Genomic DNA, 55,622 nt, shown 5'->3' with positions numbered 1-55,622 from the left:
CGCGTTCTTTGAGGCGCCGGAACTGGGCGCGCAGCAGGAGCGGCTGGTCGCTTCATGCAACACGTTGTTGGAGGCTTTCGAGGCGAGCGGCCACAAGGCACTGCTGGTGGGCACGGAGCACGAGCGGGATAAGTCCACCTGGACGCTGAATATGCTCGACGACGACCAGGGCTTTATTTTCCGCGGCAGCAAGCAGGCGGAAGCTGTTCCTGGGCTTGCAATAGACGGACTGCCGCAGCTGAACAAAACGCGGGACAGCGCCTTTGTGGGTACCAATTTGCTGTCGCGGCTGCGCAACTGGGGCGCCGACGAGGTGGTGCTGGCCGGGGTGTCCACGCACAACTGCATCGCCCAGACGGGGGCAGACGCCTTCGCCCACAACATCCGCGTCACCTATGCGAAGGACGCGATCGCCTCCGAGGACAACCAGGACGCCGCTGACATGCTGCGGATCCTTTCCACGAGCTACCGCCAGCCCGTCCAGTCCAGCGAAGAGATCCTCGCCCGATTGAACCGCTGAGTCTCCCCATCTTTAGGGACGGACGCCGGCGTGTCCCGGCAGCCCGCCGTCGTCCCCGTTGGGCAGGGGTGCAAACCTGTCGGGATTCAGCGGCCTTCGAAGGCGACGCGCTTGTGAGAGCCAGGCATTACAAACCTGAAACGTGGCGGAAACGTCCGCAACCTACTGTGGGTCCCACGCTGCCGCACCAGCGGCCCGTTGAAGGGAACCCTATGCATCTGATGCCCCGTGAGCAGGAAAAGCTTCTGATCGTGGTGGCGGCCGACCTCGCCAGGCGGCGGCAGGCGCGCGGGCTCAAGCTGAACTACCCGGAGGCGGTGGCCGTCATCAGCTATGAGCTGATCGAGGGGGCACGGGACGGGCGCAGCGTCGCCGAACTCATGAGTTTCGGGACCACCGTTCTCACCCGCGACGACGTGATGGAAGGCGTTCCCGAGATGATCCATGACGTCCAGATCGAGGCGACGTTTCCGGACGGCACCAAGCTCGTCGCCGTCCACGACCCGATCCGCTAGGGGCACGACATGATTCCCGGAGAGTACATCCTGCGGCCCGAGCAGGTGACGGCCAACGCGGGGCGCGAGGCCATCGACGTCGAGGTGACGAATACCGGCGACCGGCCGGTCCAGGTGGGCTCGCACTTCCACTTCGCCGAAGCAAACCCTGCCCTGGCCTTTGACCGGCAGGCAGCCTACGGCCGCCGGCTGGACATCCCGGCCGGAACAGCGGCCCGGTTTGAACCCGGCGATTCGCGCAGCGTGCGGCTGATCGAACTCGCCGGGACCCGCGTAGTGCACGGGCTCAGCAATGCGGTCAACGGAAAGCTCGACGGCGGCACGCACCTTGGAAACCCGGCCCGGCCGGGTGCCGCAGCGGAAGGGGACCAGCAGTGAGCTTCGAGATGCCACGCCGGCAGTACGCCGACCTGTACGGTCCGACGGCGGGCGACGCCATCCGCCTGGCGGACACTGAGCTGTTCCTCGAGATTGAGAAGGACCTCACCGTGTACGGCGAGGAGGTGGTGTTCGGCGGCGGCAAGGTGATCCGGGACGGCATGGGCCAGAACGGCCAGGCGGTCCGCGATGAAGGCGTTCCGGACACTGTCATCACCAACGCCGTGATCCTGGACTACACCGGAATCTACAAAGCGGACGTGGCGCTCAAAGACGGCCACATCTTCAAGATCGGCAAGGCCGGCAACCCCCAGATCACGGACGGCGTGGATATCGTGATCGGTGCCAGTACGGAGATCATCGCCGGGGAACGCAAGATCCTCACCGCCGGGGGAGTGGACACCCACATCCACTTCATCTCCCCGGACCAGGTTGCCACCGCACTCACCAGCGGCGTGACCACCATGATCGGCGGGGGTACGGGCCCGGCCGAAGGAACCAAGGCCACCACCGTTACCCCCGGGAAGTGGCACATCCAGCGGATGCTGCAGGCGGCCGAAGGCTTCCCCATGAACATCGGCTTGCTCGGCAAGGGCCACGCATCCGCCGTCGAACCCCTCGCCGAACAGATCCGCGCCGGCGCCATCGGGCTGAAAGTCCACGAGGACTGGGGCTCCACGCATTCGTCCATCGATACCTCCCTGAAGGTGGCGGACGAGTACGACGTCCAGGTGGCCATCCACACGGACACCCTCAACGAGTGCGGCTTCGTGGAGGACACCATCCGGGCCATCGGCGGCCGCGTCATCCACACCTTCCACACCGAAGGTGCCGGCGGCGGCCACGCACCGGACATCATCAAGATCGCCGGCATGCCCAACGTCCTGCCCGCGTCCACCAACCCCACGCTGCCCTACACGCGCAACACCATCGAAGAGCATTTGGACATGCTGATGGTCTGCCACCACCTCAATCCGGACATTCCCGAGGACGTTGCCTTCGCCGATTCGCGCATCAGGGCCGAGACCATCGCGGCCGAGGACGTCCTGCAGGACCTGGGCATCTTCTCCATCACTTCCTCCGATTCCCAGGCCATGGGACGCGTGGGTGAGGTGGTCACCCGCACCTGGCAGGTGGCGGACAAGATGAAGAAGCAGCGCGGTGTGCTGGAAGACCCCGACGGTACGGCTGACAACGCTGCCGGCGCTCGCGGCTCCACGGGCAGCGACAACTTCCGGCTCAAGCGCTACGTGGCCAAGTACACCATCAATCCGGCAATCGCCCAGGGCATCGCAGACGCGGTGGGCTCCGTTGAGGAGGGCAAGTTTGCGGACCTGGTCCTCTGGGACCCGGCATTCTTCGGCGTTAAACCGGAGCTGGTGATCAAGGGCGGGCAGATCGCGTATGCCCTGATGGGCGACGCCAATGCGTCCATCCCCACTCCGCAGCCGCGGACCATGCGGCCCATGTTCGGGGCTTACGGGAAGGCGGTGCAGCAATGCTCCATTACGTTCCTTTCACAGGCGGCCATCGACGCCGGGGTGCCGGAGGAGCTGGGGCTGGAGAAGGTCATCCGTCCCGTGTCCGGAATCCGCACCCTCACCAAGGCGGACCTGAAGTACAACGACGCGACGCCGGACATCCAGGTGGACCCGGAGACCTACCAGGTAAGGGTCGACGGCGAGGATGTCACCTGTGAACCCGCCGACGTCCTGCCCATGGCCCAGCGCTACTTCCTCTTCTAGCCCTTCGGAGAACGACGTGATTATCGACAAAGTCCTCGGCAATCTGCACGAGCTGCCCGAAACGGACCTCGCAGCCTACGCCGGCCTGCACCGGGAGAAGGTGGTGCTGCCCAGCGCCCAGCTGGTTAAGCGCATCCAGCGCGCCACCACGGAGCACGGCAAGGAAATCGGCATCCGCCTTCCCACCGGCACCGGCGACCTCCGCGACGGCGACATCCTGCTTATTGAAGACTCAAACATGATCGTGGTGTCCGTGCTGCCCACCGACGTCCTGGTCATCGCCCCCCGGTCCATCCACGAGATGGGCGTCGCTGCCCACTCGCTCGGCAACCGGCACCTGCAGGCACAGTTCTTTGACTCGGCTTCGGAATACGGGGCCGAGGTCATGGTGTGCGCCTACGACCACACCGTCGAGGACTACCTCAAACACACCGGAGTGCCCTACTCCCGGCAGGAACGCGTCATGCCCGTACCTTTCCGCCATGCCGAGCACTCGCACTAGGTCTCCCCGCGTTTCCCCGGCTCGGGACGCCGCGAGGGATATGGGGCCGTGCCCGTCCCCAGGCGCTCCCAACCCTCGCAAGCTCGGGTCGGGGCCCTCGCGCCAGTGGGCCCCCCGCGGTGCCCGCCACGCCGCGGCCCCATATCCCTCGCGTCGCTTGCGTTCCTCACCCTGGGTGCGGCTTCCGTGAGCGGCTATCAGCTGGCGCTCGCTCAGCTCACTGACTCTGCGCTTCCTACCGGGGCTTTTGCTCACTCTTTTGGGTTTGAGACTTATCTCGAGCGGGGGCTCGTTTTGGATGAGGCTGGTTTTGGGGTGTGGTTGTCGGCTTTTGTTTCGCAGCAGCTGACGTATTCGGATGGGCTTGCCATCCGGTTTCTCTATGAGGGGTGGGAGGTGCCGGAACTTGATGCCCTTTTGTCGGCGTCTCTGTTGCCGCGGCAGGTCCGGGAGGCCAGCACCAAAATGGGGCTCCGGTTGCTGGAGATCGGCGGGGACGTGTTTCCCTCTCCTGCGCTGGAACTGTACAGGGACCTGGTGACCACCGGCAGGGCCGCCGGACACCAGCCACTGGCGTTCGCCGTCGTCGCACGTTCACTGGGAGTGCCGCAGCAGGAGGCGCTCGCCGCCTACCTTTTCGCCACCGCCACGTCACTGACGCAAAACGCCGTCCGCGCCATCCCGCTTGGCCAGAACGCCGGGCAGCGGGTGCTGCGGAAGGCGCACGACGACGTCGCTGCCGCCGTCGAGCGGGTGGCACACCTGGCGCCGGACGACTTCGGGGCCGTCACCCCAGGACTGGAAATTTCACAAATGCGGCACGAACGCCAGCGTGCCCGGATGTTCATGAGCTGACTGTGCTTGTGGACGCGAAGGAGGACACCATGACTGAACCCATCAAGATCGGCATCGGCGGGCCCGTGGGCGCCGGCAAAACCCAGCTCGTGGAACGGCTCACCCGGCACATGAGCGGCGAAATCTCCATGGCCGCCATCACCAACGACATCTACACCATTGAGGACGCCAAAATCCTCGCCGCCAACGGCATCCTGCCCACAGACCGGATCATCGGCGTCGAAACCGGCGGCTGTCCGCACACCGCCATCCGCGAAGACACCTCGATGAACACCGCGGCCATCGAGGAACTCAAGGCCCGGCACCCCGACCTGCAGGTGATCTTCGTCGAATCCGGCGGCGACAACCTCTCCGCCACCTTCAGCCCCGAACTCGTCGACTTCTCCATCTACATCATCGACGTGGCCCAAGGCGAGAAAATCCCCCGCAAAGCCGGCCAGGGCATGATCAAGTCCGACCTCTTCATCATCAACAAAACCGACCTCGCCCCCCACGTCGGCGCGGATCTGTCCGTCATGGAACGGGATTCCCGCGAGTTCCGTGGCAACAAACCGTTCTGCTTCACCAACCTCAAAACCGACGAAGGGCTCGGCAAGGTCATCGACTGGATCCGGCGCGACGTCCTGATGCTCGATTTGGCCCAGTGAACACGACGGCGGCGCCGGTGGGTCCGGCGGCTTCACCGGGTATAAAGGGCCGTGCCCGTCCCCTGGCGCTCCCAATCCTCGCAAGCTCGGATCGGGGCCCTCGCGCCCGTGGGCCCCTCACGAGTGCCGCCACGCCGCGGCCCCTTTCATCCGCGACCGCTGATCGCCCAGTTCGAGGGCGATTGGAGCTGGGCATCACAGTGCGCGGCGATAGGTCCATCGCTTCCAGCCAGTTCCACGAGGGCGCTCTTCGTGTTCTGCGGCCCCATTATCTGGATGATTCCGGGCAGGTTTGCTATGTCGTGGTGAATCCTGGCGGGGCTTATCTTGGGGCTGATCTTTTCCTCGCTGATGTGGAGGTCGGGGACGGTGCTGATCTGTTGTTGACGACGCAATCCGCAACCAAGGTTTATCGGACTCCCGGGTCTTTTGCTGAGCAGCGGATGGCTGTCCGGCTGGGGGAGGGGGCAAGGTTGGAGCTGATGCCGGACCAGCTCATCGCCTACCGCGAGGCCAGCTACCGGCAACGGACCTGCGTGACTCTCCGTCCGTCGTCGTCGCTGGTGATCGCGGAAGTGGTGACGCCGGGCTGGTCGCCGGACGGGGCCGGCTTCCGGTACGAGGAAATCCGGCTGCGGAACGAGATCCGGATCGAAACGGACGACGGCGCTGGCCTGCTGGTGCTGGACAACCTGCTGATCCGGCCGCCCGCGGGAGACGTGGCAGGCCTGGGATTCATGGAGGGCTACAGCCACCTGGGATCGCTGCTGGTGGTGGACGCCCGCGTGGACCAGACGCTCGCCGACGAACTGAACGAGCTCACAGGCAAACACGACGCCCTGGCTGGGATCTCACTCACCCGCCCTGTCTCGGGGACCACGGGCGTGGTGCTGCGTGCCCTGTCCAACAGCACCGGGGAACTGAACCGCCTGCTTGCTGGCTGCACCAACCTCCTGCGGGAACGCTGGCACGGGCAGGGACCGCTCAACCTGAGGAAACACTGATGACGGCGCTGGCAACCATCGCCGCGCTGTACCGGGAGCGGGAAACGCTGCCGCTGCGGACCCGGATACTGTTCACCTTCGGTGCCGTGGCCGCCCTGCACGCGGCCGCCGTCGTACTCCTGCTCTCCGGAAACGCCGGCGCGGCAGGGACGCAGGCACTCACCTGGGGCCTGGTCCTGACCGCCTACCTGGCCGGCGTCAAGCACAGCTACGACTGGGACCACCTCGCGGCCATCGACAACTCGACACGGAAGTTCGTGGCCCAGCGGCAGGAGCCTGTCAGCGTCGGGTTTGCCTTCAGCCTGGGGCACAGCTCGGTGGTGGCCCTGGCGGGCGTGCTGGTCATCGCGGGGGCGGCAGTGGTGGGTGAATTCATGGCGGACGGGTCCACCGGAAACCTGGTCCTCGGGCTGGTGGGCAGCGGAGTGTCCGGCCTGTTCCTGCTGGTGATGGGCCTGTTCAACGGCTCCTCGTCTGCCCGGTCCGCGGAGGCCTACCGCCGGGCACGCACGGGTGCCGCCGTCGATCTCCGCGACCTGGAACCGCGGGGACTGGTGGCGCGGCTCCTTGCCAAGCCGCTGTCCCGGGTGCGGCGGCCGCGGAACATCTACGTGATAGGTTTCCTGTTCGGGCTCGGCTTCGACACCGCCACCACTATCGGGCTGCTGATGATGACGACGGCGGCATCGCTGGCCGGGGTGCCGGCGTTCACCCTGCTTGCCCTGCCGCTGGCGTTCGCTGCGGCCATGACGCTCTGCGATTCCCTCAACGGTATGGCCATGATGCGCATGTACCGCTCGGCTCTGGACGACCCCCAGCGGAAGCTGGGCTTCAATGCCCTGGTCACGGGCATCTCTGCTTTCTCGGCGCTGTTCATCGCCGTGATCACGCTCGGCGGCTTCCTTGAATCGGCCTTCTCCCTGGAACACCCGGTTACCGGCTGGCTGGGGTCAATCGACCTGGGTGAAGCCGGGCTCCTGCTGGTGGCGCTGCTGCTGGCGGTGTGGGGCGTCGCCGCGCTCAAGGGACGAACGGCCGCCAAAAGTAGGACGAAATGCTGACAGGAGTGTTGGTTTGGAGCGCACCGAGGGCGCGATACCCGCGAAAACGGTGATTATTACGCGAGGAGTTGCTTCTATTGCAACAGCCCTGAGGCGGTCTAACCACGCGGAAATTGGAGGCTTAGATCACATCCTGGCTGCCAGGGAGGCCGATCTGCCGTTGCCTTTCTGGCAGAATACTTACCAACCTCCCCTAGGGGAGTCCGGTGTGACCGCCGGTACTCCTGCCGATCCGTCATCCGGTACATAGACAGGACGAAGATGTTCGAACAGTCCAAAGAACAGCGCTCCGTGCGCCCAAAAACTGCCCGCAGGCTGAGGGCGGAAGACTGCATCGTCGTTGATAAGGGCGAGCTGCGGAAGGCACAGGTAGGTGCCGGCGTCGGTAACTTCATCGAGTGGTATGACATCGGCGTCTACGGCTATCTCGCAGTAACCATGACCTCCGTCTTCACGGAGGGTATGGACGAGCGCATGGGGCTGCTTGTCACGCTGCTGGGTTTCGCGGTCTCGTTCATCGTCCGTCCCCTCGGCGGAATGATCCTCGGCCCGCTCGGCGACAGGATCGGCCGCCGCAAGGTGCTCTTTGCCACGATGGCCATCATGGCCGTCGCCACCACCGGAATCGGGCTGCTGCCCACTGCAGGCGAGGTGGGCCTGTGGGTCATCATTCCCCTCTACCTGCTGAAGATGCTCCAAGGGTTCTCCACCGGCGGCGAGTACTCCGGTGCCGCCACGTACATCGCCGAGTTCTCCCCGGACAAGGACCGGGGCATCATGACCTCGCTGTTGAACTCGGGATCGATGCTGGGCTTCGCGGCGGGCGCAAGCATGGTGGCGGTCACCACGGCCGTCACCACGTCCGTCTGGGGCAGTTCCGCCATGCTGGACGGCGGCTGGAGGATCCCGTTCCTGATCGCCCTGCCCCTGGGCATCGTGGCGATCGCCCTCCGTAGCCGCCTGCCCGAATCGCCGAGCTTCGAAGTGGCCCACGTGAAAGCCGGTACCCAGGACGTCGACCCCATTTTCGTCCGGCACAACCTGCCAAACATCATCAAGCACTACTGGCCTCAAATCCTTATCGGCTGTGCCCTGATTGCCGCCGACGGCAGCTCCGGCTACATGCTCACGAGCTACATGCCCACCTACCTGGAAACCCAGGTCGGATCGGATGCCGTGCACACCGCCATCGCCGCGGTGGTCGTGCTGGTCCTCCTGGCCGCCATGATTCCGCTTGTGGCGCGTTTGTCCGACCGCATCGGCCGGCGCCCCATCTATGCCATGGCGACCATCGGCAACCTCGTTCTGCTGGTCCCGGCCTTCGCGCTGATGCAACTGGGGACGCTGTGGTCGATCTACCTGGCCATGTTCCTGGTGGCGCTGCCGTGCGCCTTTTTCCTGGCGCTGACCGCCGCGGTCATGTCCGAGCTGTTTCCCACCGCCTCGAGGTTCGGCTCAGTGGGCGTCACCCACAACCTCTCCATCTCCATCTTCGGCGGCACCACGCCCCTGGTCAGCCAGATCCTGGTTGAGACTACGGGCAACCTGTACGCCCCGGCGTTCTATGTGATGTTCTTTTCCGCGGTGGCGCTGGTTGCCCTGCTGAAGATGCGCGAGACGGCAGCACGCCCCCTCCTGGGCTCGGTGCCCGTGGTTACCAGCCATAAAGAGGCGGAAAAGCTGGCGGCGGACCAGGACAGCGATGAGCGGATCGACACCTCCACCATGATGCTGACCCCCGTTCCGGCACTGTCAGAGCCGGCCGCCGTTCGCTAGCGCATCAGGCGGCGATCCTGCCCTTGCTCCTGCGGTGCGGCCGGTGCTTTGCCCGAGTTGCGGCCGGCGTGCGGGCATCAATCAGAACCTGCTCGCCGTCCGCCACGGTGGCGTCCGCTTCAAGGTGGACACCGTGCTCGATAAGCACGCTGGATCCGATGCGTGAGTGGCTGCCAATGTGCACGCGGTTTCCGATGACCGTGCCGCGTCCGATGCGCACGCCATCGCCGATCACCGTGCGGTCACCGATGGTCGCGTCACGGTCAATCCAGCTGCCGTGCCCGATCCGGCACCCGTGTCCGATCCGTGCGCCGTTTTCGACATAGGTCATGGAGCCGATGCGGGTGCTGTCGCCAACCGTGGCGCCTGGAGCCACCAGGCCGCCACCGTTGGCGCGCCGGACGTAGCGGGTGACTTTGCCGGCGTCGTCCTCAACTGATTCAAACTTCGCGTTCATGAAATCCCTCAGTACCGTGCGGTAACTTACCGTACAGTCAGTTAACGGTCCGGAACCCAAACAGATTCCCGCGGGACCCGTAAGCGCGCCGGCGCCGGCGCTAATTGCCTGCCGCGTCCGCCTCTGCTTCCGTCAGCAGCAGCGCCGTGCCCTGGAATGCCGGCACTTCCAGGAAGAAGCTGCCCAGATCGTCCACCTGGCCGATGGCCTCGCCGCTGAACAGGTCCTGCACCGTGGAGCCGGGCACCAGGTGGCTTGACTGGATGCTGCCGGCCACGTCCTGGTCAGAGAAGTTGAGCACTGTGACCTCAAGCGCGCCGCTTCCCAGCCTGATGACCTGGACCAGCAGGCCGCGGTGGGACACATCGGGGACGTCGACAAGTGTGCCCGTGGCGATGCCGTGCTCCTCCCGGACAGCCAGGACACGCTGGAGCCGCCGGGCGAACGAGTTGGAGTCCTGCAGCTGCTCCGGCAGCGCGCCGTACAGGCTGCGTGCCCGCGGCATGCCCGACGACGAAGACTTCGCGTCCGGGCTGGTGCCCATGATGTCGTGGGCGCCCCGGTTGATCCAGCGGGTATCTCCCTGCGCGGTCAGCTCGGCAACGCTCTCGCGGTCAAGGGCGGTGATCCCGGCAATGTCCCAGCCGGACAGCGCAAAGACGCCGGGCTGCAGGGCGTTGTACATCGCCAGCAGGATGTGGGCGTCCCGGACCTTTGCCTCCTGCTCCGGCGTGATCGCCTCCGGATCCCGGATCCCCAGCGCGGCCATAATGAAGCTCACCGTGGTGCAGGCGATGCCGTTGGTGGTGAACACCGCGTTGTACGGGCCGTTCTCCCCGGTCAGGCGCTCGCGCATGGTCTGCTGGACTTTCTCGGCCAGCTCGGCGCCCGTGAGCTCCTCGCCGGCAAGCTCGAACATCTCGTCCCGGTGGCCCGAGGCGAAATGCATCAGCTCATAGGTGAGTTCGTCATGGTTCTGCAGCGCGTGGACCAGCGACGCCTGGTCCACGCCGATCTCCATGGACAGCCGGAGCGTCAGCCGCAGCAGCTCGGTATCTGCCGTCACCAGCGCGTAGTGGTAGGCGGGCCTGGTGATGAAGTCGTAGGACAGGTCAGGGCCGGCTTCGGATGTCGCCTTGATGTCGTCGATGGTCAGGTTCAGCTCCTGGAAGGAGAACCCGCCCACCTTGCGGATCATGGAGCCAATGAGCTGGTTGGCGGCCTCGGACAGCGGGTGTCCCTCGGACCAGCCGGGCTGTTCCTCCGCGCTCTTTTCAACGCCCAGGAACCCGTTGGCATCCAACCGCAGCGCGCCGGTGCCCAAGTCAAGGAGCGAGTGCAGGGCATCACCGACTACCAGGCGCATTCCGGCGAAGGTGGGGTCCAGCCAGTTGATGGACGGCTGGCCGGCCTTGAAGTAGTGCAGGTAGACCCAGCGGCGGGTCTTGCCCGTGGTGTCCACTACCGGCCGGGTGGCGCTCCAGTTGGTTTCCTTGACCCCGGGCTCGTAGAAGATCACCCGCTGCAGCCGGCCGATGATGTACCCGGCCTTCTGCAGTGCCTGCTCGGATTCCGGGCTGAGGTTGACCGAGTCCTGCCCGTCAGGGACGTCCGGCAGCAGGTGCCAGTCCTCCTCGGGGATGTCCACCATGTGGTAGATCCCGGGGTAGTCCCGGAAGTTCATTTCGGCGAGGCGGAAGTCCGCGCCCTTGCCGGTGTGGCCCGGCACGATGTCGTCAATGATCGTGCCGCCGTGGTCCGAGGCCACCTCGCACATCCGGCGGAATTCCTCCTCCGTCCCAAAGACGGGGTCGATGGCCATGCTGATGCGGTCGAAGTGGCCGTCCACGCTGGGCGTCTGGGTCCAGCCGCTGATGCCGCCGGCCAGCTTGACCGGCCCGGTGTGGATGGCCCGGATGCCGATCTCGCTGAAGGCGTCCCACATGCTCTTGTCGCCGAGGGCGCTGAGGAAGGATTCGCTGGGCCGTGTAATAAAGGACAGCGGATAGGCGGTGAACCACACCGGCGCACGCTCGACGGCGGCGCGCGGGTTCGGGTGCGCATAGGAGTTCTGCCACATGCTGGCCTGCCCGGAGAGCTGCCGGGCCAGGGTGTTCGCGTCGCCGAGCATGGCCTGGTTCCGCAGCCACTCCACGTAGGCGGCGTTGCGGCCGTCGAACTCGAAGGACGGCCGGGTGGCCAGGTACTGCCTCCGGCGGGCAATCGGCCTAAGCGCCTTGGGCCGGGCAGGGTAGAACTGTTCGTCGTAGGTGATTTCCGGCTCTACTGCCGGTTCGGCCTCGGCCGGAACTGCCTGTTCATCCTCGCCGGCAATGGTGTCCGATTCAAGAAAACCGTCGCTGGCACTGACTTCCCGCATAGATTCCTCCTACAGGTTGTTCCCGTGGTCCCTGGGCATCATTCCAGGTCACCCTGCTCCTGCCAACGTACCCCAGTGGACGTGGAGTATTCGCGCGTATGGAGCCGCCGGCGCCAAAAAAGACGCCGGTACACCAGGCCTGCGCGAGCTAGGAGACGAGGTTTGCGGCCGCCGTGTCCATGTGCTCAAGGATGGTGGTTGAGCTCGCCCGCCGGCTCGCCAAAGAGTGGATCGGCTACACCTTCGACCCGCCATCGGTATCCGCCGGCAAGGTCAGGGTCGCCGAGGGTTACGAGGTTTGGATCAGTCCCCGGGAACTGGGCGGGAAGCTGTGCTACAGGATGGCCAACATCCGCTTGCCCGTGCCCCTGCCACGTCCGTAGCCAGCACGCATTGGGGGTGTGCTTGCCGCGGGCGCCTTCCTAGACTGGGGTGATGATCACAGTCACCGGAAGCGTGGAAACCAACCTGTCTGCCGAGAAGGCTTTTGCCTTCATGAAGGAGTTCGAAAACACCAGCAAGTGGGACCCCAATACTCCTGTGATGGACAAGCTGACGCCGGGACCGGTGGCTGTGGGCCACCGCTACCACGCGGAGTCCGAGTTCCGCGGGAAGCGGCAGAACCTGGAATACGAGGTCATCGAGCTGACGGACAACCACATCAAGCTCCGCGGCGAGAACAAGAGCGTCACAGCCTTCGACTCCGTTGACGTGAGCCCGTCCGGTTCCGGCTCGATTGTCAAGTACACGGCCGAGTTCAGCATCAAGGGCCCGGCCAAGATCATCCAGCCGCTGCTCAAGCCTGCCTTCATGCAGCTCCGCGATCCGGCACTGAACGGGATCCGGGACACCCTCAACGCCCAGGCTGCCGGCTGACCTGGTTTGCGGCGAAGAACTGCCGGATCTCCTGGCGCGGATCCCGTGCGTGGCACGCGCCAAGTCGCCCGCCATGGCCGGGCTGCGCCACGTGAAGAGATAGGCGAGATTCCGCCCCGTTGACCTCTGCCGCGCCGAGTCCTCCCGGGCGATGCGGGCCGAGTCCTCCGGGGTGCGGAACCGTTCGGCGGTGCCGCTCTGCAGGATGGCACGGCGGAAGAGGCCTTCCGACGCCGGCATGCCCAGCAGGGTGCCGATGGCCGCCGCCCCCGCCGACTCCCCGAAGAGGGTGACGCTCACACCAGCACCGGACGGCCCGGCCCCGCGGTGCCGGGAGTCCAGATGTTGAGGTTGAGGCAGCCGTCTTCGCTCCAGCTGCGCGGCCGGGTGCCCGGGGGACGGAACCGCTCTGGTGTCTTCGCGTAGGGAATGCCAAGGAAGCGGTGGATTGCCGTGCCGTTTACCGCCAGGGTGGTGCCGCCTGCTGTGCTGCTGCGGCCGGTGGCGAGTTCATGATTGACACGTTACGGCGTGCGCCCGGGTAGGGTGGAACGTACCGTCTGGCAGTGGGCGGCCATGATGCTGTGGCCTAACTGTGTCCGGAAGGGAGCCTTGCAATGAACAGCGACGTTTATGACTGCACCGTTTTCGCCGATGTTGCAGTGCGCCTGCAGGACCAGATGCTGGGAAACCAGCCTGTACCCCAAATGCTCGATAGCCTGGCAGGGTATGCGGCACAGAGGCTTGGCGCGCCGGGCGTCGAACTTGCGTGCAACATCACCCTGGCCCGCCCCAAGAAGCCGGTGGCGAGGGCAGCCAGCAGTTCCCTGGCCCGGCTAATGAACCAGCTGGAAGGCGCTTACGCCGACAGCCCCGGTGCCACGGCGGCGCGGCTTTCCCAAACGGTGCTGGTTCCGGACCTGCGGCAGGAGGACCGCTGGCCGGAATATGTCCTCGCCGGCCGCAGGCAGGGCGTCCTCTCTGTCGTCAGCATCCCGCTGCTCCTGGACGGTGACGACCATGGACTCCTCACCCTCTACTCCTCGCAGCCCGAGGAGCCGGGCTCTGGCAGCGCGGCATCTGCTGAGGCCTTTGTTGCGCAGGCCTCGAAGGGGCTGAGGCTTGCCTTGCGGATGGCAAGGCTCCAGGACACCAAGGACGGCCTGAGCGCGGCGATGCAGACACGGACGGTCATCGACCTCGCCACCGGAGCCATCATGGCGCAAAACCGCTGCGGCCAGGCGGCCGCGTTCAAGGTGCTGCGGGAGGCGTCAAACACCCGGAACATCAAGCTGAGGGAGATTGCCTCCGGCGTGATCTCGTCCGTGGCCGGAGGTACGGACACCTTCACCTATTTCGATGAATAGGGATCCTGCGGCTTGGCATCCAACTGTTCCAGCGGCGAGTCGCTGAACGGCGCCCGCACCTCAAGGCCCGCACCGGCGCATTGCTCGTTCACAGCCTGGGACAGTGCGTCCCGTTCCTTCTCCGGGAGCGCCGCTGCGCCTGCAGCGTAGTCCCGGATCGTCTGTTCCGAGGCCTCGCCGCCCAGGGCCACGTAATCCAGCCACAGTTCGCCCAGGTCCAGGCTGTGCCTCTTGATCACAGCGCCGGTCATGGCCTGCTGGTCCAGCTCATCCATCGTCCCTCCTGCACTTGCGATGGTTTTCCTGACAGGACTTCGTAGCGTGACGGGTTGGGGATGGCTGCAGGTTTGTGAATTTTTCTAACGCTTCATCCTGCCCCGGGAGTCGGGGCCGCCGCCGTCGTGATGGAGAATCTGTCCATGACCAATGACGCTCCACGCCCCGTCTACTTCCTCTCGGACAGCACGGGCATCACCGCGGAAACGCTCGGGAACACCCTGCTGACGCAGTTCCCGGGCAGCAACTTCGACCGCATCACCGTCCCCTTCATCACCACGGCCGAGCAGGCGAAGGCCGTGGTGACGACCATCGACAGCGTTGCCGACGCAGGCCTGCGGCCGCTCGTCTTCTCGACGGCGGTCAGCAGCGAGATCCGCTCCATCCTGGAGACGTGCAAAGCCGCGGTGGTGGACCTGATCGGAGCCCACGTCCCGCAACTGGAGGCTGCCCTCGGCACCCCGGCGAGCGGGGAACCCGGGCGCGCGCACGGACTGGGCAATGCAGCCCGCTACCAGTCGCGGATGGCCGCCGTCGAATACGCCATGGAACACGACGACGGGCAGAGCCTCCGTGCCCTCGAAAAGGCCCAGGTGATCCTGGTTGCCCCCTCCCGCTGTGGCAAGACCCCCACCACTATGTACCTGGCCCTGCAGCACGGTATCTTCGCCGCGAACTTTCCGCTGGTGGACGAGGACTTTGAACGGGAAGGCCTGCCCAAGCCGCTAAGGCCGTTTGTGTCGAAGTGTTTCGGCCTGTCTTCCAACCCGTTGCGCCTGAGCCAGATCCGCACCGAGCGGCGCAGTGGCTCGCCCTATGCTTCGCTGCGGCAGTGCGGCTATGAACTGCGCAGCGCCGAGCAACTCTACATGGCCCATAGGATTCCGTTCCTGAATTCGGCCACAGTATCGGTGGAGGAGATGGCGGCAACCATCCTGCAACGGATGAACCTCAAGCACTAGGAAGGGCCTTGTCTCCCGCCATGTGGTGCAAATCATATGGAAAGAGCCGCCAAGACCTGTCACGGTGGACAGGATTTGCGCCCATAAGGCAGCAAAAGCCACACGGCGACGGGTACACCACTGCCATTAACTGCGAAGGAGCAGCGACATGACACAAGACATCCTCTGGTTCTCAGAGCTCGGACTGAAGGACCTCGACCGGGTGGGCGGAAAGAACGCCTCCCTCGGGGAACTGGTCCAGAACCTGAGTTCAGCCGGGGTCCAGGTCCCGGACGGGTTTGCCACCACCGCGGATGCCTACCGCACCTTCCTTGCGGACTCCGGCCTGGACCAGACGATCGCCGACCGGCTGGTTGGGCTGGACACCGACGATGTCACCGCCCTGGCCGCGGCCGGCCACGACATCCGGGAGCTGATCCGCCAGACGCCCTTCCTCCCCGGTTTCGAAGCGCAGGTCCGGGACTTCTACCAGCAACTGGTGGACAAGCACGGCGGCTCCGACGACCTGTCCTGGGCCGTCCGTTCCAGCGCCACCGCCGAAGACCTTCCGGACGCGTCCTTTGCCGGCCAGCAGGAAACCTTCCTGAACGTCCGCGGCATCGAGAACATCCTGGTGGCCATCAAGGACGTGTTCGCCTCGCTCTACAACGACAGGGCCATTGCCTACCGCGTCCACCACAAGTTCGAGCACGCCGATGTGGCACTCTCGGCCGGCATCCAGCGCATGGTTCGCTCCGACGTCGGGGCCTCCGGCGTCATGTTCACCATGGACACGGAATCCGGCTTCCGCGACGCCGTCTTCGTCACGTCCTCCTACGGCCTCGGTGAGGCTGTGGTCCAGGGCGCCGTCAACCCCGACGAGTTCTACGTCTTCAAGCCCGCGCTGGAAGCCGGGCGGCCCGCGATCCTGAAGCGGGGCCTGGGCGAAAAGGCCCTCCAGATGACCTACACCACCAGCCGCGAGGTGGGCCGCACGGTGGACTTCGTGCCGGTCGAGGAATCCCTGCGGAACCGGTTCAGCCTTAATGACGACGACGTGGAGCAGCTCGCCCGTTATGCCGTCGCCATCGAGAAGCACTACGGCCGCCCCATGGACATCGAATGGGGCAAGGACGGCGTGGACGGCGGCCTGTACATCCTGCAGGCCCGGCCGGAGACCGTGCAGTCCCGCCGCGCCGCCGGCAGCCTCAGCCGCTTCCGCCTCAACGGGACCAGCCGCGTGCTGGCCGAGGGGCGCGCCATCGGCCAGCGCATCGGCGCCGGCAACGTCCGCATCCTCACCGGCATTGAGCAGATGGCCGGGTTCAAGACCGGCGACGTGCTGGTGGCGGACATGACCGATCCCGACTGGGAACCGATCATGAAGCGTGCCGCAGCGATCGTGACCAACCGCGGCGGACGCACGTGCCACGCGGCCATCATCGCCCGCGAACTGGGCATCCCTGCGGTGGTGGGCACCGGGAACGCCACGGAAATCCTCGCCGACGTCCCGGCCGTCACCGTGTCCTGTGCGGACGGCGAAACCGGCGTGATCTACGAGGGGATCCTCGACTTCACCGCCGAGGAAACCGAGATTGCGGAACTGCCGGAGGCCCCGGTCAAAGTCATGATGAACGTGGGCACGCCGGAGCAGGCGTTCACGTTCGCGCAGCTGCCCAACCAGGGTGTGGGCCTTGCTCGGCTGGAGTTCATCATCAACCGCCAGATCGGCGTCCACCCCAAGGCGCTGCTGAACCTGGACGAGCAGCCGGCGGACATCAAGGCCGAAATCAGCGAGCGGATCGCCGCGTACGGCAGCCCGCGCGACTACTACATCAAGCGCCTGGCCGAGGGCGTGTCCATCATCGCCGCGGCCTTCGCCCCGGAGCCGGTCATCGTGCGCATGTCCGACTTCAAGTCCAACGAGTACGCCAACCTCATCGGCGGCCCGGCCTACGAGCCGCACGAAGAGAACCCGATGATCGGTTTCCGTGGCGCCTCGCGGTACCTGGACCCGTCATTCCGCGACTGCTTCGACCTGGAGTGCGAGGCCCTGGCCTACGTCCGCAATGAGATGGGGCTGACCAACGTCAAGCTCATGATCCCGTTCGTGCGGACCCTGGACGAGGCCAGCGGCGTCATCGAGTTGCTCGCTGAAAACGGGCTCAAGCGCGGCGAGAACGGCCTGGAAGTGATCATGATGTGCGAGCTGCCGTCCAACGCCCTGCTCGCCGACCAGTTCCTGGACTACTTCGACGGGTTCTCCATCGGATCCAATGACATGACCCAGCTGACCCTGGGCCTGGACCGAGACTCCGGGATCGTGTCCGGCGGCTTCGATGAGCGGGACCCCGCGGTCAAGAAGCTCCTCAGCATGGCCATCAGCGCCTGCAACGCCCGCGGCAAGTACGTGGGCATCTGCGGCCAAGGACCCAGCGATCACGCGGATTTTGCCGAGTGGCTGGTGGGGGAGGGCATCAGCTCTGTCTCCCTGAACCCGGACACCGTGGTGGACACCTGGCTCCGGCTGACAGGAACGACGGCGGCCGAGCTCACCGCAGTGGGCTGACCCGAACCTAAAGGAAGAGTGATCCGCACGCCGGCGGGCTGACCGGGACCGCAAGGTCCTGGCCAGCCCGTTGCTGTCGGCGGCTGGCAGGACCACGGCCGGCCCCGATGGTTGAACCCAAACCTGGCCGGCCTCCGACCCCTTTTACCCCTCGCACTCCTTGCAGTACTTCTTGCCGTCCTTTTCCCGTGCCAGCTGGCTGCGGTGGTGGACAAGGAAGCAGGACATGCAGGTGAATTCGTCCTGCTGCACAGGGACCACCTGGATCAGCAGCTCCTCGTTGGACAGGTCGGCGCCCGGGAGCTCAAAGCTGTCCGCGAGGTCCGACTCGTCAACGTCGGGGGCAGCCTCCCGCCGTCCCGGCTTCTCAGTCTTCAGCTCCTCCAGGGCGACGTTCGGTTCTTCTTCCGGAGTCACCCGCGGAGCGTCGTAGTCAACTGCCATTGATGCGTTCTCCTGTACGGCTTCTATTGCCCGATTGTTCTGAACAGAGCGGAAACCCTGGCCGGCCCGCAGTTATTCCCGGCCGGGAACTTCCCGGTACGCCATTATGCGGGCAATGCGCACTTCCCGCCACAGGCTCAAGGAGGGACGGGGAACTTCTTTCGGCGTTTATTAAGCCCATCCGGCCAATCGCGAGCATTCGGCCCAGAGCCGGTGCCTGGCTTCCGGGTCCGCGCCCATCCCCGGGGTGGGCAGTTCTTTCCGCTGTGCCCAGAGCTTGCCGGACACTGCGGCTGTCTCCGTTGCCGTCGCCAGCCATAGGGGCGTGTCCGCAGCCTGCTCCGCCGTTTTCCCGAACCTGTTGGTGATCCACCGGAACGGCCCGCCCACGTCCTGCAGCAGCCCGGTGTTCCTGACCAGTCCGGGGTGCACCGCGTTGGCCACGACGCCCGTGCCGCGCAGGCGCTCCGCGAGCTCCTGGGTGAGGAGGACACGGGCCAGCATGCTGGGCGGCGTGGAGCGCAGGTAGCTGTATCTGCCTTCGGCGGTCTGTAGGTCATCAAAGGTGAGCTGCGTATTGCCGTACCTGGAGGCGACGTTCACGATCCGCGCCGATCCTGCCGAGGCTGCGGCCTTTTTCAGGGGTTCCAGCAGGAGGTTGCTGAACAGGAAGTAGGACATGACGTTGGTGGCAAACGTCAGCTCCAGCCCCTCCGCGGTCACATGCCGTTCCTTCCGGAAGACCCCCGCCGCGTTCACCAGCACATCGAGCTGCCCGTAGCGGGCTCGGACCTGGTCCGCCGCCGCCTGGACCGACGATTGCAGGGACACGTCACAGGCAAGGGGCTCCAGCCTGGCCGCCGGGACACGCGCCCGGATATCCGCCACAGCCTCTTCCGCGCGGGCGTAGTTCCGGCCAATCACGACGACGGCGGCGCCTTCCCGGGCGAGGCCGGCGGCAACCGCCTTGGCCAAGCCTCCCGTTGCCCCCGTGACCAGCGCAATCCGGCCATCCATAGATGCCACGGCTACCGCCTCCTGACGCTTCCTACCCCAATCCCAGCACGGATCGCCGGGCGAGGCCATAGCGGGTAAGGCCCGCCTTCGCCTGCGGGGTGCGGTTGTAGGTAGACTGGGCTACCTATCGCTGCTTTGAGGAGTGTTTGTGCCTGCACCGCGTGTTTCCGTACCGCCCCGGCGCCCCGCGCGCCAGCTGCTGCTGGACGCCGCCGCCCGGTTGTTCTATGCCAAAGGGGTGGCCGCCACGGGCATTGACACCATCACCTCGGAAGCGGGGGTGGCGAAGAAAAGCCTCTACAACAACTTCGCCTCCAAGGCCGACCTGGTGGCGGCGTACCTGGAAGCCCGGCACGCGGAATGGCTGGAGCTGTACCGCCGCCGGCTGGAAAACGCCGGGAATCCCCGGGAACGGGTCCTGGCCATCTTCGATGCCTACCTCGACCATGCCAATGCAGCCTATGAGCACGGGTTTCGGGGCTGCGGGCTCCTGAATGCCGCCGCGGAACTCCCGGCCGGGGACCCAGGCCGGGAGGCGGTGCGGCGGCACAAGGAACAGGTCGAGCAACTGCTGGAGGCGCATGTACTCGAGCTGCTGCCCGGAGAGGACGAGCGCGCCGCAGGTCTGGCGCGCCACCTCTCCTTCCTCCTGGAGGGGTCCATGGCCAGGGCGGGGCTCGAAGGCGGGGATGCCCGGCTCAGGGATGCGAGGCTCATTGCTGCCCGGATACTGGAGGACCTGTGAGGGCAAAAGTCGCATCCGCCGACGCGCCACTTTGGGGGGCCCTGTTCGTGGCGGCCGCTTCAGTCCTCTGGGGCACCACCGGAACCGCCGCCACCTTCGCGCCGTCCGTCAGCCCGCTCGCCATCGGTGCCGTGGCCATGGGGATCGGCGGCCTGCTGCAGGCGCTGTATGCCGCCCGATCCATTGCGGCCCAGCGGGGCGGGCTGGTGCAAAGGTGGCAGCTGGTGCTCCTGGCTGCAGCAGCGGTTGCCGTCTATCCCCTTGCCTTCTACAGTTCCATGCGTCTGGCCGGCGTAGCCATCGGAACTGTCGTTTCCATCGGCTCGGCCCCGGTGGCTGCAGCCCTGGTGGAGCGGTTCGCGGACCGCAAGCCGCTGACCCGGCGGTGGATTGCCGGTGCGCTGCTGGGAATGGGCGGCGCGGCCCTGTTGTCCTTCGCGGGCCACGGGCCTGCAGGCCCCGGGCCCGGCCTGGAAGGCGCAGCTTCCGGAGCGCCGGCGGCAGGCATCCTCCTGGGCCTGGTAGCAGGCGGCACCTATGCCTTGTATTCCTGGGCCGCGCACCGGCTGATCAGCGGCGGGATCTCCTCGAGGGCGGCAATGGGAGCGGTGTTCGGGCTTGGAGGGGTGCTGCTGATGCCAGTACTGGCCCTGACGGGCGCCCCGCTGCTGCAATCGTGGATCACCTTCTCCGTGGGGGCCTACATGGCGCTGGTTCCGATGTTCGCCGGCTACGTCCTGTTCGGATGGGGATTGGCCCGGCTGCACGCCAGCACCGCCACCAGCATCTCCCTGCTGGAGACAGTGGTGGCCGCTGTCCTGGCCGTGCTGGTGGTGGGAGAGCGACTACCGGCACTCGGCTGGCTTGGCGCCGCCGTCGTCCTGGCGAGCCTGTTCATCCTGACGCCGCGCACCCCGCGCAACCCTCGGCGCAAAAGGGAACCCGCCCTAGCCGGTGGGCTGTTCCCGCCGCCGGTCCCTGCCTGGGAAGGGCCGGTCCAGGAACACGAAGGCCCCCGCGCCCAGCAGCAAAAGGCCGAGGACGACGGCGGTGGCCGCCTGGCTGCCGATTCCCACCAGGAGGAGGACAAGGCCGGGCAGGCACGCGACTGAGCCGGCGAAGAGCCTGGCCGGGACGCGGCGGGCGGGATAGCCGGAGAGCAGTTCCATGGCCAGGTGGGGATCGTCAGCGATCAGCCGCAATTCCAGCTCGTGAAGCAGCCTCCGCTCCTCTTCGGACATTGGCATTGCATGCCCCTGGGTTCCATGAGACGCGGGTATCGGTACTGACCGTAGGAGCCTTGTCTCACTTAGTCAAGACCTGCCTGGCCGCGTGGCGCTAGGGTGAAGGCATGGCTTTGGGGGAGAACAGCAGTGGCCGGTCCGGCGGACGGAACTGGCGGAGGTTTATGGTGCCGCTGGTCGCGGTGGCCAGCGGCGTGATCGGGACGTTGTTAGTGCGGGCCCCGCGGCAGGACGTGGGCTGGTTTGCCTACGCGCCGCTGGCGAACGGGCCCTTTTCGTCGAACAACCTGGTTTTCATGGACGGCACGGCCAGGCTTGGCTATGCCCTGATCCTGGCCGGACTGCTCCTTCTGGCGTTCTGGGCAGGCTACCGGTTCGCCCTGCGCCGCTCCGGGCGGCAAAGGTAGGCGCCGGCACGAAGCCGGCTATCGCCGTCGTAATTCCGCAAACTCGATGGACGGGACAATGGCGCCCGCGTCCCGCTCCACGAAATTGGTGCCGGGCGGGACGATGTCATCGATGGCGTCCAGCACGTCTTCACCCAGCCGGATGCCCGCGGCGCGCAGGTAGGCGTACAGGTGCTCCTCGTTGCGCGGGCCAATGATCACGCTGCTGATGGCCGGATGGGCCAGGGCAAAGCCGACGGCGAGGTCCACCAGGGGGAGCTCCAGCTTGTCGGCCAGCCGGGCCAGGGCGTCCGCCGCGAGCAGCTTCCGCTCACTGGCGGGGCCGGAGATGTCGTACCTCCCGGGCAGGGAGTGCACGCGGGTGGCCGGCCGGCCGGATTCCAGGACGAAGCTGCCGGACAGCCAACCGCCGGCCAGCGGTCCATAGGCAAGGACACCCAGCCCGTACTGCTGCGCGATGGGCAGCACGTCCCGCTCGTTGCCGCGGACCAGCATCGAGTACGGCACCTGGTTCCCCAGCGGCGGGATCAAGTGGTTAGTGGTGGCCAGCCACTGCGCCTCCACCAGCTGCGCGGGCGTGAAGACGGATGTGCCGTAGTAGAGGATCTTGCCCTGCCGGATCAGGTCATTAAGGGTGGTGATGGTTTCCAGGACGTCGGTGTTGTAGTCGGGCCGGTGCGCCTGGTAGAGGTCAATGCGATCCGTCTGCAGCCGGCGCAGGCTGCCTTCCACTGCCTGGGTGATCCAACGGCGGGAGTTGCCGGAGTGGGCGGGGTTGGCGCTCATCTGCCCATGGAACTTGGTGGCGAGGAAAACATCGTCGCGGCGTCCGCGCAGGGCCCGGCCCACCACCTGCTCGGACTCGCCCTGGGAATAGACGTCGGCGGTGTCGATGGCAGTGATACCTGCGTCCAGCGCGGCGTGGATGATCCGGATGCTTTCCTCGGCGCCGGTGGGAGCCCCCGATGGGCCGCCGGTCCCTTCACCGAAGTTCATGGTGCCCAGTGTGAGCGCGCTGACGGGCGTTCCCGACCGCCCGAAAACCCGCAGTTCGCTGAGGCTCATCCCCGGTCTCCTCCCGTTGCCTTGTTTGCCCTTGGCCCGTCACGAGGCTACCCAGATCCGCCGGCTGCCTGAAGATTCCTGCCTTAGTCCTTCGCTTTTCGACGCACGAAGTAACGCAGGGGGCCGGATGACGTTTTGTGGCGCGCGCGCACCAGCCCGCGATCTCGCTTACCTTGAGGGCTGGCCACCCCCGGCAAAGCCGAGCAGTTCGTGAAGCTGTGCGACTTGATTTATCGGCAGCACCAATGTGAGCGAGTTCCTCACGGAGCTGTCCACCGGCGGCGGCCGCGACGCTGAGTGAGTCTGCCGGCACGCACATTGAGTGCGGCGTGGTGCTGCGCAAGCGCAGCACCACGGTGGCCGGCAGCAGCGAGCGGGCCAGGGAACTGGACGCGCTGGAACAGGACCTGCGCCAGGGGCCGTGCCTCACCGCCCTGGAGAACATGCGTTTCGTTGTCCTGCCCGATGGGGAGACCGACACCCATTGGCCCGAGTACCGGAATGTCCTGGGGGAGAACGGCTGGCACAGCGTGCTGGTGCGTCCCCCTTGCCCCGGACGAAAACCAGAGCGCCGCATTGAACCTTTTGCCGACCATCCCGGCGCAACGCGCACTTCGAGCCGTAGGGCCGGGACGCGGGACGTGTGACACCGTCTGCATTTCGCCTCTGCCCCGCCCTGCAATAATCTGAACCAACGGTTGTGTACGGGGGTGCGAACGCCCGGTACAACAGGCAGCACTGTAAGTTCGATCCCTTCACACCAGACGAGGCGGACACGCATGACGGCTTCAGACCAGCAGCACGCACCACGGCCAGCGACGCCGGCCGATCCACCGGGCCTAGCTCCGGCTGCCGGGGAATCTGCTGCCGGCAGGTCCGCTACAAGTGAACGCGTGGACCCCCACCTGCTCCAGCAGTTGGCCGATGCCCACGGGGTGGGAACCTCATTCCAGGGCTGGGACGGGCTGCCGCACTCGGTGGCCGAGGAAACACTTATCAAGGTTCTGGCTGCCCTGGGCGTCGAGGCCCACACCAACCAGCACATCCAGGAGGCCCTGGCGGACGCGGAACTGGCGCCGTGGCGGCGGATGCTGCCACCCGCCGTCGTAGTCCAGCAGGGCGAGCCGGCGCAGGTCCAGGTGCATGTGCGGGAAGGAGCGGCTGCCAGCCTGGCCATCACGCTGGAAGGCGGGGCCGGGACGCGGGACGCGGAGCAGCAGGACGTCCGGGTGGAGCCCCGCGACGTGGACGGAGTGTCGGTGGGCCGGGCAACCTTCGCGCTCCCACACGACCTGCCGCTGGGCTGGCACACGCTCGTGGCCGAATCTGAAGGCACCACCGCAGCCACCACGCTGGTGGTGGCCCCTGCCCGGCTGGAGACGGCAAAGGAACTGGAGAAGCGCCGCGGCTGGGGCCTGGCAACCCAGCTGTATTCCGTCCGGTCCAAGCGGTCTTGGGGGATCGGCGACTTCTCGGATTTGGCCGACCTGGCCGCGCTGAGCGGTGCCCGCGGCGCCGACTACGTGCTGGTCAACCCGCTGCACGCGGCGGAGCCGGTTCCGCCGGTGCAGCCTTCGCCCTACTCGCCGTCCACCCGGCGGTTCTTCAACCCGCTGTACATCCGGATTGAGGCCGTTCCGGAGCTGGCCTACTTGAAGCCGCGCAGACGTGCCCAGCTGGAAAAACTGCATGAGGAAGTGGCCGGACTCAACAAGGACGGTGAACGGCTGGACCGGAACTCCGTCTACGCCGCCAAGCTGCAAGCACTGGAACTGCTGTACCACACCCGCCGATCGCCGGCCCGGCAGGCAGCGTTCGACGAGTTTTGCCGGATTTCCGGCAGCGGACTCGACGATTTCGCCCTCTGGTCCGCCATCCGCGAGGACCTTGCCCCGGACGACCCGCTCTGGAAGGACCCAGCCACCGCCCTGGGCTCCCCGGAAGCGGAGACCCTCCGGGAGAAGCTGGCTGACCGCATCGGGTTCCACCGCTGGCTGCAGTGGATCTGCGACGAGCAGCTGGAGAGTGCCCAGCAGGCCGCGCTGAGGGCGGGCATGCGGCTGGGCGTGGTCCACGACCTGGCTGTCGGAGTGGACCACAGCAGTGCCGACGCCTGGACTCTCCGGAACGTGCTGGCGCCGGCCACCAGCGTGGGCGCGCCGCCGGACATGTACAACCAGCAGGGCCAGGATTGGGGCCAGCCGCCATGGCACCCCGTCAGGCTTGCTGAAGCCGGCTACCAGCCGTTCCGCAACATGCTCGCCACCGTGCTGCGGCACGCCGGCGGTATCCGCGTGGACCACATCCTGGGCCTGTTCCGGCTCTGGTGGATCCCGGTGGGCAACGCGCCCGGCGACGGCGCCTACGTCCGCTACGACCACGAGGCACTGATCGGCATCCTCGCCCTTGAAGCGCACCGCGCCGGCGCCGTGGTGATCGGCGAGGACCTCGGCACCTTCGAGCCCTGGGTGCGGGACTACCTGGCCGCGCGCGGCATCATGGGCACGTCCATCCTTTGGTTTGAGTACGACGGCGACTCGCCCCTGGCGCCCGAAAAGTACCGTACGCAGGCACTTGCCAGCGTGAATACCCACGACCTTCCGCCCACCGCCGGCTACCTTGCCGGCGACCATGTGGCCCTGCGGAGCCGGCTTGGCCTGCTGGAACGCTCCGAAGCCGAAGAACGGGCCGAGCACAACGCGTCCCTGGAAAAGATGCTCGCGATGCTGCGGGAACGGGGCTACCTTCCGGAGGGCGGGGCCGCTGGTTCCGTGGCAGGATCACCCGGTTCCGAGGAGCGCACCATCGAGGCGCTGCACCTGCTACTCACGCAGACTCCGTCCGTCCTGCTGGGCGTGGCTCTTGTGGACGCAGTAGGGGAGCGGCGCGTGCAGAACCAACCCGGGACTACCGAGGCACTCTACCCGAACTGGCAGGTTCCACTGGGCGGGCCGGACGGCAGTCCTGTTTTCCTTGATGACCTCCCCGCGAACGCTCGATTCAACAGCCTGCTCGCGGCGGTAGAGGAGGCTCTCCACGGCTGAACAACCCTGAGGAGGGCGCCATGAATCCCCACCCGTCCCCCGACCTCGCAAGCTCGGCCAGGGACCCCGACGGGCGTGGGCCCACGCTGGTGGTTGGCGGCACAGGCTTCCTGGGAAGCCAGGTGGCCACTGAGCTGCTGAAGCGGGGGAAACAGGTGCGCGCCCTGGTCCGGCCAGGTTCGGATGCGTCCAGGCTGGAGGCAGCCGGCGCCGACATCGCCCGGGGCGACATGATGGACCCGGACTCGCTTGACCGTGCCATGGCCGGCGCGGATGCAGTGGTGACCTCGGCCGCCGGCTACACCAGGCATTCCAAGGGGGATACGCCCGATATCGACACGAAGGGCAACTCCAACCTCGCCGAGGCCGCCCGCCGCGCGGGTGTCCGCCGGTTCGTCCTCACCAGTATCCTCACCTGCGACCAGACTCCCGAGGTCCCGCACTTCTGGCACAAGAAGCTCATGGAGGACAGGCTCGAGCAGCTTGGTGTTCCCTTCGTCGCGTTGCGTCCCGGCGCCTTCCTGGACCAGGTCACCCGGTTCGGCGGGGACCCGATCACCAAGGGCAAGCTCATGTGGATGGGCTCGCCCCGCATCCCCACCACGTTCGTGCTGACCCCGGACCTCGCCGGCTACCTGGCAGAAGCCGTGGACGCTCCCGGCATTGACGGGCAGCGGATCGACATCGGCTGGGACCGTCCGCTCGGCATGCAGGACGTCGCAGAGATCGCGGGACGCCTGCAGGCAAACCCATCAAGGTCCGCTCCGTCCCCATGCCGGTCCTGAAGACGGCGGAATTGGTAGTGGGCCGCTTCAATCCGATGGTGAAGGACCTCGCGGCCATGATCACCTGGTTCCAGACCGGGCGCTATGTCGCCGACACCACGCGCCAGGCTGAGGTGTTCGGGCCGCCACCAGCAGCCGAAGACGCCGTCCGCCGGCTCATCGGCATCCTGGGGCACCCCGTCAAGGGTTGACCGGGAACGGGAAGGGCCCCTCGCCCCGTCCCAAACTTGGGAACAAGGCAAGGGGCCCTCCTGACTGACGGGCGCTAACCCGCCGTGATCACGTGGTTGAAGTGGTCATAGCGGAAGGTGACCGGGCCGCCGTCGTGCTCAAAGGCGATGTTGGCCCCAGGGGAGGCGCCGCCCGCCCCGTAGCTGATGTCCCAGGAACGGTTCAGCGCCGCCTTGAACTCGTAGCTTCCGGCGGCCAGGTCCGGAACGCTTAGCTTCCACACCAGGTCTGCCGGGTCCAGCACCAGCTGGGCCTGGTCACAGGCTGGCTCCCAGTCGGCAGCACAGCCAAGCTCGCTGTTCATGCTGCCGGCAGCGGCCACTGCTCCGGGCTGCTGGGAGGCGTAGACCGCGCCTAGGACGTGGGTCCCGTTGTCGTAGCGGAACGTCACCGGCCCGCCGGGGTGGTCCAGAACGAGGTTCGGGCCGTTGAATTGGCCGCCGTCACCGTAGTTTTCATCCCAGCCGCCGTTCAACGCCGCCTTGTACTCGTACTTGCCTGCCGGCAGGTCCACCGTCAGGCGCCAGATGTTGTCTGCCGGGTCCAGGGTCATCATGGCCTGGCTGCAGGAAGGCTGCCATGCTTCGGCGCAGCCCATCGCCTGGTTCAGCGAGCCGGCAACGGTGACTGAGTCGGGCTGCGGGGCCTCGCCCACAGTGACTGTGCGCACCTCGCTGGCGACAGTGAAGCCGGGGCCGCTCATCGAAGCGCGGTACTTTACCTCGGTGCCGTCCGCCAGGCTGGAGACATCGTCCGTCGCGGAGTACACCGGCGAAGAATTATCAGACCCGACGGCCGTCCACTCGCCGCCCGCCACGCTGCGCTCAAAAGAGACAGTGTGGCTGGCTTTCTCAGGATCGGCTGTGGCGCTGAGTTCCACCATGCCCTTGACGCTGCTGCCTTCTTCGGGTTTCTGCAGCGTGAGAACGGGTGCCGGGACGCTGGCCGAGAGCGCCTGGCTGGTGGCTGTGTGGCCGCCATTGTCCAGGACGGTGGCGCGGTACTCCACCGCGGTGCCGGCGTCCAAGGCCGCGACGTCATGGAATACCTGGTAGGGAGCAGTGTCATCAGTGCCGATCGGTTCCCATGTGCCGCCCGCTGTTCTCGCTTCGAAGGTGACCTCGTAGAACGAGGAACCGTCGACGTCGGCCGTCACGTTAAGTCGGCCATTGTCACCGAGTGCCGCCGCAGGTTCCTGGAGCACGACGGTGGGCGCGGCCTTCGAGTGCGGGATGCGGCCCGAGGACTGGTAGACCACGGCGGACAACGGCGGGACGGTGACGGTAAGCTTCCCGTCCTCCGACGTCTTGGCTTCAGCTGCCGCATTGCCGTAGATGCGGGTGTAGTTGCGCTTGGCGATATAGGTAGGAACCTCGGCAGTTTGCGGCTGCTCACTGTTGTTCAGCGCCACAACGTATTCCCGCTGGTCTTCCGCGTCTATGCGGGAAAAGGCGTAGATGCCTGCACCCTCGGACGCGTGGCGGTGCTGGTGAGCGCCGTCGCGGAGGGCGGGGTGCTCCTTGGTCAGTGCCGCCAGTTCGCTGATCTTCGCGTACAGCGGGTGTCCGGTGTTGAAGTTGTCCTCCGCATGGGTGGCATCAGTTCCCAGCAGGTCATCGTCCAGGTATTCCGGCACCTTGCTCGCGAACAGGGTCTGCCGCGCGTCCTGGTCTCCGCCGGGGCCGGTGAAGCCCTGCTCGTCGCCGTAGTAGATCACGGGGTTGCCGCGGGAGAAGTACATCAGCTCGTGGGCAAGCCGGTCACGGGCCACCTGCTCCGCGTCGCCCGAGCCCGGGTTGTCGGCGGCGATGAAGCTGCCAATGCGGCCCATATCGTGATTACCCAGGAACGTGGGCAGTTGATAGACGTTGGAGTCGGCGTCCGTGTACCAGTCATCGCCCGCAAAGAACGTCGCCAGGTTCCGGGTGTCCTGGCTCTTGGAGGCGAAGTTGCGGGCTGCGTCCTGGAACGGGAAGTCCAGTACGGCCTGCATCTGGTTCCGGGTGGTGAATTGCGAGGTGAAGCTCTTGGTAGTGTCGAAGACCTCGCCGAACATGAAGAATTCTTCCTTGCCCTGTTCCTTCGCGTAGGTGAGGACGTCCGGGCCGAATTCCTGCCAAAACTCGTTGTTGACGTGCTTCATGGTGTCGATCCGGAAACCGTCCACGCCGAAGTCACCGATCCACGTTTTGTAGATGTCCTTCATGCCCTCCACCACCGTGGGATGCTCCGTGAAGAGATCATCAAGGCCGAAGAAGTCGCCGTAGTAGGCGTCCTCACCCACGAAGGTGGTGTCGCCGCGGTTGTGGTAAAGGGTGGGGTCGTTCAGCCAGGCCGGAACCTTCAGGTCCTTTTCGTCCTCGTCCAGGACGGGCACGTAGGGGAAGGAGGTGGCGGCGTCCAGATCCGGGAAGTCGCCTGTGCCGGCGTAGTCGCGGTCATCGAATTCCTGGCCGTCCGCCGTCCTGTAAGGGACTGCATCCTTGGAGACGTAGCCCTTGCGCGCACCTTCCTGGTAGCCGATGACGTCCGCCGTGTGGTTGGTGATGATGTCGAAGTAGACCTTCATGCCGCGGGCGTGGGCAGCGTCGATGAGGGCCTTGAGTTCGTCGTTGGTGCCAAGGTGGGGATCGATCTGGGTGAAGTCGGTAATCCAGTAGCCGTGGTAGCCCGCGGATTTGTCCTCGGGCTGGACGGCCTTGTTCTTAAAGCTGGGGGTGAGCCAGATGGACGTGGTGCCGAGTCCCTGGATGTAGTCGATCTTGTTGAGGAGCCCGGCCAGGTCGCCGCCGTTGTAGAACCCCTTCCTGGCCGGATCGAAGCCCGAGACCATGGGATCGGGGCCAAGCCCGCCCTGGTCGTTGGCGGTGCTGCCGTTGCTGAAGCGGTCGGCCATGACGAAATAGAAGTTCTCGTCGGTGACCGGGGCCCGGAGCGAGTGGAGGGCTGATGACGCTCCCGGGTTCTTTGGGCCCTCTTTGGTGCCCGGTGTGGCGGCTGCGGGAAGGATTGCTGCGGATACGGTAATGGCTGCTGCAACCAGTCCTGCCGCGGAGCGGAAGCCCGCCGTCCGGAGGGTGGACGGAACCGTTCCTGTTCGTGGTGATCGTTTCTGCCTGGTGGTTCTGGCGCGCGACAAGGCGCTGTTAGGGGTGCGGGATGTCAAGGGGTGAGACCTTCCTGGTGTAGCGGCGCTGCTGTACAGGTTTGCCGGAGGCAGGGCGTGCTGCATGATCCAGGTTCACAAGGCAGCATCACCCTGTGAACCACGTCACAACTGTAAGCGCTTGCACCAAATAACTCCAGCGTTTGGGTAATGCCCGTTGCGGGCCCCGGAAGCTCTGGCTAAAGGTCTTAGCCAGCCAGGATGAGGGCTGTGGGTGAGGGCGTCCGGACGTCATGGAGCAGGGGGCCCGGCAGCCCTGTGACAGGATCCAGGGCGAACGTGGCCACGTTGTCCGACCGTTCATGGGCCACGTGGAGCCAGTTGTCCCTCACCAGGTGGTGCCGCGGCCAGTCGCCGCCGCTCCCCATGTCCTGGACCGGCAGGAGTTCCGTTCCGCCGCCGGCAACCTCTAAAGTGCTGATGATGTTGGTGCCGCGGACACCTACATAGGCGTAGCCGCCGTCCTTTCCCAGGCAGATCTCGGCCGCGGAGTCTCCGGACTGGCTGCCGCCGGACGTAGCCGGTCCGCGGAACACCAGTTCAAAGGTCCCGGCTTCAGGCCGGACGATAAAGACCTCAACGGAGTATTCAGAGACGACGAAGACGTTGCCGCTGGCATGCTGCACCAAGTGGCGGGGACCGCTGCCGAACGCCAGTGCCACCTCATGGTCGGCAACAAGCCCTGTCCCCGGGATGTAGTTCCAGACACGGAGGGTGTCATGGCCAAGATCGGTGGTCATGATGCGGCCGTCCTGGAGCATCAGGCTGGCGTGCGCCCGGCTTGGCCGGGGCTGGCCCGGGGACAGGCTCGCATGCGGGTCCGCCGATGGCGGGGACGCAAACCGCCCGGTTATGCCGCCGTCGGAATCCAGTTCATACAGGAGGACCTGGCCATCACCCCAGCAGGCAGCGGTTACGAAGCGGCCCCGCCGGTCGACGGCCACATGGCAGGTGGCCTCACCGGCGGGCTGCGGCGGGCCGAGCGGCTCCAGGCCAAAAGCGCCGGTCCGGCGGTATGCCTGGACCATCTTGCGCTGCTCAGCCACCGCGTAGACGACCGGAAGGGTTGGGTGCACGGCAATGAAGGACGGGGACTGCGCCTGCACGGCCGTGCCCAGCCACTCCAGGCTGCCGTCCTCATGGGCGCGGAGGGCGCCGATGCCCTCGGCCCGGCCGTCTCCGTCCGGTGTGTAGGTGCCGGTCCAGATGATGGTGTCGCTAGTGGCGGAGGTCATGCTTCCATCCTGCCAAGAATTTTGTTCCCTCCGTGGTGACGCGGCCTCAGCTAGCATGGAATTTCCAGTCTCGGCAGGAGGAGGTGGGTCCGATCAACGTGTTACCTGTTTCGGGTTCATCCTGGTGCTGCTGTCCGGGCCGTTTGGCCTGACTTGTGCGTGCAGGGTGACCACCGGCACACCGAAAGGCGTTCCCATGCCACCTGCTGAATGGTTTCCTGCTCCTCCTGAATCACCTCCCGCTTCCCTGACTCTTGCTGGGGTTGTCGCCGCCTTGCGGGGCGCCGGCTGCGTTTTTGCTGAGGAGGAGGCCCGGCTCCTTGTGGCCGAATCTTCCAGCCCTAAGGAACTGGCCCGTAGGGTGGAGCGGCGCTGCGCCGGTATCCCGCTTGAATACGTCCTGGGCTGGGCCGGGTTCTCCGGCCGGCGGATCGAAGTAGGACCAGGCGTCTTTGTGCCCCGCCGCCGGACCGAGTTGCTTGTCCAGGTGGCGTTGGAACTGCTTGCCGTGGCCGGCCATCCTCCGTCCAGCACCGCTGCATCCAGTGTCGTGGTCGATCTCTGTTGCGGGTCCGGGGCGGTAGGTGCCGCCCTGCTGGCTGTATACCCAAACCTGGAACTCCACGCCGCCGATCTCGATCCCGCTGCAGTGGAATGCGCCCTGCGGAACGTCGGGCCGCTGGGCGGCCAGGTGCACGAGGGAGACTTGTTTGATGCCCTTCCCGTTTCGCTCCGCGACCGCGTGCACGTGCTTGCAGCGAACGCCCCATACGTGCCCAGCGATGCCATTACGACCATGCCTCCGGAGGCCCGGCTTCACGAACCCCGCCTTTCCCTCGACGGCGGGGCGGATGGGCTGGACATCCAGCGCCTTGTGGCTGCCTCCGCTCCCGGATGGCTTGGTCACGGAGGGCATCTGATCATTGAGACCAGCGAGCAGCAGGCAGCAGGAACGGCATCAATCGTTGCGGCGGCTGGCCTTGCTGCCAGGACCGTTCGATCGGAAGAACTGGACGGCACGGTAGTTATCGGGACCAAAGCGACCTAGCACCGCCCTGACATGACACCGTTGCTAACCTGGCTCCGCCACAGGGGACCCGGTCGCTAAGTGGGCAGGCGGGGGGGCGAAGTGGACAGAGCAGGGGAGGGGCGCCCCTAGGCAGAGGGACGGACCGGAGGGCCCGGATCATTCCCGGGGGTAGGGGAGTGGTGGCGGTTTGAAGTAGTGGTTTTGCAGTGCCTTTTGGTGGGGGTCGATGTGGGGCGGAGGGATGAAGGTTGGCGTGCCGTGCGGGGTGGCGATTCTCCATTGTTCTTTATGAATGAGGTGGTGGTGGTAGCTGCAGAGCAGGACGCCGTTGTTGGTGGTGGTTTCGCCGCCGTGTGACCAATAGGTGATGTGGTGGGCTTCGCACCAGGGCGCGGGGATGGTGCAGTTGGGGAAGGCGCAGCCTTGGTCGCGGGCCGTGAGGGCCAGGCGCTGGGCCGAGGTGAAGAGACGTGTTTTCCGTCCGAGGTCCAGGATTTCGCCGTGGGCGCCCAGGACAGCCGGGATGATGTCGGCGTCGCAGGCTATTTTGCGCAGGGTGGTGGCGGCGATTGGTCCGGTGAAGGCGAAGTTTCCGGTTCCGGGGCGGTCGGGCGTCGCCTGCTCAGCGTTCCGCGTGCTGGCGGGGAAGAGGTCCCGGTAGTTGATGGTGGCGATGATCTGGGGGCGGTTGCCGCCTGTGATGGGCAACTGGTTGGTGGTCAGGCCTGCTTTGATGGCGGAGACAAGCCCGTCGAGCTGTTGTTGGGGGCGCGTGCGCCGGTCCGGGTTGATGTCAGGGTCCCGGTGCGGGTCCACGGTGGCATCCGGGTTGTCTGCCGGGGCGTGAGGCTGGCTGCTGCACGTGAGGTTTTCCATTGGCTGGCCGGTGCTGATGCCGCTGCTGGCGCCGCTGCTGGTGCTGGTGTTGGGGGTGGTGGTGCGGGGGTTGGTGGCGGTGTTCATGACGGTGGCGAGGTATTCGTACTGGTCCGTGGTGGCGAAGATTTCGAGGTGGTGCAGGCCGTGACGGGGCTTGCGGATGAATGCGCCCTGGGTGTGGCGAAGGGCTTCTTCTGTGGGCTCGGTACCGTCGGCGTCGATGGTGTCGGCCCAGCGGTGGGCCAGCCGGGCGAGGAAGTCGGGGTCGGCGGTCCTGGCGGCGGTGGTGAGATGGTGTTCGATGTGCTCGAGGGTTTCCTGCGTGGTGTGGTGCTGAAGCCGGTCGAGGGTGGCGGTGATGATGGTCGCGGCGTGTGAGGATACCGCAGGTGCTGCAGCTTCGCTGCCTTGGGGAGCGAGGGCGGCGGCGAGGTGGATGCGCAACGGCGGGACGGGTTGTCCGGTGAGGGTGCTGGCTGACAGGACCTGGTGGGCGAGGGCAAGGCGGCGGCGGGCCTCGCGGATGGGGATGCGGAGCCTGAGCCTAAGGAACTCGGCGGTGTTCCGGCAGCCATCGTTGGCCGGGAACGTGGACGTCACCTGCTGATCCTGATGCCCGGCGGCAGGTACGGGACTGGTGGGGGCGGGCCAGTTGGCGTCGGTTTCGTTCAGTGTCTCGACGCCGTGGGCGTCCCAGCCAGTAACCCAGCCCTGGCCCGGTCTACCCGTTGTTGCCGCGCTGGTGCGGGCCCTGTTGGTTCGGGCGGCCGTGGCGGCGGCGATGGCCTGGGTGCGTGTGCGGTCCACGGCACCGGCGGACTGGATTTGCAATGACTCCACACGCCGGGAAAGTTCCTCAATCTGGGCCGCGTAATGGGCCGCGTCTGCATAGTCCACGGCTGTCAGGCACTCGGGTGCCGCGGCAGCAGCCGCCGCGAGCAGTGCACCGATTGCGGCCAGCCCCAGCGGGTCTTCAGCCGGGAGGGCAACCGAATCACTACCTGCCGCCCCAGTGTCTGCCGCCCCAGTGTCTGCCGCACCCGTGCCTGCCGCGCCGGTGCCTGCCGCGCTTGAGTCCGAGTGGTCAGTGGGAGCCGGGCGGGCGGGAAGGTGACTCAGCCGCCCGGGCGGAGCGCCGGCGTCGTGCTTATCAAACGGGCGGCGGCCCCGCGGCACAACCCGCGGAAGAGTGCCGGCAGTGCTGCCGAACTCTGCAAGCTGCGCCCCAATGGCCTCCATGGGACAACTCTCCCAAAGACCACCGACAAAATAGCCAGCCCGAAAGGCTATGTGGAAAACCCGCTAAAAAGGGGTCGCCTGGCGTTCGGAATGGCGGTGGGAAGCCAAGCGATCAAGGTGGGCGAGGCGGGTCCGTGGCGTCATTGCGGCGGCAAGCTAATGCGCGGACGATGGAGCCATGGGCAGAAACCGCGGCCGGCTGGGCCGGCGATCGAAGGTCATCCTGGCGGTTCTGGCAGTCGGGGCTTTGGTGGTGGGGCTTGTCGTGTTCAAGCCGTGGCTGCTTTTCGTGGACGTGCGGGTGGACGAGCAACTTCCGTTTGTGGCCAGCCAGACCACCCCGCCACAGCCTTCGCCCTCCGGCGTTCCAGGCGGGGACGCCACCCAATCCCAGGCTCCTCCGGCGGCGCCTGCCGGGCCACGGCAACTGGCCGTGGGCACGCTCATCAGTCACGAACACACCACCACGGGCACTGTCCGGATCGTTGAACAGCCCGACGGCAAGAGGCTGCTGACCCTGGAGAACCTGGAGACGTCGAACGGCCCGGATGTCCACGTCTGGCTGAGCGCTGCCAAGGTAGTGGAGGGCACAGCCGGCTGGTTTACGGCAGGTTCCGCCGAGTACTACGACCTGGGCCTGATCAAGGGAAATCAAGGCAACCAGGTCTACGATATTCCTGCTGACGTTGATCTTGCACGGTACAAGTCAGTGGACCTCTGGTGCGTGCAGTTCAGCGTTTCCTTCGGCGCCGCTGACCTGGTCACCTGATGCCCCGGAAGCCTGTCTCTTCCAAGGCCCGGCATGCCTGAATCATAAAAAGCTGCCGGCCGCCGCGTCCCCCAAGGATCGCGACGGCCGGCATGGCGATTCAGTTGTAGCACAGGGAAGTCAATGCCCCCTTGTCAAGCGTGCTTCCCGCGTCATGATCTGACGCACAGCGCTTTAGGCCTTCGAACCACCCTCATCGGACGTGGTTCCCAGGTTTGTTGTTTCCGGGTGGGTGCTGTGCGCGGGGATGTGGTCCTCGCCGAGGTCGCCCGCATCGTTCAGGGTTCCGGACGTTCCGGCTGCACCGGTTGCCCCGGCCGCGCTGAGGTTTCCCGTCGCGCCCAGGTTGCCCGACGTTCCGGTGGTGCCGGAAGAAGTTCCGGTCCCCGTGGTTCCATAGCCGCCCGGGGTGGCCGCGCCTGTGGTGCCAGCGCCTGTTCCGGTGCCGGGTGTAACCGTGGAAGTGCCGGCGTCGGACGTTGCAGGCGTGCCGTCGCCCGAGGACCCGGAGGCACCGTCACGATGCATTGCAGAGCCAAGCACGGTCCCCGCCCGGCGTGCCGCCTCGGTCAGCTGGTCAGCCACTTCCGGTGCCTTTTCCTTGATGGCATCCGTGGCAACGTGAACCTTGTCCTGGACAGGCTTGCTGTCCCAGATTCCTGCGGCGCGTGCCTTGAGTTTGTCGTACGCAGCGCGCCCCGACCGGGATCCAAGGACGTACCCGGTGGCAATTCCGATACCCAAAAGAAGCTTGTTTTTCACGATGAACTCCTGCTCCGTGAGAAGGTTTTCTATTCCGGCCGGCCGGAAGGCCCATGGCCGGGAATATGAAAACCGGCCCGGGGGATTATGTCCCCGGGCCGGTTTCCTGGCTTGCGGGCTAGGTTAGCCGCGCACGCTGCGCTTGGTGATCATGCCGTAGACAAGCAGCACGATAAGAGCGCCGCCGATGGCCAGCAGCCACGTCTGCAGCGAGAAGAACTCCTGCAGCCCGGTGCCGAAGACCATGCCGCCGATCCAGCCGCCGAGGAGTGCTCCTACGACGCCCAGAACCAGGGTGATGAGCCAGCCGCCACCCTGTCGGCCCGGAAGGATCGCCTTAGCGATCGCACCAGCAATAAGTCCGAGAATCAGAAATGCAATAAATCCCATTTTTCGTTCCTCTTCCTAAGTAAAGGAGGCCTCCGGATCCCGGAAGCACTTCATCCTTCTGACTCAATAGTAATCATGCTTACTATCTTTTTGCCAACCCCGGAAGAGGGAAAAAGTGCATTTCAGGGCTGTTTTAGTGCCCTGTGACGTCTGAATCGTTACCAGCTCCGGGCCCCTCGTCCAGAATGGCCAATTCCGCTAGATCCTGCGGATCAAGGGCGAAATCGAAGATGTCCAGATTCTCCCTCATCCGGTCCGGATTCGCTGTTTTCGGAATCGTTACCAGTCCGTGTTGAATGTGCCACCGCAGCACCAGTTGGCCGGGCGTTTTGCCATGCTTTTCGGCTAGCTGCGTGAGGATGGGCGCGTCCAGCAGGGCCGCCCCGGACCCGCCCAGCGGACTGTAGGATTCGGTGACAATTCCGTGCTTCTGGTGGAACTCCCGCTCAGCGGCCCGGGTTACCGCCGGCGTCAGCTGGATCTGGTTGACGGCAGGAACCACGTCAGTTTCTGCCATCAACCGCTCCAAATGGGCAGGCTTGAAATTGGACACTCCTATGGAGCGCACCTTTCCTTCCGCCTGGAGCCGCTCAAACGTCTTCCACGTGGAGATGTACTCATCCCGCGCCGGCAGCGGCCAGTGGATCAGCAGGAGGTCCACGTAGTCCAGTCCCATCCGCTTCAGCGAACCCTCAAGCCCTTCCACCGCCCTGTCGTTCCCCTGGAACTGGCCGTCGAGCTTGGTGGTGATGAATAGCTCGCTCCGGTCCACGCCGCAGGCACGGATGCCGTTCCCCACCCCTTGCTCGTTGCCGTATTTCACGGCCGTATCGATGTGCCGGTATCCGGCTTCCACGGCCTGGACGACGGCGGCAGCGGCTTGATCGTCGTCCAGCGGCCAAGTGCCAAGACCTACCTGCGGGATGGAGTAGCCGTCATTGAGTTTGATCAGCGGTGCAAGTGTCATGAGAACAGTCTCTCCCGTCGGGCGCCGTCCTAGCTCCCAAAAGCCCGGAGAATGTTCCCGGCGTTGTAGTTCAGCACGGTCCGGGCGGTATCTGAAACCTTGTCCGGGCCCTTCTGCTGTGCAAGGAAGTCCACGAACCGCTCCAGCGTCCGCGCAGCCTTCTCCGGGTCGCCGTCCTCAACGGCCTTCGCTGCCTGCCGCACGTTTTCCGTGAGCTGGCTTGCCACCGGGCCGGCGACATCCTTCGACTCCGTCAAGTCCTCCAGTGCGTGCTGCAGTGCCTTCACGCTGCCCGGAAGCCAGGCGGCGCGCAGCGGCACATCACCAAACTCCATGTCGGAGGCGAGGTAGAAGTCGGTGTAGGAGGGCTGGTTGTAGCTGGTGTTCTGCCGGGCAACCTCTGCACGGTACTGCGGATCGTGCATCAGCGTGTACAGCTTGTGGTTGGTCACTTCGGTGCTGATGTACATTCGCAGGGCGGTGCTGTCCGCGGTCCGGACGAGCATCTCCTCCCGCCAGTCACCCACCACGTCCGCCACCAGGCTGGGTGTTCCCTTGGTGCCGTTGTTGGTGCGCGTTCCCTCCGCGGTCAGCAGCCGGCCGCGCTTCCAGTCATCAATGCTGGGGGTCTGGTCGCCGGAGCCGTTGATGATCTGCGTGGTCATGTCCGCTGCCCACTTGATGCTCATGTTGGTGCCGGGCTGGGACGTGGAGAGCTTGTCGCCGTCGGCGGACTGCATGCCGATGGCCCAGTTCTCGATGCCGGGCACGGCGGGGTCCACGTCGCCGATCATGCCCCGGCCGGTGTCCTTGCCCGAGTAGGCTCCGAACAGCACCTCCCCGGTGCCGGCATCCCGCATAGCGTAGCCGTAGGGTGCCCAGGTGCCGCCCTCGTGCACGGTGAAGATTTCCTTGCCGGGCCGGTGGGGGTCGATGTCCGTCACGTGCATGGCGTCGCCGTGGCCCAGCCGCGCCTCTTCGCCCGGCGTTGCGCTCCCCTGCGGCATGGTGTCGAACGAGCTGTACAGGACCGAGCCGTCGTCGTCGATCGTCGCGGAACCGTAGACGATCTCCTGCTTGCCGTCGCCGTCCACGTCCGAGGCGCTCAGCGAGTGGAAGCCCTGCGTGGTGAGTTTGCCGTACTGGGGGTCCGTGCCGTCGCGGCCGTGTGGGGAGTCATTGAACGGGTTGGTCATGGGCGCCCAGCCCGAGTCGAGGTTCCAGACCGGGGAGAGGTTGGTGCCGTCCCAGGTGTAGGTGGCCAGGGTGGTACGGGTGTAGTAGCCGCGGGCGAAGACCGCTGCGGGCTTCTGCCCGTCCAGGTACGCGACGCCGGCCAGGAACCGGTCCACGCGGTTGCCCGGCTCGATCCGGGCCATGGCGTAGTCGCCCCACATCAGGCCGTCGTCGTGCCGCCCCGGCTCGTAGGCCACCGTCTTCAGCTCCTTGCCGGTTGCGCCCTCGAAAACGGTGAGGTATTCCGGGCCGGAGAGGATGAAGCCCTCGAAGGCCCGCAGGTTGTTACGTCCGCTGCGGGAGGGTGCGTAAACGTCGATGAAGTAGTCGGCCAACGCCTTGGCATCGGATGTGGACAGCGGGTACTGGTACTTCGGCGCCATGCCGAAGGCTTCCTCGAGGGTGGCGGGCCAGTTGCCGGCCTTCACCTCTGGGTGCTCGCTCCAGCCCTGGAACATCTCCACCACGTGCTGGTAGTAGTCCGCAGCGCTCATCCGGTAGTCGTCCGTGTTGGCGTAGCCTGCTTCGATGTCCGACTGCAGGAGGGTGATGAACTGCTGGGACGCGACGCTGCCGTCCGCGTTGTAGTTGGCGCTCCTTGTCCCCGGCGCCGTCTTCATCATCATCTCTGCGCGTCCGTCGCCGTCGAAGTCGTTGACGAGCAGCTGCGTGTAGTGCGCGCCCGAGCGGATGTTGACGCCCAGGTCGATCCGGTGCAGGAGGGTGCCGTCCGCCTTGTAGGTGTCCACATAGGTGTTGCCGGTGTAACCCACCTGCGAGACGTCTTTGGAGTTGTTGGGGTCCCACTTCACGATGAACTCGTATTGGCCGTCACCGTCAACGTCGGCCACCGATGCGTCGTTGGCGGAGTAGGTGTAGGCCTGTCCGGCCGGGGTAATACCGTCGGCCGGCTTCTTCAGCGGAATGTCCTTGAAGTTTCCGCCCCAGGAGGTTGCGGTGGCGCTTTCGTCCAGTTCAACGCCTTCGACGACGGCGCGCACCTGGTACTTCGAGGCGGCGGTCCCGGAGGCGTCCAGGTAGTTGGTGCTGTCCGTGACCGTGGCCAGCTTCTGGCCGTCCCGGTACACGTTGAAGTCGGTGCCGGTGACGCCCGTGTCGGAAGAACCGGTGGCCTCGTGGCCCAGCAGCCGCCAGCTGAGGAAGACGCCCTCGGACGTGCCTGCGGCCACCAGTCCGCGGTCCAGGTGGTCCAACTGGACGGCCGGGTTGCCCGACTTGGGGGAGGGACCGACGGCGGAGGCCGGGGCTGCGATGCAGCCGAATGTCAGGGCCACGCCGAGGGCGCCGACGGACAGCAGGCGCAGGCTTGTCTTGGTGGGATTCATCGGTGAATCCTTTCAATTTTGTATCGGGAAAACGCTTCCCCAGTAACCTAGGGTAGGGGGAGGGAATAAAACAAGCCTTGAATTCACGTCCGAAGCACGCTATTTAGAACGTTGTAGAGATGGAGTGGGGCGCCCCCCTCGCGGAACAGATGCGGGGGGCGCCCGGTGTTCCTGGTGCGAGGAGTTGCCCGGTGTTCCTGGTGCCTGGTGCCTGGGGCGAGCGCTACGCGTGGCTATGCGCCGCTGCGCGCCCAGGCCGTGAGCTTGTCCGTGAGCTCCATGTAGGCCTGGTCCACCACCTGCAGTTCCGGGTGGGAGTCATGCCATTGCACGATTTCCCGGGCGGCGTCGGCGAAGGGAATCGTGGCCGTGTAGTTTGGGACGAGGGCCTTGATTTTGGTGTTGTCGAAGATGACTGAGTGGGAGCGGTCACCCAGCAGGTTGGCGCCGATCCCGGGGTTGTGTGTGGCGATGGTCTCCGATGCCACGTGGACAAGCTCCGGCTCCGCGATGCCCGCGGCCCTGGCGAAAAGCCGGTAGACCTGGTTCCAGGGCAGGTACTCGTCGGACGTGATGGTGTAGCTCTCACCCACCGCCTGGGGCAGGCCGAGAAGGCCGACGAAGGCCTGGGCGAAGTCCCGGCTGTGGGTCAGGGTCCAGAGCGAGGTGCCGTCCCCGTGCACCATGACGGGCAGGCCGGCGCGCATCCGGTGTATGTCCGTCCAGCCGCCCACCATGGCGATCTTGGTCCGGTCGTAGGTGTGGGAAGGATGGACCACTGTCAGTGGAAAATCGTCGTCCCGGTAGGCACGGAACAGCAGTTCTTCGCAGGCGATCTTGTCCCGGGAGTACTGCCAGAAGGGGTTTTTCAGCGGCGTGGACTCAAGGATCGGCAGCCGGGTAGGTGGTTTCTGATAGGCGGACGCGGAGCTGATGAAGACGTACTGTCCGGTCCTGCCCCGGAACAGGTCCAGGCCCGCCTGCGCCTGGTCCGGGGTGTAGGTGATGAAGTCGGCAATGGCGTCGAACTCCCGCCCGCCCAGCACCTCCCGGACGGCCTGTTGGTCCCGGATGTCCGCGTGCAGGATCTCCGCCCCCTCCGGGACCGGCCTGGTGGTCCTGCCCCGGTTGAGGATGGTGAGCCGGTGGCCCAGCCCGACGGCGCGTTCCGCTGCCGCGGTGCTGATTACCCCGGTGCCGCCGATGAACAGGATGCTCCGCGGCGCCACCGGCCCGGCTTCAGGATGTGGGATCACCACGCGTAATCCTCCGGGGCTGTCCGATGGCCCGGGAAGATGGCATCCAGTTGCTTCAGGGCGTCGGCATCCAGGGTGACGTCCAGCGCCCGAATGGCGGCATCCAGCTGCTCCTGGGTGCGCGGGCCCACGATCGGGGCCGTCACAGCCGGCTGGTGGAGGAGCCATGCCAGGGCGACGTCGCCGGGCTCGTGGGCCAGCTCATCGGCAAAGTCCTCGTACTGGCGGATCTGGTCTTCGTGCTTCTTCAGGGTTTCGGCCGCACGTCCCTCGGTGCGCCGGACGCCGTCGCGCTCCTTCTTCAGCACCCCGCCCAGGAGCCCGCCCTGGAGGGGTGACCACGGGATAAGCCCCAGCCCGTACTCCTGTGCGGCAGGGATGACCTCCAGCTCCACCTGCCGCATGAACAGGTTGTAGATGGATTGCTCGCTGACCAGGCCGGTGTAGTTCCGGCGCCGCGCGGCCTCCTGCGCTTGGGCAATATGCCAGCCGGCGAAGTTGCTGCTGCCGGAATAGAGGATCTTGCCCTGCTGGACTGCCACTTCAATGGCCTGCCAAATTTCGTCCCAGGGGGTATCCCGGTCGATGTGGTGGAACTGGTAGACGTCGATGTAATCCGTCTGCAGCCGCTTGAGGCTGGCGTCCAGGGCGCGGCGGATATTGAGGGCGGACAGCCTGGACTCATTCGGCCGGTCCGTCATGGTGCCGTAGAGCTTGGTGGCCAGCACCGTGTGTTCGCGGCGCTCGCCACCCTTGGCGAACCAGCGCCCGATGATCTCCTCGGTCCAGCCGCGGTGCCCCGTGCCGCCGTAGACGTTGGCGGTATCGAAGAAGTTGATGCCGTTCTCATGGGCGGAGTCCATGATGCTGTGGGCATCGGATTCCTCCGTCTGCGGCCCGAAGTTCATGGTGCCAAGGCAGAGGCGGGAGACCTTGAGGCCGGACCGGCCCAGATGGGTGTATTCCATGGAAAGTCCTTTCAGCGTTTGGCGGTTGCGCCGGCCGGAAAGCCGCTATAGCTGGGTGAAGGATGCGACGGCGGGATCGGAACCCTGGCGGGCGCCCGACTCGAGGGCGCTGATGGCGGAGAGTTCGTCGTTGGAGAGCGTGAGGGACGAGGCGGCGAAGTTTTCCCGTATGCGTCCGGGGTTCACGGACTTGGGGATGACGATGTTGCCGGCCGCCAGGTGCCAGGCGAGCACCACCTGGGCAGTGGTGGCGTTGTGGGCGTTGGCGATGGAGGTGACGGCGTTTCCGTTGAGGTCCGCGCCCCGTCCCAACGGACTGTACGCCTCCACCTCGATCCCCAGGCTCCGGCACTTCCCGGCGAGCTCTGCCTGCTGGTAGCTGGGATGGAGTTCGATCTGGTTGACGGCTGGGACGATTTCGGAGGACTCGAGCAGGGTGTCCAGGTGCTCGGAGAGGAAATTGGAGACGCCGATTGCCCGGATCTCTTTGTTCTCGTACAGCCGCTCCATCTCCTTCCAGGCCTGGACATAGAGGCCCTGCGACGGAACCGGCCAATGGATGAGGTAAAGGTCGATGTAGTCCAGGTCCAGCGCCTTGCGGCTGTTCTGGAAGGCCTCCTGGGCACGGCCCTGCTCGCCGTTGCGCAGCTTGGTGGTGATAAAGATGTCCTCGCGGGCGATGCCGGTGGCCGCAATGGCAGCGCCGACGCCTGCCTCGTTCTGGTAGGCGGCGGCAGTGTCGATATGGCGGTAGCCGGCCTCCAGTGCGTCCTCGACGGTCCGCTGCGTGTCTTCCGGCGGGACTTGGAATACGCCGAAGCCAAGCTGGGGGATGGTGACGCCGTTGTTCAGTGTCAGCTCTGACATTGGTGCTCCTTGCAGGTGCTGGTGCGAATGCTGGAAAGGGATGCCGTTTGCTCGACCAGAGAAAGCGGTTTCCGCTGGCTCTGGTCTGAGCCTATGCATTTTTCGCCCCCAAGTCAGCAGCTAAGGATGATTCTCTTTTTCCTAGGACTGCCAGTCCTACCTTCGTTGTAGAAGGCGCGGGGAACGCCGGGCACAATGGTCACCATGGGTCAAAGCGCCGAATTCGGAAAATTCCTCAAAGCCATGCGGTCACGGTTGAGTCCGGAAGTGGCCGGAGCCGGTTCCACTCCAGGGGCGCGAAGGGTTCCCGGGCTACGGCGTGAGGAAGTGGCGCGACTGGCCGGAGTCAGCACTGACTACTACGTCCGGCTGGAGCAGGGCCGCAACATCCACCCCTCACGGACGGTCCTCGACGCCGTTTCCCGGGCGCTGCAGCTGGACAGCAGCGAACACGAGCACATGCTGGATCTGTTGGAGAACTGTGCCGGAACACCCCGGACGTCCGGGGCCGCCGTGCAGGGCGTCCGGCCGGCGCTCCGGCACCTCCTCGAGGCTTTGGGGGACGTACCCGCCATGGTCCTGGGGCGGCGCAGCGACGTCCTGGCCGGGAACCGGATGGCGTTCCTGCTCTTCACTGATTTCCCAGCCCTTCCGGCCGCCGAGCGCAACCTCACCCGCTGGCTAATCCTCGATCCTGCGGCCCGGGAACTGTTCCGGGATTGGAAGACGGTGGCGGCGGAGGCAACGGGAGCACTCCGGCTGGACGTGGGGCGGCACCCCAACGATCCCCAGGCCAGCCAGCTGGTGGGCGAGCTCGCGGTGCACAGCGAGCATTTCCGGCACTGGTGGGCGGGACACCGGGTAGCGACGAGGGCGGCGGGAACCGTCCGGCTCCACCACCTGGCCGTGGGGGACCTGGAACTGAACTTTGAAAACCTCGCCTTGCCGGACGACCCCGACCAGACGCTGCGGGTCTATTCCGCCCGGCCCGGCTCGCCGGCGTCGGACTCGCTTGCCCTGCTGGGCAGCCTCGGTGCGCCCGGAGCGGGGCCGCAGCGGGAGGAAAGTGACGCCGTCGCGGCACCACGCGAGACGGGGGAAGGGTAGGGCCGCCGGGCGGCTGTACATTTGTCCAGAGCAGGGCGGCAATTCTGGCCAGGCGCCCATTGGTGGGGTGGGGTGCTGTTCCTAGGCTGGAGGAACAAGCTCTTCGCCCACCAAGGATGGTCTCAAAGATGAAACGCATCGCCCTGCTGAAGGAACGCCAGGCAGGTAACGCCGGCAACGCCTCGTCCACCGCCACCGGCTCGTACTGCCCGGTATCCGGATTGTGGAGCCCCGACCACGATCCCCACACCGTGCTGTCCTTCTTCGAAGGACATGTGTTCCCCGCGTTCGACGGCGTCCCGACGGTGTGGCGGCGGCGTCCTTCGGACATCGCCTCGGCCAACTAGGGCCACCTTAAACGCGGACTGGCCCGCAGCTGGCGCCTAAACCCATTGGTTTAAGTGCGCCGCTGCGGGCCAGTCGCGGGGTTTTAGTGTTCCTCGAGGCGGAAGCCGATCTTCATTGTGACCTGCCAGTCGGCGATCTTGCCTTCCTCCAAGTGTCCGCGGATCTCCTTCACCTCGAACCAGTCGAGGTTCCGCAGCGTTTGGGAGGCCTTGGCGATTCCGTTCCGGACGGCGTCGTCCACACCCTGATCCGACGTGCCGACAATTTCAGAAATGCTGTACGTGTGGTTGGACAACTTCGCTCCTCGTGATCATCGTTGCTCCCGGTTGCGGGCCGTTCTTGAAGACTAGTAGGACTTCCGGAGCCTTGACCAGCCCTTATCCGTATGTGCGGTCAGGGGCCATCACTGCGAACCTGACGCGAGAGTTTCTTCCGGATACGGACGTCCGGACTTCCAGCACATTGGCCCTTTGCAAGCTACGTGCTGCCCAGCACCAGGGTTTTCAGGTCGTCCAGAGTCTGCTGCCGGGACGGCCCAGCCCGGGGCCCGGCCGTCCCGCCGCAAGCCCATCCGCCCCTTCAACACCATCCGCAACAGGAGCAGAATGGTGCTGTGACCAGCGTCAGGATTCCGCAGGCCCGGTAATGGGCGGCACAATGAGGCACGCAAGGGGTTTCCGGCCGGTTTTGGCGGAGGGCCGCGACGCCGTCATCGACCTTGTGCGCTTCGTCTGCCTGGCCCTGGTGGTGGTGGGCCACTGCATGATGATGAGCCCTGTCTTGCATGCCGACGGCACGGTGACCACGCAAAACACGCTCGCCGAGCAGGACTGGTTTGTTCCGGTCATCTGGATCTTCATGGTCATGCCGCTGTTTTTCGTCACCGGCGGCATCACCGGCCTGCAGTCCTGGCGGCGGCTGAGCAAGGGTGGCGGAACGGCCTCCCAGTTTGTCCGGGCGAGGCTCCTGCGCCTGGTACGCCCCGCCACCGCGCTGCTGGTGGTGATGTTCGGAGGCCTGGGCGCGGCAGGGCTGCTGGGTGTGCATCCGCAGGTGCTCCAGCTGATGGCGACCGGCGCGGGGATGCCCCTGTGGTTCCTGGCCGCCTACCTTGCGGCCCAGCTGAACATCCCGCTCCTGGCCGCCCTGCAGCGCCGCGCCCCCTGGCTCACTTTCGGAGCGCTGTCTGCGCTGGTGGTAGCGGTTGACTGCCTCCGCGGGGCGCTTCCCGGTCTTGCGCACGCCAATCTGGTGTTCCTGTGGTGCGCCATCCAGCAGGTGGGGTTCCTTCTGGCCGACGGCCACTGGTCCCGGATGTCGCGTTCCGGGCTGCTTGCCCTTGCCGTGGGGGCCAACCTCGTCCTCGGTGCCGTGACGGGTGTGGGACTGTATCCGGGCAACATGCTGGTCAACCTCAACCCGCCCAACCTCTGCCTGCTCCTGCTGGGCATCTCGCAGGCGGCCCTCCTTGAGCTGGCGCGGCCGGTGCTGGTCCCGGTGTGCTCGGTGCGGTGGGTCAGCAGGCTCATGATGGTCGCGGGAAGCCGCTCCCTCACGGTGTATCTGTGGCACCTTCCCCTGCTGGTCGGAATGTCAGGGCTGCTGCTCCTCACTCCGTTGCCCAAACCCGCTTCAGGCACGGCGGAGTGGTGGTGGGCAAGGCCCCTGGTCCTCTTGGCGCTGATCCTCCTGCTGGGAGCCGCCGTGCTGGCCTTTGGCCGCCTGGAGGAACGTCCGACGACGGTTCCCGGCACCCGCTGCCGGCCCGCCCGGGTGGCGGCCGCCGTCCTCGTGGTCTTCCTTCCGGTCGGGGCCGCGGCCTTCAGCGGCCTCTCGCTGGGACTGCTGGGTTCTGGCGCAGCCTGCTTCGCCGCTGCCCTAATGCTGTTGCTCTGGCATTGCCAGCGGGGTGAAGTAGTGCCAGTGTCGAACCATGACCGAGAACACGATGTCCACCGAGGATAGGTTCACCCCCGACGTCACCCTGCGGCGCAACGATGCGCAGCAGCGCTACGAGCTGCTGGTGGGGGGCAATTTGGCCGTGCAGTCGTTCTTCCGGGACCTGCCCGGCCACATCGACTTCACCCACACCGAAACCAGCCAGGACTTCGAGGGGCGCGGCTTGGGCAAGGTGCTGGCCCACTTTGCGCTGGACGACGTCGTGGCCACCGGTAAACGCATCATTCCGCACTGCCCGTTCATTTCCGGCTACCTGCGCAAGCACGAGGGCTACGAACAGTTTGTTGACTGGCCGGAGGGGTAGCCGCATGGCTGCATCCTGAAGAGCCCCACCGCCCACGCCGTTATGGTTCCACTGCACCGGGTACTTGACCGGTAGCAAAGGCCGTAAAAGCAAGGCGTAAGGACACCATGGCTCATCCGGAAGCATTGTTCGATGTTGCAGTCATAGGCGGGGGACCGGCCGGGCTGAGCGCGGGCGTTGCCCTCGCCAGGGCCCTGCGCTCTGTGGTGGTGATCGACGCCGGCGAACAGCGGAACCTGACGGCAGCCGGGGTGCACGGTTTCCTGAGCCGTGAAGGCATGAGCCCGCAGGACCTGGTGTCTGCGGGCCGGGACGAGCTGGCACGGTTCGGCGGGACCGCCCGCCGGGGATTCGTAGTGTCGGCACGCCGTCAGGGCGGAAATTTTGTCCTCTCGCTCCGGGAAGGCGCAACCCTGACTGCCCGCAGGCTCTTGATCGCCTCCGGGATCACTGACGAGTTGCCTGCAATTCCCGGGCTGGCAGAACGCTGGGGGCGGGATGTCCTGTACTGCCCCTACTGCCACGGCTGGGAGATTCGGGATCAGCGGATTGGCGTCTTGGCGGCGGACTCCAATTCTGTCCCGGAGGCGCTGACCTTCCGGCAATGGAGCCAGGACGTAACCCTCTTCCTGAACGGCGCGCTTACGCTCAGCCCTGAGGAGCAGGAACAGTTGCGTGCCCGTTCCGTCCGGGTAGTTGACGGCATAGTAAGTGGACTGGATGTCCAGGCAGACAAACTCGCCGGGCTGACTCTTAACGACGGGAGTGTACGGCCGCTGGACGTGCTGGCTGTCAGTCCGGCAACCGTAAGCAAGGCGAACATGCTCCAGCGCCTGGGGCTGGAACCCTGCGGGCTGGACGAGGGGGAAGGCAGCCGCCTGCAGGCGGACGATTCAGGACTGACCTCCTGTCCCGGAGTGTGGGCTGCCGGCAATGCCACGGATGTTTCAGCGCAGGTGATGACGGCGGCGGCTGCCGGGTTGCGTGCCGCTTCTGCCATCAATGCGGACCTGGTGCTGGCGGATACGCGGCAAGCCGTGGCGGCGGCGCGGGCCTACAGCCACTAAAGACGGGCGCGGCTCCAGCCGCGGTGCTTAGCTGGCGAGGGCCTGCGGGGTGACCACGAGGCTGGCGGCAGGGTCATCCATCGTGAAACCACAGGCGCAGCGGTAGCTCACTACCGTGTCACTGCCGGCGGCCATGCCGACCGGAACGATACCGGTCCCGTCCACATGGACGGGCTGGTGGACGGGAAGCTCGGCGGGATCGATCCGCTGCATGGGCATGCGGCAGTGCATGCGCGAGTTGAGTGTGACCAGCAGCCCCATATCCAGCGTCTGGGTCGTTTCCGCGGGAGATGCTTCTCCCGCTGGGCGTTCCCCAAACGCCGTCAACTGATCTTCGGTAGCGGTGGCCATCATGTTCATCCTTGGGCTTCTTCACGAGGCCCCCAGCGTGGGCAGCCCCGCCGCGAACTGCTTGCGGAGGTTCATTTACAACCATTACCTAAGCATGCTTACTAATAAACGGGCAAATCCGTTGTGGCCAGCGACACATGCCAGGGAGGTCGCTTTCCTGCCCCGAGCCTTTCAGGAGCTGCTCCCTACGCCCGCTTGCGCTGCCACTGCAGCGCGTGCCAGAGCAGCAGACTGATGAGCGCTGCAATCCCGGCGAAGACCGCATAGGGCGTAAAGGTAAACACCAGGAACTGCGCCGGCATCCCGCCGCTGCCGGGGCCCAGGAAGATTTCCGCGTTGGCGAAAATCCATGTTCCGCCGCCAATGAGCACGGCAGTGAGGAGCCAGAGGGCGGCAATGAAGGGGTTGAAGGCAAACGTGCTGCCGCCCTCCGGGTTCCGGGCTGCCTGTTCGTTGTCCTCAGGAATGGGAGTCCCGTCCCGGTCCACTTCCCGAAACCCGATCGCGTGCGCAGGTACCTGTTCCATTGTTCCCCCAGATCGAAACGCAGCGTTCAGTGCTGCTGGTAAGTCCACCCTAGCCGCGCCGGCAGCCGCCGCGCGCCGTGGCGGCTTTCGGTCGGCGGGTGGGGCATTGTGCTTCACCTCCTGCGCCACGCGCCAGTCAATGACGCTGGAGAGGCCCCAAAGCCCCCGGATTTCGCGGCAGTAGAGAAATAGAGCACAAAAGTTTGATTAAAAGGGTTACCTAAGTAACGCTTACCTCTGTAATTCCCCAGCTCCTGACCGAAGGAAGACGAGTGTCGCTGATGCCCCGCCTTGACGAGTTACCCGTGGATGACCACCGCAGCAGTGGTGTGGACACAAAACCCGAGCCGCCGGGGCAGGACTTTGGCTCCCGGGTGGAACTCGCGCTGGGGGCAACCAACCATCTGTTCAACGCACGGAACTCGCCGCGCTACGTGGCGCAGGTTCTGCAGGGCGTTAACGCAGTGGCAACCAAGCTGGAGCGCACCACCAAACCATTCACCGGCGTCGGGCCTTCGGAAATGAAGGCCCGCGTGGGCGCCGTGGACCTGGATGCCCCACTGCCGGACACCGCGGCCGCGCTCCAGGAACTCGAATCCGTCTACCTCCGGGACGCCATCTACTTCCACGACGCCAAGTACGCCGCCCACCTCAACTGCCCAGTGGTGATTCCCGCCCTGGTGGGCGAGGCCATCCTGTCCGCGGTGAACTCTTCACTGGACACGTGGGACCAGAGCGCGGGCGCCACCATGATCGAACGCCGCCTTATCGACTGGACGGCGGAGCGACTGCACCTGGGTGACAACGCGGACGGCATCTTCACCTCCGGGGGCAGCCAGTCCAACCTCCAGGCGCTGCTGATCGCGCGGAACCACGCCGTGGCGGGGCTCCGGCAGGATCCCGCCCGCAGCGGCCTCCGCCTCCCTGCCCTGCTGGATACCCTGCGGATCTTCACCTCGGCGGACAGCCACTTCAGCATCCAGAAGTCGGCCTCCATGCTGGGCCTCGGCTTCGACGCCGTCATCAGCATCCCCTGCACCGCGGACCACAGGATGGACCCTGCGGCCCTCGCCGAGGCCATGGCGGAAGCAAGCCGCGCGGGCCTGACCGCCATGGCGGTAGTGGCCACTGCAGGGACCACGGACTTCGGCGCGGTGGACCCGCTCGCAGACCTCGCCGCCCTCGCCAAGGCCTACGGCGCCTGGTTCCACATCGACGCCGCGTACGGCGGCGGACTCATGGTGTCCGGGCGCTACCGGCACCTGCTGGACGGCACCCGCCTCGCGGATTCTGTCACCGTGGACTTCCACAAGACCTTCTTCCAGCCGGTCAGCTCCAGCGCCCTCCTGGTCCGCGAGTCCGCCATGCTGCGCCACATCACCTACTACGCCGACTATCTGAACCCGGAGAGCGCTGCCCTGGCCGACATCCCCAACCAGGTGGACAAGAGCATCCAGACCACCCGCCGGTTCGACGCGCTCAAGCTGTGGCTCACCCTGCGGATCATGGGTGCGGACGCCGTCGGGGCATTGTTCGACGAGGCGATCGACCTCGCCGCCCGAGTGGGCTCCCTCCTCGAGGTCGACGACGACTTCGAGCTCGCTGCAGCGCCGCAGCTCAGCACCCTGGTGTTCCGCTACCGCCCGGTGCTGGGCAGCGGGGAACGCCTGTCCGAGGACGCCGCCGACGCCATCAACCCCGCCATCCGCGCCGCCGTGTTCGCATCCGGCCAGGCAGTTGTTGCCGGCACCAAAGTGGGGGGCCGGCACTACCTGAAATTCACACTCCTCAACGCCGAGGCAACGCTCGAGGACATCGCCGAGATCATCGGCCTCCTCCGCACCACCGGCGCCGGACTGCTGCAGAGCGAGGTATCCGCATGAGCACCCAGGACAGCCGCAGGATCTACGACTTTGCCGCCATCGGCGTCGGGCCCTTCAACCTGGGCCTCGCCGCCCTCACCGAGCCTGTGGAAGGGGTGGAGGGCATCTTCCTGGAGCAGCGCGAGTCCTTTGACTGGCACCCCGGGATGATGCTGGAGCCCGCCCACCTCCAAGTACCCTTCATGGCGGACCTCGTCACCATGGCGGACCCCACCTCGCCCTATTCGTTCCTGAACTTCCTGAAGCAGACGGGCCGGCTGTACCGCTTCTACATCCGGGAAAACTTCTACCCCCTGCGCGCCGAGTACAACCAGTACTGCCAGTGGGTGGCGGGCCAGCTGGCTTCCGTCCGTTTTGGCACGGCTGTGCTGGATACGGCGTACGACGGCGGTCTGTACCGCCTGGCCGTCTCCGGTCCCGATGGGCCTGAGGTACTTTACGCCCGGCGGCTGGTGCTGGGAACCGGCACCTCCCCTTACGTGCCGGAAGCGGGTGCCGGCATCGTTGCAGGCGCTGCGGCCGGGAGCGGGGGAGTGGCCTTCCACAATGCCGACTACCTGGCCCGGAAAGCCGAGCTCCAGCAGCAGCGCAGCATCACCATCCTGGGCAGCGGCCAGAGTGCCGCCGAGATCTATTACGAGCTCCTGCAGGAAGCCGACGTCCACGGCTACCAGCTGAACTGGGTGACCCGCTCCGGCCGGTTCTTCCCGCTGGAGTACACCAAGCTGACCCTGGAGATGACCTCGCCCGAGTACGTGGACTACTTCCACGGACTGCCACAGGAGCGCAGGGACCACCTCAACAAGACGCAGAAGAACCTCTACAAGGGGATCAACTCGGACCTGATCGATGCGATCTACGACCTGCTCTACGCCAAGAGCATGTCCGGCATTGTCAATAGCCAGCTGCTGACCCATTCCACACTGACCGGGGCGCAGTGGGACCCGGTCGCCGGCACCCACACCCTGCAGTTCCGCCACGGCGAACAGGGCACCTCCTACACGCTGGACAGTGAAGCCGTGGTGTTTGCCACCGGCTACGGCTACCGGGAGCCGGCGTTCCTGGCCGGTGTGCAGGACCGGATAGCCCGGGACAGCGCCGGCAGGTTCGCGGTGGACCGGAACTACAGCACCGGCGTCGAGCCGGGCGAGATCTTCGTCCAGAACGCCGAACTCCACACCCACGGCTTCGTCACCCCGGACCTGGGCATGGGTGCCTACCGCAACTCCTGCATCCTGCGGGAGATCACCGGCCGCGAGGTGTACCAGGTGGAGCGCAGCATCGCGTTCCAGCAGTTCGGTTCCCCGGCCGCCGCTGGCGCGCCCGCCGCACCGGCTACCACCGGAGCGGAGGTGCCGGCATGAGGTTCACGTTCCGCTGCCTTGACGCCAAGGCCGACGCGCCGCTCCTGCACAGCTGGGTGACCCAGCCCTACGCCTCCTTCTGGGGAATGCTGTCCGCCAGCGAGGAGGACGTGGTGGCGGAATACGCCAAAATCCAGTCCAGCGGCCACCACCACGCGATTCTGGGGCTCGACGGCGGCGTCCCCGCCTTCCTGATGGAGGAGTACCTTCCGGCGTCCTCGCCGCTGACCGGCCTCTACGCAGTCCAGCCCGGCGACGTGGGCATGCACCTGCTGGTTGCCCCGCCGTCGGGAAACCCCGAATCCGGCTACACCACGGCGGTGATGGATGCCGTCCTTGGCCGGCTGTTTGACCGGCCGGAGGTGGAGCGCGTGGTGGTGGAACCGGATGCCCGGAACACCAAGATCCACGCCCTCAACGAACGGCTCGGGTTCCAGTCTGCCGGGGTGGTCACCCTGCCGGACAAGGAAGCCCTGCTCAGCTTCTGCACCCGCGCCGACTACCTTGCCGCCAGGGCCGCACTAGACACTCTTTCCACGCCAGTCCCGCAGGGAGCATCACTGTGACAGTCCACTTCGACACCTTCGCACCCCCCCGCCGCGGCACCCCCGGCGCCGGCACCATGAACGCCGCCCCGCACCTGGACGCGGAGCGCTGGAGCAGGGCCAACCGGCACCTGCTGCGCAAGGCGCTCGCCGAGTTCTCGCACGAGCGGATCCTCACGCCCGAACCGGTGGACGGCGAGCCCGGCAGCTACCGCCTCCACAGCGGCGACGGGCTCCACGAGTACCGGTTCACCGCCCGCGTCCTGGAGTTGGAACACTGGGCCATCGATGCCGCGTCCATCCGCTACTTCCAAGGCGGCACGGAAGCGCCGCTGGACGTACTGGGGTTCATCACGGCGTTCCACGAGACCTTGGGGATCAACATCCAGATGCTCCCCGTCTACCTGGAGGAAATCAGCAGCACCCTGGCAAGCCACGCGTACAAGCAGTGGGCCGGCCAGCCGTCTGCCGCAGAACTCGCGGCCGGCGTGACCGGCGGCCAAGACACCGCCGCCGACTTCCAGGCGATCGAGCGGAGCATGACCGAGGGCCACCCCTGCTTTGTGGCCAACAACGGCCGGCTGGGTTTTGGCATCAGCGACTACCACGCCTTCGCCCCGGAAACCGGGGCGGCGGTTCAGCTGGAGTGGATCGCCGTGCACCGCAGCCACGCCGTCTTCACCTCGAGCGCCGGGCTGGACTACCGGACCCACATGTACGCCGAGCTCGGCCCGCTGGCGGCCGACTTCACCAGCGAACTGCAGCTCCAGGGCCTCGATCCGGAGCAGTACTTCTTCATGCCTGTCCACCCCTGGCAGTGGGAGAACAAGCTGACCGTCACGTTCGCGGCCGAAATTGCCAGCCAGCGCATCGTCTACCTGGGGTCGGGCTCAGACCAGTACCAGGCCCAGCAGTCCATCCGGACGTTCTTCAACACCAGTGTTCCGGCCCGGAACTACGTCAAAACTGCCATGTCCGTGCTGAACATGGGCTTCATGCGCGGGCTGTCACCGCAGTACATGAAGGCCACTCCGGCCATCAACGACTGGCTGCGGAACCTGATCGAGGCGGACGGCGCCCTGCAGGAGCGGGGCTTCACCATGATCGGCGAGATCGCTGCCCTGGGTTACCACAATGGTTACTACGAGGCCGGTTCGGCCAACGGGTCGCCTTACCGGAAAATGCTGTCCGCGCTGTGGCGTGAAAGCCCGCTGCCCCTGCTCCGGGACGGGCAGCAGCTGGCCACGATGGCTTCGCTCCTGCACGTTGATGCGCAGGGCCTGCCAATGGTGTCCGCACTGATTGAACGCTCCGGGCTAGCCCCCGCGGACTGGCTGCGCCGCTACTTCGACGCGTACCTGGTGCCGCTGGTGCACTGCCTGTACAGGTACGAGCTGGCGTTCATGCCGCACGGCGAAAATGTCATCCTGGTCCTCCAGGACGGGGTGCCGGTGCGGGCCATCATGAAGGACATCGCCGAGGAAATCGTGGTGATGGGGGACCGTCTGGACCTTCCCGAAGAGGTGTCCCGGATCAAGGCCGCCATCCCGGACGGCGAAAAGGTCCTGGCCATCTTCACGGACATTTTCGACTGCATCTTCCGGTTCATGGCGGCGCTGCTGGAGGACGACGGGACGCTGGGCCAGGAGGAGTTCTGGCGGACGGCTGCCGCGGCCGTGAAGGAGTACCAGGAGCAGCATCCGGAGCTCGCGGACCAGTTTGCCCGCCACAACCTCTTCGCTGCGGACTTCGAGCTGTCCTGCCTGAACCGGCTCCAGCTCAGGAACAACCAGCAGATGCTGGACCTCACGGACCCGTCCGGCGGACTGCAGATGGCCGGACGCCTGGCCAACCCACTGGCCCGCTTTGCCTGAGGACGCCCTGGGAAGAAGGCCGCCTGGGGGCCGATTGGGGGCGGGTCCAGGATGGCCCGGCATATAGCTAGGCTTGCAGCATGACGGCTAAAACCTCCGGAACCACAGCACTCATCACCGGGGCCAGCGCGGGCCTGGGCGCCGAGTTCGCACGCCAGCTCGCCGCCCAGGGCACCAACCTGGTCCTGGTGGCGCGGAACCGTGCCCGCCTTGAGGAAGCCGCGGCGGACCTGGAACGGCGCTACGGAATTACGGCTGAGGTGCTCCCCGCCGACCTCACGGACGACGCAGGGGTGGCCGCCGTCGTCGCACGCCTCTCCGATCCGGAGCGGCCGGTAGGCCTCCTGGTCAACAACGCCGGGATCGGGCTGCTGCACAACTTCGAGGACAATCGCATCCTGGAGGAGAAAAAGCACCTGAAACTGCACGGCGAAACCGCCATGGTGCTGACGCATGCCGCACTGAAAGGCATGCTGGAACGCCGCAGCGGCAGGATCATCAACGTGGCAAGCATCGCCGCGTTCCTGCCGCGCGGCACCTACTCCGCGGCGAAGGCATGGCTGGTGAGCTTCAGCCGCTGGGCTAACCTGGCGTACCGCAAGCAGGGCATCAGGGTAACTGCCGTCTGCCCCGGGTTCACCCACACGGAATTCCACGACCGGATGGGCATGGACAAGTCGGTGGCCCCCTCCTGGGCCTGGCTGCACGCGGACCGCGTGGTGCGCGAGGCCCTGGCGGACAACGAACGCGGCAGGGCCGTGTCCATCCCGTCCAAGCGGTACAAGCTGGTGGCCGCGGTGGCGCGGGTGGCGCCGGCGAAGCTAGTGGCGGGACCTGCGCGGAAGCCGAAGTAGGGGCGGAAGCCGGACGAGCGGGCCCCGCCCCAGCAGGGCGGCGAAACTCCGCGTTCCGGCCCGGCGCACCGTAACCACCACCAGAATTCCCACCAGCGCGCCCACCAGGGTCTCCGCGCCGCGTTCCAGGATCAGGAGCGCGGGGTCCATGGGGGCCGCGAGCTGGGTCATCAGCAGGATGACGGGCGTGAAGGACACCATGGCGAAGCCGTAGTGGCGGGCCATGAACAGCTCGGTGGTGAACTGGAACAGGATCACCAGCAGGGCCAGCAGGATGGCCTGCTGCCGGGGGAACAATCCGGTAAGTGTCCAGGGCTCCGGGAGAATCACGACGGCGGCGACCGCCAGCCCCACGAACGTCCCCACAATCCGGTGGATGCCGCGGCGGACACTGCTGGGGAGGTCTGCACCCGCGAGCGGCACGGCGGCCGCCGCCATCGCCCAGTGCGGGTGGCCGCTGCCGCTGAAGACGCCGATG

The 55,622-nt window shown here is 66.0% G+C and carries 53 protein-coding genes and 3 pseudogenes (1 of these 56 running past the window's edge); 34 read left to right on the top strand and 22 right to left on the bottom strand.

Features of this window, described 5'->3' with window-relative positions:
• The 10 genes from AC5RTT_RS05580 to AC5RTT_RS05535 form a co-directional block, all read left to right on the top strand.
• Positions 1-520, top strand: partial view of a cysteine hydrolase family protein gene (locus AC5RTT_RS05580; protein WP_494011805.1) — the 3' portion only. Its footprint begins 32 nt before the window's first position; 520 of the gene's 552 nt are visible here — the last part of the coding sequence; its start codon lies beyond the left edge, outside the window; the stop codon is at positions 518-520.
• Positions 521-732: 212 nt separating this feature from the next.
• The gene (locus tag AC5RTT_RS05575; RefSeq protein WP_494144359.1) at positions 733-1,035 is read left to right on the top strand and encodes an urease subunit gamma; all 303 of its coding nucleotides are present in this window, start codon (positions 733-735) and stop codon (positions 1,033-1,035) included.
• A 9-nt stretch (positions 1,036-1,044) separates the two neighbouring features.
• Positions 1,045-1,413, top strand: coding sequence for an urease subunit beta (locus AC5RTT_RS05570; protein WP_494144358.1), 369 nt, complete (start codon positions 1,045-1,047; stop codon positions 1,411-1,413).
• Complete coding sequence (gene ureC, locus AC5RTT_RS05565) at positions 1,410-3,158, top strand: urease subunit alpha (protein WP_494144357.1); 1,749 nt, start codon at positions 1,410-1,412, stop codon at positions 3,156-3,158. The genes AC5RTT_RS05570 and ureC overlap by 4 nt, the downstream gene beginning before the upstream one ends.
• A 16-nt stretch (positions 3,159-3,174) precedes the next feature.
• On the top strand, positions 3,175-3,660 hold the full coding sequence (ureE, locus tag AC5RTT_RS05560; RefSeq protein ID WP_494144356.1) for an urease accessory protein UreE: 486 nt from the start codon (positions 3,175-3,177) through the stop codon (positions 3,658-3,660).
• Between the two features lie 186 nt (positions 3,661-3,846).
• Positions 3,847-4,515, top strand: coding sequence for an urease accessory protein UreF (locus tag AC5RTT_RS05555; RefSeq protein ID WP_494144355.1), 669 nt, complete (start codon positions 3,847-3,849; stop codon positions 4,513-4,515).
• A gap of 29 nt (positions 4,516-4,544) precedes the next feature.
• The gene (ureG, locus tag AC5RTT_RS05550; RefSeq protein WP_494144354.1) at positions 4,545-5,162 is read left to right on the top strand and encodes an urease accessory protein UreG; all 618 of its coding nucleotides are present in this window, start codon (positions 4,545-4,547) and stop codon (positions 5,160-5,162) included.
• Positions 5,163-5,344: 182 nt separating this feature from the next.
• A complete protein-coding gene (locus AC5RTT_RS05545) occupies positions 5,345-6,166 on the top strand; it encodes an urease accessory protein UreD (protein WP_494144353.1) in 822 nt (273 codons plus the stop codon).
• Positions 6,166-7,227 carry a HoxN/HupN/NixA family nickel/cobalt transporter gene (locus AC5RTT_RS05540; RefSeq protein ID WP_494144352.1) on the top strand — a complete coding sequence of 354 codons (1,062 nt, stop codon included), beginning with the start codon at positions 6,166-6,168 and terminating at the stop codon, positions 7,225-7,227. The genes AC5RTT_RS05545 and AC5RTT_RS05540 overlap by 1 nt, the downstream gene beginning before the upstream one ends.
• Before the next feature lie 261 nt (positions 7,228-7,488).
• Positions 7,489-9,003, top strand: coding sequence for an MFS transporter (locus AC5RTT_RS05535; RefSeq protein ID WP_494144351.1), 1,515 nt, complete (start codon positions 7,489-7,491; stop codon positions 9,001-9,003).
• Positions 9,004-9,007: 4 nt separating this feature from the next.
• Here the strand turns inward: AC5RTT_RS05535 and AC5RTT_RS05530 are convergent, their stop codons facing one another.
• Both AC5RTT_RS05530 and treS read right to left on the bottom strand, forming a co-directional pair.
• Entirely contained in the window at positions 9,008-9,460 is a 453-nt protein-coding gene (locus AC5RTT_RS05530; protein ID WP_494144350.1) for a DapH/DapD/GlmU-related protein, read from the bottom strand.
• Positions 9,461-9,560: 100 nt separating this feature from the next.
• A complete protein-coding gene (gene treS / locus AC5RTT_RS05525) occupies positions 9,561-11,840 on the bottom strand; it encodes a maltose alpha-D-glucosyltransferase (RefSeq protein WP_494144349.1) in 2,280 nt (759 codons plus the stop codon).
• A gap of 173 nt (positions 11,841-12,013) precedes the next feature.
• Here treS and AC5RTT_RS05520 point away from each other — a divergent pair.
• Both AC5RTT_RS05520 and AC5RTT_RS05515 read left to right on the top strand, forming a co-directional pair.
• A pseudogene (locus AC5RTT_RS05520) lies at positions 12,014-12,136 on the top strand (D-erythrulose-4-phosphate isomerase 1); the annotation flags it as partial.
• Positions 12,137-12,275: 139 nt separating this feature from the next.
• Positions 12,276-12,716, top strand: coding sequence for an SRPBCC family protein (locus AC5RTT_RS05515; RefSeq protein WP_494144348.1), 441 nt, complete (start codon positions 12,276-12,278; stop codon positions 12,714-12,716).
• A 237-nt stretch (positions 12,717-12,953) separates the two neighbouring features.
• On the opposite strand, the pseudogene AC5RTT_RS05510 reads toward AC5RTT_RS05515, so the two are convergent.
• A pseudogene (locus AC5RTT_RS05510) lies at positions 12,954-13,016 on the bottom strand (hypothetical protein); the annotation flags it as partial.
• A 317-nt stretch (positions 13,017-13,333) separates the two neighbouring features.
• Between AC5RTT_RS05510 and AC5RTT_RS05505 the strand changes: the two are divergent.
• The gene (locus AC5RTT_RS05505; RefSeq protein WP_494144347.1) at positions 13,334-14,083 is read left to right on the top strand and encodes a GAF and ANTAR domain-containing protein; all 750 of its coding nucleotides are present in this window, start codon (positions 13,334-13,336) and stop codon (positions 14,081-14,083) included.
• On the opposite strand, the gene AC5RTT_RS05500 is transcribed toward AC5RTT_RS05505, so the two are convergent.
• A complete protein-coding gene (locus tag AC5RTT_RS05500; RefSeq protein WP_494144346.1) occupies positions 14,068-14,358 on the bottom strand; it encodes a hypothetical protein in 291 nt (96 codons plus the stop codon). The genes AC5RTT_RS05505 and AC5RTT_RS05500 overlap by 16 nt on opposite strands.
• Positions 14,359-14,502: 144 nt before the next feature.
• On the opposite strand from AC5RTT_RS05500, the gene AC5RTT_RS05495 reads away from it, so the two are divergent.
• Both AC5RTT_RS05495 and ppsA read left to right on the top strand, forming a co-directional pair.
• Complete coding sequence (locus AC5RTT_RS05495) at positions 14,503-15,321, top strand: pyruvate, water dikinase regulatory protein (protein WP_494011783.1); 819 nt, start codon at positions 14,503-14,505, stop codon at positions 15,319-15,321.
• A gap of 148 nt (positions 15,322-15,469) precedes the next feature.
• The gene (gene ppsA / locus AC5RTT_RS05490; RefSeq protein WP_494144345.1) at positions 15,470-17,869 is read left to right on the top strand and encodes a phosphoenolpyruvate synthase; all 2,400 of its coding nucleotides are present in this window, start codon (positions 15,470-15,472) and stop codon (positions 17,867-17,869) included.
• Between the two features lie 144 nt (positions 17,870-18,013).
• Here the strand turns inward: ppsA and AC5RTT_RS05485 are convergent, their stop codons facing one another.
• Positions 18,014-18,313, bottom strand: coding sequence for a DUF4193 domain-containing protein (locus tag AC5RTT_RS05485; protein ID WP_494011781.1), 300 nt, complete (start codon positions 18,311-18,313; stop codon positions 18,014-18,016).
• 171 nt (positions 18,314-18,484) lie between these two features.
• Positions 18,485-19,330 (bottom strand): SDR family NAD(P)-dependent oxidoreductase, encoded by an 846-nt coding sequence (locus tag AC5RTT_RS05480; protein ID WP_494144373.1) that lies wholly within the window; start codon positions 19,328-19,330, stop codon positions 18,485-18,487.
• Positions 19,331-19,478: 148 nt separating this feature from the next.
• On the opposite strand from AC5RTT_RS05480, the gene AC5RTT_RS05475 reads away from it, so the two are divergent.
• Both AC5RTT_RS05475 and AC5RTT_RS05470 read left to right on the top strand, forming a co-directional pair.
• Complete coding sequence (locus tag AC5RTT_RS05475; protein ID WP_494144344.1) at positions 19,479-20,075, top strand: TetR/AcrR family transcriptional regulator; 597 nt, start codon at positions 19,479-19,481, stop codon at positions 20,073-20,075.
• Positions 20,072-21,187: a DMT family transporter gene (locus tag AC5RTT_RS05470; protein WP_494144343.1), complete on the top strand. Its 1,116-nt coding sequence runs from the start codon at positions 20,072-20,074 to the stop codon at positions 21,185-21,187. Before AC5RTT_RS05475 ends, AC5RTT_RS05470 begins: the two co-directional genes overlap by 4 nt.
• Here the strand turns inward: AC5RTT_RS05470 and AC5RTT_RS05465 are convergent.
• A pseudogene (locus tag AC5RTT_RS05465) lies at positions 21,143-21,316 on the bottom strand (DUF3040 domain-containing protein); the annotation flags it as partial. The gene AC5RTT_RS05470 and the pseudogene AC5RTT_RS05465 overlap by 45 nt on opposite strands.
• A 110-nt stretch (positions 21,317-21,426) precedes the next feature.
• Between AC5RTT_RS05465 and AC5RTT_RS05460 the strand changes: the two are divergent.
• Positions 21,427-21,726 (top strand): hypothetical protein, encoded by a 300-nt coding sequence (locus AC5RTT_RS05460; RefSeq protein ID WP_494144342.1) that lies wholly within the window; start codon positions 21,427-21,429, stop codon positions 21,724-21,726.
• A gap of 18 nt (positions 21,727-21,744) precedes the next feature.
• On the opposite strand, the gene AC5RTT_RS05455 is transcribed toward AC5RTT_RS05460, so the two are convergent.
• Positions 21,745-22,791, bottom strand: coding sequence for an aldo/keto reductase (locus AC5RTT_RS05455; protein ID WP_494144341.1), 1,047 nt, complete (start codon positions 22,789-22,791; stop codon positions 21,745-21,747).
• A gap of 329 nt (positions 22,792-23,120) precedes the next feature.
• Between AC5RTT_RS05455 and AC5RTT_RS05450 the strand changes: the two genes are divergently transcribed.
• The 4 genes from AC5RTT_RS05450 to AC5RTT_RS05435 all read left to right on the top strand — a co-directional run bounded on the left by AC5RTT_RS05450 (position 23,121) and on the right by AC5RTT_RS05435 (position 26,811).
• The gene (locus AC5RTT_RS05450) at positions 23,121-23,438 is read left to right on the top strand and encodes a hypothetical protein (protein ID WP_494144340.1); all 318 of its coding nucleotides are present in this window, start codon (positions 23,121-23,123) and stop codon (positions 23,436-23,438) included.
• 132 nt (positions 23,439-23,570) lie between these two features.
• Positions 23,571-25,835, top strand: coding sequence for a 4-alpha-glucanotransferase (malQ, locus tag AC5RTT_RS05445; protein ID WP_494144339.1), 2,265 nt, complete (start codon positions 23,571-23,573; stop codon positions 25,833-25,835).
• A 20-nt stretch (positions 25,836-25,855) separates the two neighbouring features.
• Positions 25,856-26,620: an SDR family oxidoreductase gene (locus AC5RTT_RS05440; RefSeq protein ID WP_494144338.1), complete on the top strand. Its 765-nt coding sequence runs from the start codon at positions 25,856-25,858 to the stop codon at positions 26,618-26,620.
• On the top strand, positions 26,608-26,811 hold the full coding sequence (locus AC5RTT_RS05435; protein ID WP_494144337.1) for a hypothetical protein: 204 nt from the start codon (positions 26,608-26,610) through the stop codon (positions 26,809-26,811). Before AC5RTT_RS05440 ends, AC5RTT_RS05435 begins: the two co-directional genes overlap by 13 nt.
• A gap of 74 nt (positions 26,812-26,885) precedes the next feature.
• Here AC5RTT_RS05435 and AC5RTT_RS05430 read toward each other — a convergent pair whose 3' ends face one another.
• Both AC5RTT_RS05430 and AC5RTT_RS05425 read right to left on the bottom strand, forming a co-directional pair.
• Positions 26,886-30,017 (bottom strand): alpha-amylase family glycosyl hydrolase, encoded by a 3,132-nt coding sequence (locus tag AC5RTT_RS05430; protein WP_494144336.1) that lies wholly within the window; start codon positions 30,015-30,017, stop codon positions 26,886-26,888.
• Positions 30,018-30,205: 188 nt separating this feature from the next.
• Positions 30,206-31,252, bottom strand: coding sequence for a lactonase family protein (locus AC5RTT_RS05425; protein WP_494144335.1), 1,047 nt, complete (start codon positions 31,250-31,252; stop codon positions 30,206-30,208).
• 274 nt (positions 31,253-31,526) lie between these two features.
• On the opposite strand from AC5RTT_RS05425, the gene AC5RTT_RS05420 reads away from it, so the two are divergent.
• Entirely contained in the window at positions 31,527-32,300 is a 774-nt protein-coding gene (locus tag AC5RTT_RS05420; RefSeq protein ID WP_494144372.1) for a putative protein N(5)-glutamine methyltransferase, read from the top strand.
• 138 nt (positions 32,301-32,438) lie between these two features.
• On the opposite strand, the gene AC5RTT_RS05415 is transcribed toward AC5RTT_RS05420, so the two are convergent.
• A complete protein-coding gene (locus AC5RTT_RS05415) occupies positions 32,439-34,400 on the bottom strand; it encodes an HNH endonuclease signature motif containing protein (RefSeq protein ID WP_494144334.1) in 1,962 nt (653 codons plus the stop codon).
• Between the two features lie 178 nt (positions 34,401-34,578).
• Here AC5RTT_RS05415 and AC5RTT_RS05410 point away from each other — a divergent pair, with 178 nt between their 5' ends.
• The gene (locus AC5RTT_RS05410) at positions 34,579-35,169 is read left to right on the top strand and encodes a DM13 domain-containing protein (RefSeq protein ID WP_494144333.1); all 591 of its coding nucleotides are present in this window, start codon (positions 34,579-34,581) and stop codon (positions 35,167-35,169) included.
• A 174-nt stretch (positions 35,170-35,343) separates the two neighbouring features.
• On the opposite strand, the gene AC5RTT_RS05405 is transcribed toward AC5RTT_RS05410, so the two are convergent.
• The 7 genes from AC5RTT_RS05405 to AC5RTT_RS05375 all read right to left on the bottom strand — a co-directional run bounded on the left by AC5RTT_RS05405 (position 35,344) and on the right by AC5RTT_RS05375 (position 42,961).
• A complete protein-coding gene (locus AC5RTT_RS05405) occupies positions 35,344-35,931 on the bottom strand; it encodes a hypothetical protein (RefSeq protein WP_494144332.1) in 588 nt (195 codons plus the stop codon).
• Positions 35,932-36,054: 123 nt separating this feature from the next.
• Positions 36,055-36,321, bottom strand: a complete 267-nt coding sequence (locus AC5RTT_RS05400) for a GlsB/YeaQ/YmgE family stress response membrane protein (RefSeq protein ID WP_494011769.1) — start codon at positions 36,319-36,321, stop codon at positions 36,055-36,057.
• Between the two features lie 133 nt (positions 36,322-36,454).
• A complete protein-coding gene (locus AC5RTT_RS05395; protein ID WP_494144331.1) occupies positions 36,455-37,288 on the bottom strand; it encodes an aldo/keto reductase in 834 nt (277 codons plus the stop codon).
• Positions 37,289-37,317: 29 nt separating this feature from the next.
• Positions 37,318-39,870, bottom strand: a complete 2,553-nt coding sequence (locus AC5RTT_RS05390) for a rhamnogalacturonan lyase (RefSeq protein ID WP_494144330.1) — start codon at positions 39,868-39,870, stop codon at positions 37,318-37,320.
• Positions 39,871-40,103: 233 nt separating this feature from the next.
• Entirely contained in the window at positions 40,104-41,126 is a 1,023-nt protein-coding gene (locus tag AC5RTT_RS05385; RefSeq protein WP_494144371.1) for an SDR family oxidoreductase, read from the bottom strand.
• A complete protein-coding gene (locus AC5RTT_RS05380; protein WP_494144329.1) occupies positions 41,123-42,094 on the bottom strand; it encodes an aldo/keto reductase in 972 nt (323 codons plus the stop codon). The genes AC5RTT_RS05385 and AC5RTT_RS05380 overlap by 4 nt, the downstream gene beginning before the upstream one ends.
• 45 nt (positions 42,095-42,139) lie before the next feature.
• Complete coding sequence (locus tag AC5RTT_RS05375; protein WP_494144328.1) at positions 42,140-42,961, bottom strand: aldo/keto reductase; 822 nt, start codon at positions 42,959-42,961, stop codon at positions 42,140-42,142.
• 204 nt (positions 42,962-43,165) lie between these two features.
• On the opposite strand from AC5RTT_RS05375, the gene AC5RTT_RS05370 reads away from it, so the two are divergent.
• The gene (locus tag AC5RTT_RS05370) at positions 43,166-44,068 is read left to right on the top strand and encodes a helix-turn-helix domain-containing protein (RefSeq protein ID WP_494144327.1); all 903 of its coding nucleotides are present in this window, start codon (positions 43,166-43,168) and stop codon (positions 44,066-44,068) included.
• A 128-nt stretch (positions 44,069-44,196) separates the two neighbouring features.
• Complete coding sequence (locus tag AC5RTT_RS05365) at positions 44,197-44,415, top strand: hypothetical protein (protein WP_494144326.1); 219 nt, start codon at positions 44,197-44,199, stop codon at positions 44,413-44,415.
• Positions 44,416-44,498: 83 nt separating this feature from the next.
• Here the strand turns inward: AC5RTT_RS05365 and AC5RTT_RS05360 are convergent, their stop codons facing one another.
• Entirely contained in the window at positions 44,499-44,711 is a 213-nt protein-coding gene (locus AC5RTT_RS05360) for a dodecin (RefSeq protein ID WP_009357757.1), read from the bottom strand.
• A gap of 362 nt (positions 44,712-45,073) precedes the next feature.
• Between AC5RTT_RS05360 and AC5RTT_RS05355 the strand changes: the two genes are divergently transcribed.
• The 3 genes from AC5RTT_RS05355 (at position 45,074) to AC5RTT_RS05345 (ending at position 47,746) form a co-directional block, all read left to right on the top strand.
• The gene (locus AC5RTT_RS05355) at positions 45,074-46,381 is read left to right on the top strand and encodes an acyltransferase family protein (RefSeq protein WP_494144325.1); all 1,308 of its coding nucleotides are present in this window, start codon (positions 45,074-45,076) and stop codon (positions 46,379-46,381) included.
• The gene (locus AC5RTT_RS05350) at positions 46,350-46,679 is read left to right on the top strand and encodes a GNAT family N-acetyltransferase (protein WP_494144324.1); all 330 of its coding nucleotides are present in this window, start codon (positions 46,350-46,352) and stop codon (positions 46,677-46,679) included. Before AC5RTT_RS05355 ends, AC5RTT_RS05350 begins: the two co-directional genes overlap by 32 nt.
• Positions 46,680-46,786: 107 nt before the next feature.
• Positions 46,787-47,746 (top strand): NAD(P)/FAD-dependent oxidoreductase, encoded by a 960-nt coding sequence (locus AC5RTT_RS05345; protein ID WP_494144323.1) that lies wholly within the window; start codon positions 46,787-46,789, stop codon positions 47,744-47,746.
• Positions 47,747-47,773: 27 nt separating this feature from the next.
• Here AC5RTT_RS05345 and AC5RTT_RS05340 read toward each other — a convergent pair whose 3' ends face one another.
• A complete protein-coding gene (locus AC5RTT_RS05340; RefSeq protein ID WP_494144322.1) occupies positions 47,774-48,100 on the bottom strand; it encodes a hypothetical protein in 327 nt (108 codons plus the stop codon).
• Between the two features lie 182 nt (positions 48,101-48,282).
• On the bottom strand, positions 48,283-48,624 hold the full coding sequence (locus tag AC5RTT_RS05335; protein WP_494144321.1) for a hypothetical protein: 342 nt from the start codon (positions 48,622-48,624) through the stop codon (positions 48,283-48,285).
• Positions 48,625-48,905: 281 nt separating this feature from the next.
• Between AC5RTT_RS05335 and AC5RTT_RS05330 the strand changes: the two genes are divergently transcribed.
• From AC5RTT_RS05330 to AC5RTT_RS05310, 5 genes are all read left to right on the top strand, one after another.
• Positions 48,906-50,507, top strand: a complete 1,602-nt coding sequence (locus AC5RTT_RS05330) for a pyridoxal phosphate-dependent decarboxylase family protein (RefSeq protein WP_494144370.1) — start codon at positions 48,906-48,908, stop codon at positions 50,505-50,507.
• The gene (locus AC5RTT_RS05325; RefSeq protein WP_494144320.1) at positions 50,504-51,871 is read left to right on the top strand and encodes a lysine N(6)-hydroxylase/L-ornithine N(5)-oxygenase family protein; all 1,368 of its coding nucleotides are present in this window, start codon (positions 50,504-50,506) and stop codon (positions 51,869-51,871) included. Before AC5RTT_RS05330 ends, AC5RTT_RS05325 begins: the two co-directional genes overlap by 4 nt.
• Entirely contained in the window at positions 51,868-52,437 is a 570-nt protein-coding gene (locus tag AC5RTT_RS05320) for a GNAT family N-acetyltransferase (RefSeq protein WP_494144319.1), read from the top strand. Before AC5RTT_RS05325 ends, AC5RTT_RS05320 begins: the two co-directional genes overlap by 4 nt.
• A gap of 56 nt (positions 52,438-52,493) precedes the next feature.
• Positions 52,494-54,290: an IucA/IucC family protein gene (locus AC5RTT_RS05315; RefSeq protein ID WP_494144369.1), complete on the top strand. Its 1,797-nt coding sequence runs from the start codon at positions 52,494-52,496 to the stop codon at positions 54,288-54,290.
• An 80-nt stretch (positions 54,291-54,370) separates the two neighbouring features.
• Entirely contained in the window at positions 54,371-55,144 is a 774-nt protein-coding gene (locus tag AC5RTT_RS05310; RefSeq protein ID WP_494144318.1) for an SDR family NAD(P)-dependent oxidoreductase, read from the top strand.
• Here the strand turns inward: AC5RTT_RS05310 and AC5RTT_RS05305 are convergent.
• On the bottom strand, positions 55,112-55,622 hold a 511-nt coding region (locus tag AC5RTT_RS05305; protein WP_494144317.1), incomplete at its 5' end, for an FUSC family protein. The genes AC5RTT_RS05310 and AC5RTT_RS05305 overlap by 33 nt on opposite strands.

This window comes from Arthrobacter sp. Y3221157 (genome assembly GCF_059089865.1).
This window is presented reverse-complemented; position numbering and strand designations above follow the sequence as displayed.

Bases quoted from the DNA above. Each gene is read 5' to 3' on its own strand.
- treS (WP_494144349.1), bottom strand. From the start codon at position 11,840: ATGCGGGAAGTCAGTGCCAGCGACGGTTTTCTTGAATCGGACACCATT.
- AC5RTT_RS05350 (WP_494144324.1), top strand. From the start codon at position 46,350: ATGACCGAGAACACGATGTCCACCGAGGATAGGTTCACCCCCGACGTC.
- AC5RTT_RS05395 (WP_494144331.1), bottom strand. From the start codon at position 37,288: ATGACACTTGCACCGCTGATCAAACTCAATGACGGCTACTCCATCCCG.
- AC5RTT_RS05425 (WP_494144335.1), bottom strand. From the start codon at position 31,252: ATGACCTCCGCCACTAGCGACACCATCATCTGGACCGGCACCTACACA.
- AC5RTT_RS05435 (WP_494144337.1), top strand. From the start codon at position 26,608: ATGCCGGTCCTGAAGACGGCGGAATTGGTAGTGGGCCGCTTCAATCCG.
- AC5RTT_RS05340 (WP_494144322.1), bottom strand. From the start codon at position 48,100: ATGATGGCCACCGCTACCGAAGATCAGTTGACGGCGTTTGGGGAACGC.
- AC5RTT_RS05485 (WP_494011781.1), bottom strand. From the start codon at position 18,313: ATGGCAGTTGACTACGACGCTCCGCGGGTGACTCCGGAAGAAGAACCG.
- AC5RTT_RS05505 (WP_494144347.1), top strand. From the start codon at position 13,334: ATGAACAGCGACGTTTATGACTGCACCGTTTTCGCCGATGTTGCAGTG.
- AC5RTT_RS05390 (WP_494144330.1), bottom strand. From the start codon at position 39,870: ATGAATCCCACCAAGACAAGCCTGCGCCTGCTGTCCGTCGGCGCCCTC.
- AC5RTT_RS05440 (WP_494144338.1), top strand. From the start codon at position 25,856: ATGAATCCCCACCCGTCCCCCGACCTCGCAAGCTCGGCCAGGGACCCC.
- AC5RTT_RS05380 (WP_494144329.1), bottom strand. From the start codon at position 42,094: ATGGAATACACCCATCTGGGCCGGTCCGGCCTCAAGGTCTCCCGCCTC.
- AC5RTT_RS05540 (WP_494144352.1), top strand. From the start codon at position 6,166: ATGACGGCGCTGGCAACCATCGCCGCGCTGTACCGGGAGCGGGAAACG.
- AC5RTT_RS05330 (WP_494144370.1), top strand. From the start codon at position 48,906: ATGCCCCGCCTTGACGAGTTACCCGTGGATGACCACCGCAGCAGTGGT.
- AC5RTT_RS05570 (WP_494144358.1), top strand. From the start codon at position 1,045: ATGATTCCCGGAGAGTACATCCTGCGGCCCGAGCAGGTGACGGCCAAC.
- AC5RTT_RS05415 (WP_494144334.1), bottom strand. From the start codon at position 34,400: ATGGAGGCCATTGGGGCGCAGCTTGCAGAGTTCGGCAGCACTGCCGGC.
- AC5RTT_RS05370 (WP_494144327.1), top strand. From the start codon at position 43,166: ATGGGTCAAAGCGCCGAATTCGGAAAATTCCTCAAAGCCATGCGGTCA.
- AC5RTT_RS05375 (WP_494144328.1), bottom strand. From the start codon at position 42,961: ATGTCAGAGCTGACACTGAACAACGGCGTCACCATCCCCCAGCTTGGC.
- AC5RTT_RS05355 (WP_494144325.1), top strand. From the start codon at position 45,074: ATGAGGCACGCAAGGGGTTTCCGGCCGGTTTTGGCGGAGGGCCGCGAC.
- AC5RTT_RS05495 (WP_494011783.1), top strand. From the start codon at position 14,503: ATGACCAATGACGCTCCACGCCCCGTCTACTTCCTCTCGGACAGCACG.
- AC5RTT_RS05365 (WP_494144326.1), top strand. From the start codon at position 44,197: ATGAAACGCATCGCCCTGCTGAAGGAACGCCAGGCAGGTAACGCCGGC.
- AC5RTT_RS05310 (WP_494144318.1), top strand. From the start codon at position 54,371: ATGACGGCTAAAACCTCCGGAACCACAGCACTCATCACCGGGGCCAGC.
- AC5RTT_RS05410 (WP_494144333.1), top strand. From the start codon at position 34,579: ATGGGCAGAAACCGCGGCCGGCTGGGCCGGCGATCGAAGGTCATCCTG.
- AC5RTT_RS05535 (WP_494144351.1), top strand. From the start codon at position 7,489: ATGTTCGAACAGTCCAAAGAACAGCGCTCCGTGCGCCCAAAAACTGCC.
- AC5RTT_RS05335 (WP_494144321.1), bottom strand. From the start codon at position 48,624: ATGGAACAGGTACCTGCGCACGCGATCGGGTTTCGGGAAGTGGACCGG.
- AC5RTT_RS05530 (WP_494144350.1), bottom strand. From the start codon at position 9,460: ATGAACGCGAAGTTTGAATCAGTTGAGGACGACGCCGGCAAAGTCACC.
- AC5RTT_RS05455 (WP_494144341.1), bottom strand. From the start codon at position 22,791: ATGAGCCTCAGCGAACTGCGGGTTTTCGGGCGGTCGGGAACGCCCGTC.
- AC5RTT_RS05500 (WP_494144346.1), bottom strand. From the start codon at position 14,358: ATGGATGAGCTGGACCAGCAGGCCATGACCGGCGCTGTGATCAAGAGG.
- AC5RTT_RS05320 (WP_494144319.1), top strand. From the start codon at position 51,868: ATGAGGTTCACGTTCCGCTGCCTTGACGCCAAGGCCGACGCGCCGCTC.
- AC5RTT_RS05345 (WP_494144323.1), top strand. From the start codon at position 46,787: ATGGCTCATCCGGAAGCATTGTTCGATGTTGCAGTCATAGGCGGGGGA.
- AC5RTT_RS05400 (WP_494011769.1), bottom strand. From the start codon at position 36,321: ATGGGATTTATTGCATTTCTGATTCTCGGACTTATTGCTGGTGCGATC.
- AC5RTT_RS05480 (WP_494144373.1), bottom strand. From the start codon at position 19,330: ATGGATGGCCGGATTGCGCTGGTCACGGGGGCAACGGGAGGCTTGGCC.
- ppsA (WP_494144345.1), top strand. From the start codon at position 15,470: ATGACACAAGACATCCTCTGGTTCTCAGAGCTCGGACTGAAGGACCTC.
- AC5RTT_RS05315 (WP_494144369.1), top strand. From the start codon at position 52,494: ATGAACGCCGCCCCGCACCTGGACGCGGAGCGCTGGAGCAGGGCCAAC.
- AC5RTT_RS05515 (WP_494144348.1), top strand. From the start codon at position 12,276: ATGATCACAGTCACCGGAAGCGTGGAAACCAACCTGTCTGCCGAGAAG.
- ureG (WP_494144354.1), top strand. From the start codon at position 4,545: ATGACTGAACCCATCAAGATCGGCATCGGCGGGCCCGTGGGCGCCGGC.
- AC5RTT_RS05325 (WP_494144320.1), top strand. From the start codon at position 50,504: ATGAGCACCCAGGACAGCCGCAGGATCTACGACTTTGCCGCCATCGGC.
- AC5RTT_RS05460 (WP_494144342.1), top strand. From the start codon at position 21,427: ATGGCTTTGGGGGAGAACAGCAGTGGCCGGTCCGGCGGACGGAACTGG.
- malQ (WP_494144339.1), top strand. From the start codon at position 23,571: ATGACGGCTTCAGACCAGCAGCACGCACCACGGCCAGCGACGCCGGCC.
- AC5RTT_RS05575 (WP_494144359.1), top strand. From the start codon at position 733: ATGCATCTGATGCCCCGTGAGCAGGAAAAGCTTCTGATCGTGGTGGCG.